50 protein-coding genes (2 of these 50 running past the window's edge) are annotated in these 56,420 nt (G+C 65.8%); 24 read left to right on the top strand and 26 right to left on the bottom strand.

Annotation, left to right across the window (positions count from 1 at the left end; all coding sequences use genetic code 11):
- The 3 genes in view from ACO2Q9_RS00265 to ACO2Q9_RS00275 are tightly spaced (at most 26 nt apart) and all read right to left on the bottom strand, a layout consistent with a single transcriptional unit that may run on beyond the window.
- Positions 1-678: the 5' portion of an amidohydrolase family protein gene (locus ACO2Q9_RS00265; protein ID WP_423307122.1), read on the bottom strand. 267 nt of this gene lie to the left of the window's left edge; 678 of the gene's 945 nt are visible here — the first part of the coding sequence; its start codon is at positions 676-678; its stop codon lies beyond the left edge, outside the window.
- Between the two features lie 11 nt (positions 679-689).
- A complete protein-coding gene (gene ligK / locus ACO2Q9_RS00270) occupies positions 690-1,373 on the bottom strand; it encodes a 4-carboxy-4-hydroxy-2-oxoadipate aldolase/oxaloacetate decarboxylase (RefSeq protein ID WP_423307124.1) in 684 nt (227 codons plus the stop codon).
- Positions 1,374-1,399: 26 nt separating this feature from the next.
- A complete protein-coding gene (locus ACO2Q9_RS00275; protein WP_423309855.1) occupies positions 1,400-2,428 on the bottom strand; it encodes an amidohydrolase family protein in 1,029 nt (342 codons plus the stop codon).
- Between the two features lie 167 nt (positions 2,429-2,595).
- On the opposite strand from ACO2Q9_RS00275, the gene ACO2Q9_RS00280 reads away from it, so the two are divergent.
- On the top strand, positions 2,596-3,498 hold the full coding sequence (locus tag ACO2Q9_RS00280; RefSeq protein WP_423307126.1) for a LysR family transcriptional regulator: 903 nt from the start codon (positions 2,596-2,598) through the stop codon (positions 3,496-3,498).
- Positions 3,499-3,508: 10 nt separating this feature from the next.
- Here ACO2Q9_RS00280 and ACO2Q9_RS00285 read toward each other — a convergent pair whose 3' ends face one another.
- From ACO2Q9_RS00285 to ACO2Q9_RS00330, 10 genes are all read right to left on the bottom strand, one after another.
- On the bottom strand, positions 3,509-3,916 hold the full coding sequence (locus ACO2Q9_RS00285) for a RidA family protein (RefSeq protein WP_423307128.1): 408 nt from the start codon (positions 3,914-3,916) through the stop codon (positions 3,509-3,511).
- Positions 3,917-4,023: 107 nt separating this feature from the next.
- Entirely contained in the window at positions 4,024-4,377 is a 354-nt protein-coding gene (locus ACO2Q9_RS00290) for a hypothetical protein (RefSeq protein ID WP_423307130.1), read from the bottom strand.
- An 80-nt stretch (positions 4,378-4,457) separates the two neighbouring features.
- A complete protein-coding gene (locus tag ACO2Q9_RS00295; protein ID WP_423307132.1) occupies positions 4,458-5,399 on the bottom strand; it encodes an AEC family transporter in 942 nt (313 codons plus the stop codon).
- A complete protein-coding gene (locus ACO2Q9_RS00300; RefSeq protein WP_423307134.1) occupies positions 5,396-6,397 on the bottom strand; it encodes a Bug family tripartite tricarboxylate transporter substrate binding protein in 1,002 nt (333 codons plus the stop codon). Before ACO2Q9_RS00300 ends, ACO2Q9_RS00295 begins: the two co-directional genes overlap by 4 nt.
- A 76-nt stretch (positions 6,398-6,473) precedes the next feature.
- Complete coding sequence (locus ACO2Q9_RS00305) at positions 6,474-7,910, bottom strand: aldehyde dehydrogenase family protein (RefSeq protein WP_423307136.1); 1,437 nt, start codon at positions 7,908-7,910, stop codon at positions 6,474-6,476.
- A gap of 27 nt (positions 7,911-7,937) precedes the next feature.
- On the bottom strand, positions 7,938-9,257 hold the full coding sequence (gene gudD / locus ACO2Q9_RS00310; RefSeq protein WP_423307138.1) for a glucarate dehydratase: 1,320 nt from the start codon (positions 9,255-9,257) through the stop codon (positions 7,938-7,940).
- A 54-nt stretch (positions 9,258-9,311) separates the two neighbouring features.
- Complete coding sequence (locus tag ACO2Q9_RS00315; protein WP_423309857.1) at positions 9,312-10,232, bottom strand: Bug family tripartite tricarboxylate transporter substrate binding protein; 921 nt, start codon at positions 10,230-10,232, stop codon at positions 9,312-9,314.
- Between the two features lie 123 nt (positions 10,233-10,355).
- A complete protein-coding gene (gene kdgD, locus ACO2Q9_RS00320) occupies positions 10,356-11,267 on the bottom strand; it encodes a 5-dehydro-4-deoxyglucarate dehydratase (protein WP_423307140.1) in 912 nt (303 codons plus the stop codon).
- 35 nt (positions 11,268-11,302) lie between these two features.
- Entirely contained in the window at positions 11,303-12,298 is a 996-nt protein-coding gene (locus tag ACO2Q9_RS00325) for a Bug family tripartite tricarboxylate transporter substrate binding protein (protein ID WP_423307142.1), read from the bottom strand.
- 149 nt (positions 12,299-12,447) lie between these two features.
- Complete coding sequence (locus ACO2Q9_RS00330) at positions 12,448-13,263, bottom strand: FadR/GntR family transcriptional regulator (protein WP_423307144.1); 816 nt, start codon at positions 13,261-13,263, stop codon at positions 12,448-12,450.
- Positions 13,264-13,315: 52 nt separating this feature from the next.
- On the opposite strand from ACO2Q9_RS00330, the gene garD reads away from it, so the two are divergent.
- From garD to asd, 3 genes are all read left to right on the top strand, one after another.
- A complete protein-coding gene (gene garD / locus ACO2Q9_RS00335) occupies positions 13,316-14,872 on the top strand; it encodes a galactarate dehydratase (RefSeq protein WP_423307146.1) in 1,557 nt (518 codons plus the stop codon).
- Between the two features lie 74 nt (positions 14,873-14,946).
- Positions 14,947-15,945, top strand: coding sequence for a Bug family tripartite tricarboxylate transporter substrate binding protein (locus ACO2Q9_RS00340; RefSeq protein WP_423307148.1), 999 nt, complete (start codon positions 14,947-14,949; stop codon positions 15,943-15,945).
- 136 nt (positions 15,946-16,081) lie between these two features.
- On the top strand, positions 16,082-16,966 hold the full coding sequence (gene asd / locus ACO2Q9_RS00345; RefSeq protein ID WP_423307150.1) for an archaetidylserine decarboxylase: 885 nt from the start codon (positions 16,082-16,084) through the stop codon (positions 16,964-16,966).
- Positions 16,967-16,972: 6 nt separating this feature from the next.
- Here asd and ACO2Q9_RS00350 read toward each other — a convergent pair whose 3' ends face one another.
- Positions 16,973-17,431 (bottom strand): MarR family winged helix-turn-helix transcriptional regulator, encoded by a 459-nt coding sequence (locus ACO2Q9_RS00350; RefSeq protein ID WP_423307152.1) that lies wholly within the window; start codon positions 17,429-17,431, stop codon positions 16,973-16,975.
- Positions 17,432-17,490: 59 nt separating this feature from the next.
- Between ACO2Q9_RS00350 and ACO2Q9_RS00355 the strand changes: the two genes are divergently transcribed.
- The gene (locus ACO2Q9_RS00355; RefSeq protein WP_423307154.1) at positions 17,491-18,909 is read left to right on the top strand and encodes an MATE family efflux transporter; all 1,419 of its coding nucleotides are present in this window, start codon (positions 17,491-17,493) and stop codon (positions 18,907-18,909) included.
- Entirely contained in the window at positions 18,906-19,604 is a 699-nt protein-coding gene (locus ACO2Q9_RS00360) for an SDR family oxidoreductase (RefSeq protein WP_423307156.1), read from the top strand. Before ACO2Q9_RS00355 ends, ACO2Q9_RS00360 begins: the two co-directional genes overlap by 4 nt.
- 21 nt (positions 19,605-19,625) lie before the next feature.
- Here ACO2Q9_RS00360 and ACO2Q9_RS00365 read toward each other — a convergent pair whose 3' ends face one another.
- Positions 19,626-20,516: an amidohydrolase family protein gene (locus ACO2Q9_RS00365; RefSeq protein WP_423307158.1), complete on the bottom strand. Its 891-nt coding sequence runs from the start codon at positions 20,514-20,516 to the stop codon at positions 19,626-19,628.
- Positions 20,517-20,615: 99 nt separating this feature from the next.
- Here ACO2Q9_RS00365 and ACO2Q9_RS00370 point away from each other — a divergent pair, with 99 nt between their 5' ends.
- From ACO2Q9_RS00370 to ACO2Q9_RS00430, 13 genes are all read left to right on the top strand, one after another.
- A complete protein-coding gene (locus tag ACO2Q9_RS00370) occupies positions 20,616-21,395 on the top strand; it encodes a crotonase/enoyl-CoA hydratase family protein (RefSeq protein WP_423307160.1) in 780 nt (259 codons plus the stop codon).
- A 28-nt stretch (positions 21,396-21,423) separates the two neighbouring features.
- Positions 21,424-23,322 (top strand): feruloyl-CoA synthase, encoded by a 1,899-nt coding sequence (locus ACO2Q9_RS00375; RefSeq protein ID WP_423307162.1) that lies wholly within the window; start codon positions 21,424-21,426, stop codon positions 23,320-23,322.
- The gene (locus tag ACO2Q9_RS00380; RefSeq protein WP_423307164.1) at positions 23,319-24,104 is read left to right on the top strand and encodes an SDR family NAD(P)-dependent oxidoreductase; all 786 of its coding nucleotides are present in this window, start codon (positions 23,319-23,321) and stop codon (positions 24,102-24,104) included. Before ACO2Q9_RS00375 ends, ACO2Q9_RS00380 begins: the two co-directional genes overlap by 4 nt.
- 31 nt (positions 24,105-24,135) lie before the next feature.
- A complete protein-coding gene (locus ACO2Q9_RS00385) occupies positions 24,136-25,272 on the top strand; it encodes an ABC transporter substrate-binding protein (RefSeq protein ID WP_423307166.1) in 1,137 nt (378 codons plus the stop codon).
- Positions 25,273-25,352: 80 nt separating this feature from the next.
- Positions 25,353-26,393, top strand: coding sequence for a branched-chain amino acid ABC transporter permease (locus ACO2Q9_RS00390; RefSeq protein WP_423307168.1), 1,041 nt, complete (start codon positions 25,353-25,355; stop codon positions 26,391-26,393).
- A gap of 521 nt (positions 26,394-26,914) precedes the next feature.
- Positions 26,915-28,747, top strand: coding sequence for an ABC transporter permease subunit (locus tag ACO2Q9_RS00395; RefSeq protein WP_423307170.1), 1,833 nt, complete (start codon positions 26,915-26,917; stop codon positions 28,745-28,747).
- Between the two features lie 10 nt (positions 28,748-28,757).
- A complete protein-coding gene (locus ACO2Q9_RS00400; protein ID WP_423307172.1) occupies positions 28,758-29,525 on the top strand; it encodes an ABC transporter ATP-binding protein in 768 nt (255 codons plus the stop codon).
- Positions 29,526-29,557: 32 nt separating this feature from the next.
- The gene (locus ACO2Q9_RS00405; protein WP_423307174.1) at positions 29,558-31,309 is read left to right on the top strand and encodes an acyl-CoA dehydrogenase family protein; all 1,752 of its coding nucleotides are present in this window, start codon (positions 29,558-29,560) and stop codon (positions 31,307-31,309) included.
- A 76-nt stretch (positions 31,310-31,385) separates the two neighbouring features.
- Complete coding sequence (locus ACO2Q9_RS00410; protein ID WP_423307176.1) at positions 31,386-33,131, top strand: tannase/feruloyl esterase family alpha/beta hydrolase; 1,746 nt, start codon at positions 31,386-31,388, stop codon at positions 33,129-33,131.
- Positions 33,132-33,142: 11 nt separating this feature from the next.
- Positions 33,143-33,607, top strand: a complete 465-nt coding sequence (locus ACO2Q9_RS00415) for a MarR family winged helix-turn-helix transcriptional regulator (protein ID WP_423309859.1) — start codon at positions 33,143-33,145, stop codon at positions 33,605-33,607.
- Positions 33,608-33,751: 144 nt separating this feature from the next.
- Positions 33,752-34,096, top strand: coding sequence for a winged helix-turn-helix transcriptional regulator (locus tag ACO2Q9_RS00420; RefSeq protein WP_423307178.1), 345 nt, complete (start codon positions 33,752-33,754; stop codon positions 34,094-34,096).
- A gap of 2 nt (positions 34,097-34,098) precedes the next feature.
- Complete coding sequence (locus ACO2Q9_RS00425; protein ID WP_423307180.1) at positions 34,099-35,274, top strand: fumarylacetoacetate hydrolase family protein; 1,176 nt, start codon at positions 34,099-34,101, stop codon at positions 35,272-35,274.
- Between the two features lie 40 nt (positions 35,275-35,314).
- Complete coding sequence (locus ACO2Q9_RS00430) at positions 35,315-35,665, top strand: FKBP-type peptidyl-prolyl cis-trans isomerase (protein WP_423307182.1); 351 nt, start codon at positions 35,315-35,317, stop codon at positions 35,663-35,665.
- On the opposite strand, the gene ACO2Q9_RS00435 is transcribed toward ACO2Q9_RS00430, so the two are convergent.
- The gene (locus tag ACO2Q9_RS00435) at positions 35,631-36,026 is read right to left on the bottom strand and encodes a RidA family protein (protein WP_423307184.1); all 396 of its coding nucleotides are present in this window, start codon (positions 36,024-36,026) and stop codon (positions 35,631-35,633) included. The genes ACO2Q9_RS00430 and ACO2Q9_RS00435 overlap by 35 nt on opposite strands.
- Before the next feature lie 170 nt (positions 36,027-36,196).
- Between ACO2Q9_RS00435 and grpE the strand changes: the two genes are divergently transcribed.
- The 3 genes from grpE (at position 36,197) to dnaJ (ending at position 40,088) form a co-directional block, all read left to right on the top strand.
- On the top strand, positions 36,197-36,766 hold the full coding sequence (grpE, locus tag ACO2Q9_RS00440; RefSeq protein WP_423307186.1) for a nucleotide exchange factor GrpE: 570 nt from the start codon (positions 36,197-36,199) through the stop codon (positions 36,764-36,766).
- 123 nt (positions 36,767-36,889) lie between these two features.
- Positions 36,890-38,833, top strand: coding sequence for a molecular chaperone DnaK (gene dnaK, locus ACO2Q9_RS00445; RefSeq protein WP_423307188.1), 1,944 nt, complete (start codon positions 36,890-36,892; stop codon positions 38,831-38,833).
- Positions 38,834-38,939: 106 nt separating this feature from the next.
- Positions 38,940-40,088 (top strand): molecular chaperone DnaJ, encoded by a 1,149-nt coding sequence (gene dnaJ, locus ACO2Q9_RS00450; protein ID WP_423309861.1) that lies wholly within the window; start codon positions 38,940-38,942, stop codon positions 40,086-40,088.
- Positions 40,089-40,114: 26 nt separating this feature from the next.
- Here dnaJ and ACO2Q9_RS00455 read toward each other — a convergent pair whose 3' ends face one another.
- Both ACO2Q9_RS00455 and ACO2Q9_RS00460 read right to left on the bottom strand, forming a co-directional pair.
- Positions 40,115-40,810 (bottom strand): ureidoglycolate lyase, encoded by a 696-nt coding sequence (locus ACO2Q9_RS00455; RefSeq protein ID WP_423307190.1) that lies wholly within the window; start codon positions 40,808-40,810, stop codon positions 40,115-40,117.
- A gap of 49 nt (positions 40,811-40,859) precedes the next feature.
- A complete protein-coding gene (locus tag ACO2Q9_RS00460) occupies positions 40,860-41,951 on the bottom strand; it encodes a PA0069 family radical SAM protein (RefSeq protein WP_423307192.1) in 1,092 nt (363 codons plus the stop codon).
- Between the two features lie 112 nt (positions 41,952-42,063).
- Between ACO2Q9_RS00460 and ACO2Q9_RS00465 the strand changes: the two genes are divergently transcribed.
- Positions 42,064-42,483: a hypothetical protein gene (locus ACO2Q9_RS00465; protein WP_423307194.1), complete on the top strand. Its 420-nt coding sequence runs from the start codon at positions 42,064-42,066 to the stop codon at positions 42,481-42,483.
- On the opposite strand, the gene ACO2Q9_RS00470 is transcribed toward ACO2Q9_RS00465, so the two are convergent.
- The 7 genes from ACO2Q9_RS00470 to ACO2Q9_RS00500 form a co-directional block, all read right to left on the bottom strand.
- Complete coding sequence (locus ACO2Q9_RS00470) at positions 42,480-43,943, bottom strand: efflux transporter outer membrane subunit (RefSeq protein ID WP_423307196.1); 1,464 nt, start codon at positions 43,941-43,943, stop codon at positions 42,480-42,482. The two genes, ACO2Q9_RS00465 and ACO2Q9_RS00470, sit on opposite strands and share 4 nt — an antisense overlap.
- Positions 43,940-47,095, bottom strand: coding sequence for an efflux RND transporter permease subunit (locus tag ACO2Q9_RS00475; protein WP_423307198.1), 3,156 nt, complete (start codon positions 47,093-47,095; stop codon positions 43,940-43,942). The genes ACO2Q9_RS00470 and ACO2Q9_RS00475 overlap by 4 nt, the downstream gene beginning before the upstream one ends.
- Positions 47,096-47,122: 27 nt before the next feature.
- The gene (locus ACO2Q9_RS00480) at positions 47,123-48,370 is read right to left on the bottom strand and encodes an efflux RND transporter periplasmic adaptor subunit (RefSeq protein ID WP_423307200.1); all 1,248 of its coding nucleotides are present in this window, start codon (positions 48,368-48,370) and stop codon (positions 47,123-47,125) included.
- 212 nt (positions 48,371-48,582) lie between these two features.
- Positions 48,583-49,539, bottom strand: a complete 957-nt coding sequence (locus ACO2Q9_RS00485; RefSeq protein WP_423307202.1) for an NAD(P)H-dependent flavin oxidoreductase — start codon at positions 49,537-49,539, stop codon at positions 48,583-48,585.
- A gap of 23 nt (positions 49,540-49,562) precedes the next feature.
- Positions 49,563-51,365, bottom strand: coding sequence for an acyl-CoA dehydrogenase (locus ACO2Q9_RS00490; protein WP_423307204.1), 1,803 nt, complete (start codon positions 51,363-51,365; stop codon positions 49,563-49,565).
- Positions 51,366-51,429: 64 nt separating this feature from the next.
- Positions 51,430-52,374, bottom strand: a complete 945-nt coding sequence (locus ACO2Q9_RS00495) for an electron transfer flavoprotein subunit alpha/FixB family protein (protein ID WP_423307206.1) — start codon at positions 52,372-52,374, stop codon at positions 51,430-51,432.
- Positions 52,375-52,391: 17 nt separating this feature from the next.
- Positions 52,392-53,141 (bottom strand): electron transfer flavoprotein subunit beta/FixA family protein, encoded by a 750-nt coding sequence (locus tag ACO2Q9_RS00500; RefSeq protein ID WP_423307208.1) that lies wholly within the window; start codon positions 53,139-53,141, stop codon positions 52,392-52,394.
- Between the two features lie 252 nt (positions 53,142-53,393).
- On the opposite strand from ACO2Q9_RS00500, the gene ACO2Q9_RS00505 reads away from it, so the two are divergent.
- Complete coding sequence (locus tag ACO2Q9_RS00505) at positions 53,394-55,190, top strand: FecR domain-containing protein (RefSeq protein WP_423307210.1); 1,797 nt, start codon at positions 53,394-53,396, stop codon at positions 55,188-55,190.
- Between the two features lie 21 nt (positions 55,191-55,211).
- Here ACO2Q9_RS00505 and ACO2Q9_RS00510 read toward each other — a convergent pair whose 3' ends face one another.
- On the bottom strand, positions 55,212-56,420 hold the 3' portion of the coding sequence (locus ACO2Q9_RS00510; protein WP_423307212.1) for a mechanosensitive ion channel family protein. 84 nt of this gene lie beyond the right edge of the window; only the last 1,209 of its 1,293 coding nucleotides appear in the window; the start codon falls outside the window, past its right edge — the gene reads right to left on this strand; its stop codon occupies positions 55,212-55,214.

The raw sequence follows: 56,420 nt of genomic DNA on the forward strand, positions 1-56,420 counted from the left end.
CGGGCAGCTCACCTTGCTCCACACATTGGTGTGCTCGCGCATGAACTTGAGGAACAGCTCGAACTCGGGGCCATCGATCGGTTTGCTCACGTCGGGGCGGCCCATGTGGTCCACCACCACCGTGGTCGGCAGCGCGGTGAAGAAGTCCCACAGCTCGGGCAGGTCCACCGCCTCGAAGTAGATCACCACGTGCCAGCCCAGCTTGTGGATGCGGCCGGCAATTTCCAGCAGTTCGTCCTTGGGCGTGAAGTCCACCAGGCGCTTGACGAAGTTGAAGCGCACGCCGCGCACGCCGGCGTCGTGCAGTTCCTGCAATTCAGCGTCGCTGATGCTGCGGCGCACGGTGGCAATGCCGCGAGCCTTGCCGCCCGACGACTTGCACGCATCGACCATCGCGCGGTTGTCTGCGCCATGGCAGGTGGCCTGCACGACCACGTTCCGCTCAAAACCCAGATGGTCGCGCAGCGCATACAGCTGCGCCTTGCTGGCGTCGCACGGCGTGTACTTGCGCTCGGGCGCATACGGAAATTCAGCGCCCGGGCCGAAGACATGGCAGTGCGCGTCCACCGCGCCGGCGGGCAGCTTGAAGGTCGGCTTGGTCGGGCCGGTGTACCAGTCGAGCCAGCCCTTGGTCTTCTCGAACGGGCCGGAGGTCGGCTTGTCGTTGGCTTGCGTCATGCGTGCTCCGTTCAATCGATGTAACGCAGGCCGGCTTTTTCCAGCGGCTCGCGCATCTTGTACATGTCCAGCCCCAGGATGCCGGATGCCAGCTTGTCGCGCTTCTCGCCTTCGTTGGCTTCGCGGGCCTTCGCGGCTTCGAGCGTCTTTGCAGCAATGGCGCGTGGCACGCAGACCACGCCATCGTCGTCGGCCACGATCACGTCGCCGGGGTTCACGCTCATGCCGGCGCACACCACGGGGATGTTCACAGAGCCGATGGTGGCCTTGATGGTTCCCTTGCTGCTGATCGCCTTGGACCACACCGGGAAGTTCATTTCCTTCAGCGTCTTCACGTCACGCACGCCAGCGTCGATGACGAGCGCACGCGCTCCGCGCGCCTGGAAACTGGTGGCCAGCAGGTCGCCGAAGTAGCCGTCGGTGCATTCGGCCGTCACAGCCGCGACGACGATGTCACCGGGCTGGATCTGCTCTGCCACGACGTGCATCATCCAGTTGTCACCGGGATGCAGCAGCACGGTGACCGCCGTGCCCGACACCTGTGCGCCCGCAAAGATGGGGCGCATGTAGGGCTTGAGCAGGCCGACGCGGCCCATCGCCTCATGCACCGTGGCCGAGCCCAGGCTCGCCAGTGCGTCAGCGGTCGCGCGATCAGTGCGCTGGATGTTGCGGTACACCACACCAAGTTCGTACATGTTGTCTTCCTTTGTCTGTTGCCGGATCAGCGGCCTTGCGATTTCAGCTTGGCATCCAGGCGTGAGAACACGCGGCGCGCATTGCCTTCGAACACCTGATAGCGCTGCTCGTCGCTCAGGTTGGGCGTGGCGGTGATGTAGCGCTTGGTGTCGTCGTAGTAGTTGCCGGTCTCGGGGTCGATGCCGCGCACCGCGCCGATCATCTCGCTGGCGAACAGGATGTTGCCCACGGGGATCACTTTGGTCAGCAGGTCGATGCCGGGCTGGTGGTACACGCAGGTGTCGAAGAACACGTTGTTCAACAGGTGGTCCTTGAGCAGCGGCTTCTTGAGTTCCTGCGCGAGGCCGCGGTAACGGCCCCAGTGGTACGGGGCCGCGCCGCCGCCATGGGGAATCAGGAACTTCAGCGTCGGGAAATCCTTGAACAGGTCGCCCTGGATCAGCTGCATGATCGCCGTGGTGTCGGCGTTGATGTAGTGCGCGCCGGTGGTGTGGAAGCACGCGTTGCAGCTCGTGCTGACGTGGATCATCGCGGGGATGTCGTGCTCCACCATCTTCTCGTAGATGGGGTACCAGTGACGGTCGGTCAGCGGAGGGCTGTTCCAGTGGCCACCCGACGGATCGGGGTTGAGATTGATGCCGACGTTGCCGTATTCCTTGACGCACTTCTCGAGTTCGGGAATGCAGGTGGCGGGATCGACGCCGGTCGACTGCGGCAGCATCGCCGCGGGAATGAAGTGTTCGGGAAACAGTTGCGAGACGCGATAGCACAGCTCGTTGCAGATCGCCGCCCAGGTGCTGGACACCTGGAAGTCACCGATGTGGTGGGCCATGAAGCTCGCGCGCGGGCTGAAGATGGTGAGGTCGGAGCCGCGTTCCTTCATCTTGGCGAGCTGGTTCTGCTCGATGGTTTCGCGCAGTTCGTCGTCGCTGATCTTCAGGTCGGCCACCTTCGGCATGACCGACGGATCCTTGATGCCCGCGATCTGCTGGTTTCGCCAGGCTTCCAGGGATTTCGGTGCCGTCGTGTAGTGACCATGCACGTCGATGATCAGGGGTTGGGCAGTGCTCATTTCGTCTTGTCCTCGGGTCGGGAATCACGGATTCCCGCACGTGGGAATCACCCGCCGATTGTTGCCCGAAGCAGGCCCCGGCGACACCCCGGCACCCCACTAGCAGCTATATCAAGACGGCATAATGGTGACAAAGCTATTCAAAACCGATGGACCTCAAGCAACTCGAATATTTCGTGCGCGTGGCAGAGCTCGGCAGTTTCACGCGCGCATCGATCGCGCTCGGTGTGGCCCAGCCCGCGCTGAGCCGGCAGGTGCGCCTGCTGGAAGTCGAGTTGCGGCAGAACCTGCTCACCCGCAACGGGCGCGGCGCCAGCCCCACCGAAGCAGGGAAGATATTGCTGGAGCACGGTCGCGGCATCCTGCATCAGGTTCAGTTGGCGCGCGAGGAACTGGGCGCCGCGCGCGGCTCGCTCGCCGGGCGCGTGTCCATCGGCCTGCCACCCAGCCTGTCGCGGCTGATCACCGTCCCCCTGACCCACGCTTTCCGTGAGCACCTGCCGCAGGCGCAGCTCACGCTGACCGAAGGCTTCTCGGTGCTCATGAACGAGGGCCTGCGCCTGGGCCACCTCGACATGGCCGTGCTCTACAACCCCGACCGCTCGGCCGAGCAGGAAATGCTCTCGCTGCACAAGGAGGAGCTCGTCCTCATTTCACCGCACCTCCCGCCGAAGAAAGCGAAGCCGGTGAGCCTGCGCGAGGTCGCCGCCCTGCCCCTCATCCTGCCCAGCCGGCCCAACGCGTTCCGACTGCAGATCGAGACAGACATGACGCGCATCGGCGAGCGGCCCAACGTGACGATGGAAGTCGACGGGCTCAACGGCATCCTCAACCTCGTGAAGGAAGGCCTTGGGCATGCCGTGCTGCCCCGCTACACGCTCAGCAACTTCGAGAATGCCGACCCCTTCACCGTGCGCGGCATCCATTCACCCAAGCTCATGAGCGAACTCGTACTCGTGTGGCCCACCAGGCGACCGATGACACAGACACACCGGCGCGCGCTGGAGCTGCTGCAGGACGTGGTATCGGACGCGATGAAGCCGTATCGCTGAGTCGCCGCCTTCAGGCCACGACGGCAACCGCCTCCACCTCGATCATGAGGTCCGGCGAGCCCAGCGCACTCACGCCGATCAGCGTCATGGTCCGGCGCGGATCGAAGCCCATTTCCATCGCCACCTTCATCGCGCCCTGGATCAGCGACTCCATCTTGTCGGGCGTCCAGTTCACGACGTACACCGTCACCTTCACCACGTCGGCAAAGCTCGCGCCGGCACCCTTGAGCGCTGCCGCCACATTGCGGTAGGCCTGCTCGGCCTGCAGGGCGAGATCGCCCTTGCCGACGATGGCACCCGTCGTGTCCTGGGCCACTTGGCCCGAGAGAAAAACGATACGGGAACCGGTGCCGATGGCCACCTGATGATAGGAATCGGGTTTGAAGAGGCCGTCCGGATTCAACAGCTCGACAGTCATGCAATCTCCTTGTTCGGGGATGGAAGATGGTTCACTGACTGTTGGAATGGTTTGCGCCCATTCTGCTGCATCCTGATATCCCGATGCCGTCGTCCGGTTCGCGCTTCTCATCCCGATTTTTTCGAGCGTTTGGTCCTGGCCAGCCGGACCTCCGTGCCGCGCGGATATTTGTCAACCCTGCGGCTGAATGCCACCGAGAAGACGCGGCCATTCACCGCGGTCAGCGTCGCGTGGACCGGCTCGGCATCTTCCGCCACCTGAAACGCCACCCGCGCGACCCGCGCCTCGGCCACGTCCATCGCCAGCTTCGGGATCGGCCCGAAGGCTGCCTGTGGATTGCGGCAATAGAAGTTGAGCGCCCGTCCATCAACCTCGCGCTGCACGAGGTCGTAGGCACTGAACTGCGCGCGGGCGATGGCGCGCTGCTCGTCGGGCAGAACGTCGAGCAGCGATCCGAGCATGCTGAACTCGACATCTGTCAGTGTGTCGCCCGCACCGAAGATCGACCGCACCCATCAGGAGCCGAAATGCCGCTTCATGCCTAAAGGGCCCTGTGCTGCAACGCCCAGATCAGCGCCGTCAAGGTGACGAACGAGATGACGGTAGTGAAAAGTTGCGCAACAGCCGCCATGCCATCGTGCCCGTGCTTCTGCGCGAGGATCGGGTAGATGCCGAGCATGGGCACGGCTGCGAAGATCAGGGCAGCCACGTGCAACTGCGCGGGCAACGGCGGCAGCAGCCAGAGCATGACGAACACCGCCAATGGATGCAGCAGCAGCTTGCCGATGGCAATGGCCGACACGTCGCGCTTGAGACCCGGCGTCGGGGTGCCCGTCAGCGAGCCGCCGATCACGAACAGCGCGAGCGCGCCGCACGAAGTGGCGAACAGGTTGACCGCACGCGCACCGGCCTCCGGCAGGCGCAGGCCGAACAGCGAGAACACCAGCCCCGCGATGATGGCCAGGATCATCGGGTTGCGCACCAGCCCGGCCAGTGAGGCGAGGAAGGTCTTGCGCCAGTTGCCCTTGCCCTGCGCGCCATCCATGTCGGCGATGGCCAGCAGCAGTGGCAGCATGAGCACGTTCTCCACGATCATGCAAAGCGCCAGTGCCACACCTGCGGTCGGCCCGAACAGTTGCAGCGCCAGCGGAAAACCGATGAAGCCGCTGTTGGAGCATGTCATGCCCATGGCCACGACGGCCGCACCCGACAGGCTCTTGCCGGCCCATCGCGCCCATGCGAAGCCGATGCCCGCCACCAGCAACGACCCCGCCGTGTACGCGACGAGATACACCGGGTTGATCACCTCGGCCAGCGTGCGCGACGACAGCGCATTGAACAGCAGTGCCGGCAGCGCGAGCTGGATGACGAACTTGCCGAACACGCGCATGTCGGCGCGGCTGAACCAGCCCGCGCGCGCGCAGGCGAAGCCGATCGCGATGACGATGTAGATCGGCAGCGTGATGGAAAGGACGTCGCTCACTGCCGGGCAATCTTTGCGCGGGTGATGACGTCGGACCAGCGCCTGATTTCGCCGTCCAGCTGTTCTCCAAGTTGCTCGGGCGTGCTGCCCTGGGCGACGAGGTTGAGGTCCAGCAGCTTCTTGCGCACGTCCGGCTGGTTCAGAACGGCCTGCAGTTCGCGGTTGAGCCGCGCGACCACCTCGCGCGGGGTCTTCGCCGGTGCCGACAGGCCGTTCCACGACGACACATTGAAACCGGCGAGGTTGCCGCCCGATTCACGGACCGAGGGCACATCGGGCAGTTGCTGCGCGCGCTTGTCTCCGAGGATCGCGAGCGGTCGCAACGCCTTGGCGTTGATCTGCGGCATCAGCGGCCCGAGGATGTCCACCATGATGTCGATCTCGCCGCCACGCACCGCCGTGATGACCGGCGGTGTGCCGTTGAACGGTACCACCTGGGCGTCGATGCCGGCCGTGGCCTTGAACAGCTCGGCCGCCAGGTTCTGCGTGGTGCCCACGTTGGGCGTGCCGATGTTGAGCTTGCCGGGGTTGGCGCGTGCATAGGTCAGCACATCGGCCAGCGACTTGAAACGCCCGCCTTCGTTGGCGGCAATGGCCAGATCGAAACTCGCCAGGCGCGAGACGGGCGTGAAGTCCTTCAGCGTGTCGAAGGGCAGCGACTTGAAGAGCGCGGCGCTCACCGCCGTGCCGCTGGAGACGAGCAGCAAGGTGTGCCCGTCCGGTTCCGCGCGCGACACCAGTTCGCCCGCCACGACACCGCCCGCGCTGGGCCGGTTGTCGATGACCACGGGTTGACCCATCGCATCGGACAGTTTCTGCCCCACCGTACGCGCCGTGATGTCGGCCGCGCCGCCTGCCGCATTGGGCACGACGATGCGGATGGGACGTTGCGAGAGCGGCTGCGCGAATGAAGGACCTGCCGCCAATGCGAAGCCTGCGATCAGCAGTTCGCGACGGACATGGGAAACGGGGGATGAAGCTGGGGTGGAACGCGTCATGAAGCGGAAGTCTACCCCTGCACTGCCAGCCCTGCGAGCAGCGCCTGCCGAGGCGACCTCTTTGCCGGGCGCGACCTCAGGCCAGCGTGTAAGCCGTCTTCACCACCGTGAAGAACTCCTGCGCGTAGCGCCCCTGCTCGCGCGGGCCGTAGCTCGAACCCTTGCGGCCGCCGAAGGGCACGTGGTAGTCCACACCCGCCGTCGGCAGGTTCACCATCACCATGCCCGCCTGGCTGTGGCGCTTGAAGTGCGTCGCGTATTTCAGGCTGGTTGTCGCGATGCCGGCAGAAAGACCGAACGGCGTGTCATTGGCCATGGCCAGCGCTTCCTCGTAATCCTTCACACGGATGACACTCGCCACCGGCCCGAAGATCTCTTCGCGGTTGATGCGCATCGACGCCGCGCTTTCGCTGAAGAGCGCAGGCGCCATGTAGAAGCCGTCCGTCGCCAGCTTCAGCCGCTCGCCGCCCACGGCCAGCGTTGCGCCTTCGCTCTTGCCGATCTCGATGTAGCCCAGGTCCTGCTCCAGCTGGCTCTGGCTCGACACCGGTCCGATGTCCGTTCCCTGCGCCAGCGCATCGCCCACCTTGATCTTCGCCATGCGTTCCCTCATGGCCGCGATGAATTTCGGATAGATGCCCTCGGTCACGATCAGCCGGCTGGATGCGGTGCAACGCTGCCCCGTCGAATAGAACGCCGACTGCACCGCCAGCTCCACCGCCTGGTTCAGATCGGCGTCGTCCAGCACCACCTGCGGGTTCTTGCCGCCCATTTCGAGTTGCACCTTCTTGAGGTTCTGCGCGCACTGCAACGCAATGCGTCCACCCACGCCCGTGGACCCGGTGAAGCTGATGGCCGCCACGCCCGGATGGTTGACCAGCACGTCGCCGATGACGCTGCCGCGCCCCATGACGAGGTTGAACACGCCCGCAGGAATGCCGCTGCGCGAGATGATGTCCGCCAGCGCCCATGCGCAGCCGGGCACGAGGTCGGCCGGCTTGATCACCACGCAGTTGCCGAAGGCGAGCGCGGGCGCGATCTTCCACGCGGGAATGGCGATCGGAAAGTTCCACGGCGTGATGAGGCCGACCACCCCGATGGGCTCGCGCGTGATCTCCACGCCGATGCCCGGTCGCACGGAAGGCAGCACTTCGCCGGACAGGCGCAGGCATTCGCCGGCGAAGAACTTGAAGATGGCCCCCGCGCGCGCCGCTTCGCCGATGCCCTCTGCCTTGGTCTTGCCTTCTTCACGCGCGAGCAGCGTGCCCAGCTCGTCCTTGCGCGCGATGATCTCGTTGCCGATCTTGTCCAGCGCGTCGCTGCGCGCCTGCACGCTGCCGGTCGCCCAGAAAGGGAAGGCTTTTTGCGCCGCGGCCACCGCGAGCGCCACCTGTGCGGCATCGGCCTGCGCGTATTCGCCGATCACGTCCGACAGGTCAGACGGGTTGATGTTGCGGCTGTAACTGCTGCCCGCCGTCCACTGGCCGGCGATCAGGTTGTCGAAGCGGGTCATGAATGTTCTCGCGGAAGATGAAGAAGGTCAACGCACCATGCACGGCCGCTTGGGGTCGAACTTCCAGTTGGGCACGAGGTACCGCATCGCGATGGCATCGTCGCGCGCACCCAGCCCGTGCTGTTTGTAGAGTGCGTGCGCGCGTTCCAGTGCCGCCATGTCGAGCTCGACGCCCAGGCCCGGCTTACCGGGTACATCGATGTAGCCGCCCTTGATCTGCAGCGGCTCGCGCGTGAGCGCCTGGCCGTCCTGCCAGATCCAGTGCGTGTCGATGGCCGTCACCTTGCCCGGCGCAGCCGCAGCCACGTGCGTGAACATCGCCAGCGACACATCGAAGTGGTTGTTGGAATGCGAGCCCCAGGTCAGGCCCCAGTCGCGGCAGGTCTGCGCCACGCGCACCGAGCCCGACAGCGTCCAGAAATGCGGGTCGGCCAGCGGGATGTCGACCGACTGCAGCGCGAGCGCATGGGCCATCTGCCGCCAGTCGGTCGCGACCATGTTGGTGGCCGTCGGCAGACCGGTGGCGCGGCGGAATTCGGCCATCACCTCGCGTCCGGAGAAGCCTTCTTCCGCGCCGCACGGGTCTTCGGCATACGCCATCACACCATGCAGGTCGCGCGTGATGCGGATCGCGTCCTTCAACAGCCAGCCGCCGTTCGGGTCCAGCGTCACACGGGCCTGCGGAAAGCGTTCGTGCAATGCACGGATGGCCTCGACCTCTTCCTCGCCGCGCAGAACGCCGCCTTTGAGTTTGAAGTCCGCGAAGCCGTAGCGCGCGTGCGCCGCTTCCGCCAGACGCACGATGGCCTCGGGCGTCATCGCCTTCTCATGACGCAGGCGTTGCCAGTCATCGGCCGCTTCCGGCTCCTCACGGTACGGCAGGTCCGTCAACTTGCGGTCGCCCACATAGAACAGGTAGCCGAGCGCGAGCACGCGGTCGCGCTGCTGCCCCTCGCCGAGCAGCGCAGCGACAGGAACGCCGAGGAACTGCCCCAGCAGATCGAGCAGCGCGCACTCCATCGCCGCCATGGCGTGGATGGTCACGCGCAGGTCGAAGGTCTGCAGCCCGCGGCCGCCCGAGTCGCGGTCGGCAAAGCGGGCTTCCATCGATTGCAGGATCGCCTGATGACGGCCGAGCGGCTGCCCGACCACGAGCTCCCGCGCGTCTTCCAGCGTCTGGCGGATCTTCTCGCCGCCTGGCACTTCGCCCACGCCGGTGCGACCGGCGCTGTCGGTGACGATGAGGATGTTGCGCGTGAAGAACGGCCCGTGTGCGCCGCTCAGGTTGAGCAGCATGCCGTCATGTCCGGCGACGGGTACCACGCGCATATCGTGCACGACGGGCATGCCTTGGAGGCTGGCAGGGGAAGTCGATGTCATCAGGAAAGCTCTGCAGAAAAATCAGTCAGCCGTGATCTTGCGTGTTTCGATCAGGTTCTTCCAGCGGGCGAACTCGCGAGCCTGGAAAGCGCTGAAGGCCTCGGGCGTGTTCGCCACGATCTCCAGACCCTGCTCTTCCATGCGCTTGCGGATCGCGGGGTCGTTCATCGATGCAACGGCTGCGTCGGCGATCTTCTTCTTCACGGCTGCGGGCAGGCCCTTGGGCGCTGCCAGGCCTTGCCACGAATACACCTCGGCACCTTGCACGCCGGCTTCGGCGAGCGTGGGCACATCGGGCAGCACGGGCGAGCGCTTGTCACCGGTGACGGCGATCGGGCGCAGCTTGCCGGTGCGGATGTGCTGAAGCACGGCATTCACGTTCTGGAACGAGAAATCGACTTGCCCGCCCAGCAGATCGTTGATCGCCGGTGCGCCGCCCTTGTAGGGCACGTGCACGCCAGACGTGCCGCTCTGCTGCCAGAACATCTCGGCCGACAGATGGTCCGAAGAGCCGTTTCCCGAACTCGCGAAGCTCACCTTGTTCGGCGTGCGCTTGAGCAATGCGACGACTTCCTGCAGCGTCTTCGCCGACTGCGCAGGACTGGCCACCAGCACGTTGGGCGCCTGCACCGGCACGGTGATGTAGTCGAAGTCGTTCACTGCGTCGTACGGCACGCCCTTCACCAGGTGCGGTGCAATCACATACGCACCCAGCGACGAAAACAGCAGCGTATAGCCGTCGGCCGGCGCGCGCTTGACCTGCGCCGCACCGATGGTGCCGGTTGCGCCCGGCTTGTTGTCGACCACAAAGGTCTGCTGCAGCTTTTCCTGCATGTGCTGCGCCATCACACGCGCGATGGTGTCGGTGGAACCACCCGGCGGGAACGGCACGATGATGGTGACGGTCTTCTCGGGCCAACTGGTCTGCGCATGTGCCACCATGGGTACAGCAGCGGCAAGGATGAGGGCGGCACCACCGACGGCGGCCGCCATCAACGCGCGAAGCGAACGGGAATTTTTCATGTCTTGTCTCCTTCTTTGATGATCAACGATGGCCCGGTCCGCCTATTGCGGACCGAGCGCCTTGATGAGCTGATCGAGCTCGGCCATCTCGTCAGGCTTGAGGTCGGTGAGCGGCGCGCGTACCGGGCCCGCGTCGTGACCGACAAGCTTCGCACCGGCCTTGACGATGCTCACCGCATACCCGTGGCCCCTGTTGCGGATCGCGAGATACGGCATGAAGAAATCGCGCAGCAGGCGGTGCTGCGTGGCCATGTCGTCGGTGCGCACGGCTTCGTAGAACTGCATGGCGGTCTTCGGGATGAAGTTGAACACCGCCGACGAATACACCGGCGTTCCCAGCGCCTTGTAGGCGGCGGCATAGACCTCGGCCGTCGGCAGGCCGCCGAGGTAGGCGAAGCGGTCGCCCATGCGCATGTAGATCGAGCTCATGAGCTCGATGTCGCCAATACCGTCCTTGAAGCCCACGAGGTTCGGGTTGCGTTCGGCCAGCTTCGCCAGCGTCTCGGGCATCAGCCGGCTTTGCGCGCGGTTGTAGACGATGACGCCGAACTTCACGCTGCGGCAAATGGCTTCGACGTGCGCGGCCAGGCCTTCCTGGCCGGCTTCGGTCAGGTAGTGAGGGAGCAGCAGCACGCCATGGGCGCCGGCCTTCTCGGCCGCCTGCGCACAAGCGATCGCGAAGCGCGTGGGCCCGCCTGCGCCCGCGATGATCGGCACCTTGCCGCGGCAGGTGTCCACCGCCGTCTTGATGATGGCGGGGTACTCGTCACCGGTGAGCGAGAAGAATTCACCTGTGCCGCCCGCGGCGAACAGCGCGGTCGCGCCATAGGGTGCGAGCCACTCCAGGCGCTCGACGTAGCCACGCGCGTTGAAGTTGCCGTCGGCGTCGAAGTCGGTCAGCGGAAAAGACAGCAGGCCGCTGCCCATGATGGATTTGAGTTGTTGTGGATCCATGGCTTGCGTGGAGTGATGGGTGATGGTGAAGGAAATCAGTCGAGCTTGATCTGTGCCTGCGTCACGACTTCGGCCCAGCGGGCGCGTTCGGCGACGAAGAACTTGTCCTGCTCGGCGGGGCTCATGGTCACGACCTCGGCACCCTGCCCGGTCAGGCGTGCGCGGATGTCGGGCGAGCGGATCACGCGGATCAGTTCGGTGTTCAGGCGGGTGATGACGGCTTCCGGCGTGCCGCGCGGCGCGAGCACGCCCTGCCAGGTGCCGGACTCGAAATTGGAAAGGCCCTGTTCGGCGAGCGTCGGCACGTCGCCGATCAGCGGCATGCGCGTGCGCTTGGAAACGCCCAGCACCTTGAGCTTGCCGGCCTGCACCTGGGGCAGCGTCGCCAGCATGCCGTTCATCAGCACCTGGGTCTGGCCGGCCACCGTGTCCTGGATGGCCTGCACGCCGCCCTTGTAGGGCACGTACTGCCAGCGTGCGCCGGAAGCGCGTTCGACTGCGACGCCCGCGAGGTGCGGCGCGCTGCCGGTGGCCGTGACGGCGAAATTGAGATTGGCAGTCTTCGACAGGGCGACGAGTTCCTTGAGGTTGCTCACCTGCACCGACGGATGCACCACCAGCAGATGCGGCGAATACGCGAGCATCGTCACGCCGCGCAGATCCTTGCCCGGGTCGAACGACAGCTTGGTGTAAACGGACGGGCTGATCGCCAGCGCGCCCACGTCGCACAACAACACGGTGTGGCCGTCCGGCGCGGCGCGTGCGACGAACTCTGCGCCCAGGTTGCCGTTGGCACCGGGTTTGTTCTCCACGATGACCGACTGGCCCAGCGCCTCCGACAGACCCTGGCTGATGGCACGGGCAATGATGTCGGACGACCCGCCCGGGGGGTATGGCACGACGATGCGGATCGGCTTGCTCGGAAAAGCCTGTGCCATTGCGGGCGCAGGCGCAGCAGCGAGCCCGCCGAATGCGGCGATGGCAGTGGCAGAAATGGCCGTCGCAAGTGCGTGGCGTCGGGATGCGGTCATGTCTTTTGTCTCCTGGCGTGTCTAACGGTGAATGCAATGCGGGTGAATGCGATGCGCGATGTCGATCGCTTTTCCATCGATCTTTCGTGTTTTGTTGTATGTCATCGTACAACTTAAAAAACTTTACCGCAAGTCGCCAGCAATCCAGATTAACCCCGAGAGTCTGCAGCGGGCGCGCGGCCCGCCTCTTCCTGTGCGCGACGCAGCCGTTCACGGCTGTTGGTCAGGTGCAGCCGCATCGCGGCGCGTGCCGCCTCCGGGTCACCGCGCTTGATCGCCTCGTAGATTTCCTCGTGCTCGCGGTTCACGCGGCGCAGGTAGGCGCCGGCATCTTCCATCGCCAGGCGCGGCGAGTTCACGCGCGTGCGCGGAATCAGCGTCTCGCCCAGGTGACTCATGATGTCGGCGTAGTAACGATTGCCCGTCGAGCGGGCGATCTGCAGGTGGAAACGGAAATCCTGTGACACGGTTTCCGATGCCTCGCCCACATTGGCCTCGAAGGCATCGAGCGCATCGCGCATCTCGGTGAGCTGCGCATCGGTGCGGCGCAAGGCAGCGAGCGCCGCCGATTCCGACTCCAGGCTGATGCGCAACTCCAGCACCTGCAGCACGTCCACCGCATTGGCCATGTCAGCCGGTTCGAGGCGGAAAATCGCGGCCCTGCCCGGCTCCAGCACGAAGGTGCCAATGCCGTGACGCGTTTCCACGAGACCGCCCGCCTGCAGGCGCGAGAGCGCCTCCCGCACGACGGTGCGGCTCACGCCATGGGCGCGCACGATTTCGGATTCGGTCGGAAGCTTGTCGCCCGGACGCAAGGCGCCGGACTGGATGCGTCGCGAAAAGCTGTCGACGAGCCCATGCGCCAGGCTGCGCGAGCGGGCACGCGGCGGCATGGACGTGGGCACGACATCGGCCGATGCCGCAGAAGCGTCGGCCGGGGTCTGCCCTGTTGACAGGCTTGACATGGGCTGATGATAATTCCTCTCTAGTTGTATGACAACTGATAACACAACTCACATGCCGCCGCTGTTCATCCAGATGCATGCGCGCGACAACGTGGCCATCGTCGCCAACGAGGGCGGTCTGCGCTCGGGCGATTCGTTTTCCAACGGACTCACCCTGGTCGAAAACGTGCCGCAAGGCCACAAGGTCGCGCTCGAGGACATTCCCGAAGGCGGCGAAGTGCGCCGCTATGACGTCACCATCGGCCACGCACTCGTCGCCATCCCGGCCGGGGGCTGGGTGAACGAGAAGCGCCTGCGCATGCCTGATGCGCGAGAACTCACCGGCCTGCCGCCCGCCGGGTCGCGCGGCACGGTACGCCCCCCCCTCACCGGCCATACTTTCGAGGGCTTCCGCAATGCCGACGGGAGTGTGGGCACACGCAACCTGCTGGGGATCACGCAGACCGTGCAGTGCGTGGCCGGCGTCACCGACTTCGCAGTGCAGCGCATCCGCGACGAATTGCTGCCGCGCTATCCGAACGTGGACGGCGTGGTCGCACTCGAGCATGGCTACGGCTGCGGCGTCGCCATCGACGCGCCGGACGCGGTGATCCCCATCCGCACCTTGCGCAACCTCGCGCTCAATCCCAACTTCGGCGGCGAAGTGATGGTGGTGAGCCTGGGCTGCGAGAAGCTGCAGCCCGAGCGGCTGCTGCCCGCAGGCAGCATTCCCATCCGCGACGCGCGCGGCGAGCAGGAAGCGGAAGGCCTGGACGTCGTCTGCCTGCAGGACGAAGCACACGTCGGCTTCATGTCGATGGTCGATTCGATCCTGCGGCAGGCGAAGGTTCATCTCGAACGCCTGAACGCACGACGTCGCGAGACCGTGCCTGCCAGCGAGCTTGTGGTCGGCGTGCAGTGCGGCGGCAGCGATGCGTTCTCGGGCGTCACGGCCAACCCGGCCGTGGGCTTTTGCACCGACCTGCTCGTGGCGGCCGGCGCGACGGTGATGTTTTCGGAAACGACAGAAGTTCGCGACGCCATCGACCAGCTCACCGCGCGCGCTGCAACGCCCGAAGTGGCCGCCGCCATGGTGCGCGAGATGGCCTGGTACGACGCCTACCTGCAGCGCGGCAGCGTGGACCGCAGCGCCAACACCACGCCGGGCAACAAGAAAGGCGGCCTCTCGAACATCGTCGAGAAAGCCATGGGCTCGGTGGTGAAGTCGGGCAGCGCGCCGATCACCGGCGTGCTCTCCCCCGGCGAGAAGGTCACGCAGCACGGCCTGTACTACGCTGCCACGCCGGCCAGCGATTTCATCTGCGGCACGCTGCAACTGGCGGCCGGCATGAACCTTCACGTCTTTACCACCGGACGTGGCACGCCCTATGGCCTGGCCGAATGCCCCGTGATCAAGGTCGCAACGCGCACCGAGCTCGCGCGCCGCTGGCATGACCTGATGGACCTGAACGCGGGCCGCATCGCCGACGGCGAAGCCACCATCGAGGAAATGGGCTGGGAGCTTTTCCAGCTGATGCTCGACGTGGCCAGCGGCCGCAAGAAAACCTGGACCGAACAGTGGAAGCTGCACAACGCACTGGTGCTGTTCAACCCGGCGCCCGTGACGTAGCGACGCACGGCGCATCGAAGAGACACACAACGAAAAGAAGACAGCATTTCAACAACTGCATACGGAGACAAACCATGCAACGCAGATCCCTCATCACCGCGGCAGCCGCCGCACTCGGCATCGCCGCATCGCTGGCCACCGTGCCGGCCACCGCGCAAGGCACCTGGCCCACGGGCAAGGCCATCACCTACATGGTGCCCTTCCCCGCTGGCGGCACGACCGACGTGCTGGGCCGCCTCATCTCGCAGCAACTCGGCACGGTGCTGGGCACGTCCGTGGTCATCGACAACAAGGGCGGCGCGGGTGGCAGCGTCGGTTCGGAAATCGCGTCGCGCGCCGCGCCGGACGGCTACACCATCCTCGGCGGCACGATCAGCTCGCACGCCATCAACGTGAGCCTGTATCCCAAGATCGGCTATGACCCGATCAAGTCGTTCTCGCCCGTCACGCTGATCGGCACCAACCCGGTCGTGCTGGTCGTGAAGGCCGACAGCCCCTACAAGACGCTCAAGGACGTGCTGGACGCGAGCCGCGCCAAGCCGGGCGGCCTGTCGTCCGCGTCGGCGGGCAGCGGCACCTCGCAGCACCTGTCGCTGGAACTGCTGGCCTACAAGTCGGGCGTGAAATTCACGCACGTGCCGTACAAGGGCTCGGGTCCGGCGATCCAGGACGTGATCAGCGGCCAGGTCGACATGATGTTCGACACCACTGTCGTCGCCGCGCCGCACATCCAGAGCGGCAAGCTGCGGGCCATCGCCGTCACGTCGGCCAAGCGCCTCGCGTCGATGCCCGACGTGCCGACCGTGGCCGAGTCCGGCGTTCAGGGCCTGACCGACTTCGAGGTCGTCTCCTGGCAGGCGATCTTCGTGCCGGCCGGCACGCCGGCGCCGGTCATCGACCGCCTGCACACCGAGATCGCGAAGATTCTCGCCACCCCCGACATGCAGGGCCGCCTGAAGGGCTTCGGCATGGAGCCCGCCAACATGACGACCGCGCAGATCGCCGCCTTCCAGAAGGCCGAGGTCGACAAGTGGGCCCAGGTGATCAAGGCCGCGAACATCAAGGTGGAATGAACGGCGCAAGGACGTAACAGTCTGCACGGAGTGCGCACGCGGATGTAACGCACGCGCCGCAGACGCAAGGGGTGGCCGATAGAATCGACCACCCTTTTTTCTTCGCTGCCCCTTTTCATTTCGAATGGAAGCTCCCGTGTCCGACCGCCTTGCCGTGCTGCCGCAATACCTGCTTCCCAAGCAGGCCCTCACCACCTTCGCGGGCCGCGTGGCCAACGCGCGGCGGGGCGAACAGACGCAAAAGCTCATCAAGGGGTTCATCCGCAAGTACAAGGTGAACATGGACGAGGCGCTGGAGCCCGATCCGGCCGCCTACGCCAGCTTCAACGATTTCTTCACACGAGCACTGAAACCCGGTGCCCGCACGTTGGCCGATGCCGAACTGATCTGCCCGGTGGACGGCGCAATCAGCCAGTTCGGCGACATCGACGCCGGCCAGATCTTCCAGGCCAAGGGTCATCGCTACAGCGCGACGGCGCTGGTGGGCGGCGATGAGACCCTCGCCCGCAGATTCCACGACGGCCACTTCGCCACCATCTACCTCAGCCCGCGCGACTACCACCGCATCCACATGCCCTGCGACGGCCGGCTGCTTCGCATGATCCATGTGCCGGGCAAGCTGTTCTCGGTGAACCCGACGACGGCCCGCGGCGTGCCGGGGCTGTTCGCGGTCAACGAGCGCGTGGTCTGCGTGTTCGAAAGTGGAAGCGAAAGCGAAGACGGGCCGGACGCGCCGAAACAGCAATGGGTGCTTGTGCTTGTGGGCGCCACCATTGTGGGCAGCATGGCCACCGTCTGGCACGGGGTGGTGAACCCGCCACGCCACGGCCAGTTGCGCGAATGGCGCTATGACACGCAGGACGTGCGGCTGAAGCAAGGCGACGAGATGGGCCGCTTCCTGCTCGGCTCCACGGTGGTGATGCTGTTCCCGCGCGATGCCCGGAAGCCGCTGGCCTTCAATCCGGCCTGGCAGCCCGCAGGGCCGGTGCGCCTGGGCGAGCCGATGGCGGATCGGGCCTGAGCGCCTTCAGGCCGGCGATCTGAAGCTGGCCGGTCCGCCGGGCGCAAAGGCACGCAGCATGTCGCGCAGGTTCGCGGCTTCAGCGACGCCATAGGTCGTCTCGAACGCCGCCTGCGCGGCCTCCCAGTGCGGGATGGCTTCTGACAGCTTGGCCTCGCCGGCGGGCGTCAACTGCAGCAGGCGGCTGCGGCGGTCGGTGGCCGACACGGCGGTCTCGATGAAGCCGTCGCGCTGCAGCGGCTTGAGCACGCGCGTGAGCGTGGTGCGATCCATGCCGGCGGCCGTCGAAAGCGCGCTCACACCCATGGGCCCGTGCCGCCACAGGCGCAGCAGCAGCGAATACTGCCCGCCGCGCAGCCCTGCCTGCGCAAGGTGCCGGTCGTACAACTGCCCGATGGCCCTGCCCGCCTGCCGGAGCGCAAGCGCATTGCATTCGGTGAACTGGGGAAGCTTTGCGTCAGCCATGAAAGCATTCTGGCACGAAAGTGCATATGCACATAGAATGTCGCTTCAAATACGTGCATATGCACCAAAAAACGATGTCCAACCCGGCTCCCGCCCATTCCGCTCCAGACGGCACGCTCGATGCCCGCACGCGGCGACTGCTCGAAGGCCCGATCGCCCCCACGCTGCTGCGCATGGCCGCCCCCAACATGCTGGTGATGGTGGCGCAGGCCAGCGCAGGCCTGATCGAGACTTACTTCATCGGCAAGCTCGGTACCGATGCGCTGGCCGGCATGGCGCTGGTGTTCCCGCTGGTCATGCTGATGCAGATGCTGTCCGCAGGAGCCATTGGCGGCGGCATCTCGTCGTCGATCGCGCGGGCGCTGGGCGCACGCCGCCGTGCGGACGCCGACGACCTCGTCTTCCACGCGCTGGCCGCCAGCCTCTTCCTGGGTCTGGTCTACATGGTCTTCATGCTTGCGGGCGGGCGCTGGCTGTACGGCCGTATGGGCGGCTCGGGCGCGGCGCTGGAGGCGGCGCTGGTCTATTCGCACTGGGTGTTCGCCGGCGCGCTGCTGGTGTGGGCATTCAACGCGCTCGCTTCGGTCATCCGGGGCACAGGCAACATGGCGGTGCCGGCCTGGGTCACATTCATCGGCACGCTCGCGCTGGTGCCGCTGTCGCCACTGCTGATCTTCGGCTGGGGCCCGGTTCCCGGCATGGGCATCGCAGGCGGCGCGCTCGCACTGCTGATCTTCTACGCCGGCGGCACGCTCGTGCTGGCGCTCTACCTCCGCTCGCCGCGCAGCCTGCTGAAGCCATCGCTGGCTGCGGTGAAGTGGCGGCTGGCCCTGTTCGGTGACATCCTGCGCGTGGGCGTGGTGGCGTCGATATCCTCCATCTCGACCAACCTCGCCATTGCCATCGCAACGGCCCTGGCCGCCACCTTCGGCGTCGCCGCAGTGGCGGGGTACGGCACGGCATCGCGGCTCGAGTACCTGCTGGTGCCGCTGGTGTTCGGCCTGGGTGGTCCGCTGCTCGCCATGGTGGGCACCTGCATCGGCGCCGGCAAGCACGACCGCGCGCTTCAGGCTGCATGGATCGGCGCCGCCATCGCCTTCGCGGTCTGTGAAGTCATCGGTCTTTCAGCCGCCCTCTTCCCCATCCAATGGCTGTCGCTATTCGATACCGACCCGGCGATGCTGGAGACCGGCTCGCTGTACTTGCGCATCGTCGGCCCGGTCTATGGCTTTTTCGGGCTCGGCCTGGTCCTCTACTTCGCGTCGCAGGGCGCAGGCCGTCTGCTCTGGCCCGTGATCGGCAATGGCGTCCGCCTCGCGATCGCGGCCGTCGGCGGCCTGCTCGCACTGCACGCAGGGCTGGGCCTGGGCTGGGTCTTTGCCGCACAGGGCGCGGCGATCGTGGCCTACGGGCTCGTCAACGCCAGCGCCGTCGCACTCGGGGCCTGGTTCACCATCAACGAAAGGAAAACATCATGAAGATCAAGGACAGCGTCGTATTCATCACCGGTGCGAACCGCGGGCTCGGACTCGCATTCGCCAAGGAAGCGCTCGCGCGTGGCGCGAAGCGCGTGTATGCCGCGGCACGGGACCCGTCCACCATCAAGCTCGAAGGCGTGGTCCCCGTGAAGCTGGACGTGACCGATGCAGCGCAGGTGGCTGCGGCGGCGCAGGCGTGCGGCGACGTCACTTTCGTCATCAACAACGCAGGCATCGCGGACTTCGGCGGCTTCCTGACCGACCCATCGCTCGACTCCGCGCGCCGGCAGCTCGAAACCAACTTCTTCGGCCTGGTCCGCGTGAGCCAGGCTTTCGCGCCCGTGCTTGCTGCGCACGGCGGTGGCGCGCTGCTCAACATCCTGTCGATCGCCAGCTGGATCAACCGGCCCGCGCTCGGCACCTACGGCGCGACGAAGTCGGCCGCATGGGCCGCAACGAACGGTCTGCGCCACGAACTGCGCGAACAGGGCACGCTGGTGTCGGGCCTGCATGTGGGCTTCATCGACACCGACCTCACGACGGGCATCGATGCACCGAAGCTCACACCGGCCGAAGTGGTGAACACCGCGCTCGACGGCATCGAGGCGGGCATCGAGGAGATTCTTGCGGACGACAACACCCGCAAGGTGAAAGCGAGCCTGTCGAGTCCGCAGGCCGCGTATCTCGCAGCCTGATTCCGTCGCGGAAGGCGGCGCTCAGGCTGCCTTCTCTGCAGCGCCGCCGGCATCGAGACCGAGCAGGCGCACCGCGTTGTCCTTCAGGATGCCGGGCATCACTTCGGGCTTGAAGCCGGCGTCCTGGAAGTCCTTCATCCACCGGTCGGGCGTGATGAGCGGGTAGTCGCTGCCGAACAGCACACGGTCCTTCAGCAGCGTGTTCGCATACTGGACCAGCTGCTTCGGGAAGTACTTCGGGCTCCACCCCGACAGGTCGATCCACACATTGGGTTTGTGCGTGGCCACGGACAGCGCCTCGTCCTGCCATGGGAAGCTGGGGTGCGCCATGACGATCTGCATGTCGGGGAAATCGATGGCGACGTCGTCCAGATGCATGGGGTTGCTGTATTCCAGGCGCAAGCCGCCGCCGCAACGCATGCCCGAGCCGATGCCGCTGTGGCCGGTGTGGAAGATCGCGGGCAGCTTGTGCTCGGCGATCACTTCGTAGATGGGCCAGGCCATGCGGTCGTAAGGGTGGTAGCCCTGCACGGTCGGGTGGAACTTGAAGCCACGCACGCCGTGCTCTTCGATCAGGCGGCGCGCCTCGCGTGCGCCCATCTTGCCCTTGTGCGGGTCGATGCTGCCGAAGGCAATCATCATGTCGCTGTTCTTCGAGGCCGCTTCGGCAATCTCCTCATTCGGGATGCGCATGCGGCCGAGGTTGGACTCCGCGTCCACCATGAACATCACGAGGCCGATGTTGCGCTCGCGGTAGTAGTCGATGCTTTCCTGGATGGTGGGGCGGCGGTTGGAGCGGAAGTACTTGTCCGCCGCGCGGTCGTACTCCTCACCATAACTGTCGAACGGATTCCAGCAGCTGATTTCTGCATGGGTGTGGATGTCGATGGCGATGAGTTTGCTGGCGTCCATGTCTGCTCTCCAAGGGTAAACACCAATGAACCACTGGTTTATTCGGGTTGAATTGATTATATTTCATAACAATAATCCAACCACCGATCCAAAGCAATCATGACCCAGAACAAAGACCTCCACTTCGAAATGCAGGGCGACATCGCCGTCGTCCGCCTGACACGTCCGGCCAAGCGCAATGCCATCTCCGATGCGCTCGTGCTGGCCATCCGGGACGTGTTCGAGAAGCTGCCGTCCACCGCGCGCGCCGCCGTGCTCGACGGCGAGGGCGAGCATTTCTGCGCGGGCCTGGACCTCTCCGAAATCAACGAACGCGATGCCGGCCAAGGCGTGCACCACTCGCGCATGTGGCATCACGCGCTCGAACGCGTGCAATATGGCCCGGTGCCCGTCATCGCGTCCCTGCACGGCGCAGTCGTCGGCGGTGGCCTGGAGCTCGCGAGCTCCTGCCACATCCGCGTGGCCGACGACACCACGTTCTACGCGCTGCCCGAAGGCTCGCGCGGCATCTTCGTCGGTGGCGGCGGTTCGGTGCGCATCCCGCGCCTGATCGGTGTGCCGCGCATGACCGACATGATGCTGACCGGCCGCGTCTACAACGCCGTCGATGGCGAGCGCGCCGGCTTCGCGCAGTATCTCGTGCCGAACGGCCAATCTTTCGACAAGGCCATGGAACTCGCGCGCAAGGTCGCATCCAACGCACCATTGACCAACTACGCGCTCACGCACGGCCTGCCCCGCATCGCCGACCAGCCTGCGGACCTGGGCTACTTCACCGAGGCGCTGATGGCCGGCATCGCGCAAAGCGCCCCCGAAGCCAAGCAGCGGGTGCGGGACTTCCTCGAGAAGCGTGCTGCCAAGGTCAGCAAGGACGCATGACAAGAACGTCGAGGGCAGAGAGAGACACATGAACACAGCGACAGCAACCGCACCCGGCACCGGGGCCGAACCCCGGTACCGCCCGCTCGAATTCGGAGTGAAGCGCGTGGAACTGCGCGATGTCGGTGACATCCGCTACGTGCGCGCCGACAAGTCGCTCGAGGCCTACGCGCCGCGCATGACGGACCGGCTCGTGCACTGGGCCCAGGCCGCGCCGGACCGCACCTTCCTCGCCCGGCGCGTGCGCAATGCCGACGGCAGCACCGGTGACTGGCGTCATGTGAGCTATGCCGAGGCGCTGACGACGGCACGCAGCATCGCGCAGGCCCTGCTCGATCGCGGCCTGGGCGTCGAACGCCCCGTGGTGATCCTGAGCGAAAACGACCTCGAACATGCGCTGCTTGCCCTGGGTTGCATGGTGGCCGGCATCCCGTTCTGCTCGGCATCGCCGGCCTACTCGCTCATCAGCCAGGACTTCGAGAAGCTGCGCCACATCCTGAAGACGCTGACGCCGGGCCTGGTGTTCGCGTCCGACGAAGCCCGCTATGGCCGCGCGGCAGCAGCAACGCTGGGCGACGACGTGGAAGTGGTTTACGCCAACCCGCTGCCGGGAAGCACGGCGAAGTCCACCCCATTCGCCGATCTGCTGGCGACGAAGCCCACGCCCGCTGTCGATGCCGCCATGGCGGCGACCGGCGCGGACACCATCGTCAAGTTCCTTTTCACCTCTGGCTCCACCAAACTGCCGAAGGCCGTGATCAACACGCACGGCATGTGGTGCGCCAACCAGCAGCAGATGCGCCAGTCGATGCCGGTGCTGCAGCAGGAGCCGCCGGTGCTGGTGGACTGGCTGCCGTGGAACCACACTTTCGGCGGGAACCACAACATCGGCATGGTGCTCTACAACGGCGGCACGATGTACATCGACGATGGCAAGCCCACGCCTGCGCTCGTCGGCGAGACGCTGCGCAACCTGCGCGAAGTCGCCCCCACGCTGTACTTCAACGTGCCCACCGGCTTCGAGGCCATCGCCGCCGCGATGAAGACCGACGCACAGCTGCGCAGGACGCTGCTGTCGCGCGTGAAGATGTTCTTCTACGCCGGCGCCGGCCTCGCGCAGAACGTGTGGGACACGCTGCACGAGATGCAGGAAGCCGAGATCGGCGAGCGCATCGTCATGGCCACCAGCATGGGCATGACCGAGTCCTCGCCCTTCGCGCTGTTCATCACCAGCCACAAGGTCAAGGCCGGCTACATCGGCGTGCCGACGCCGGGCCTCGAACTCAAGCTCGTCCCGATGAACGGCAAGACCGAGCTGCGCTACAAGGGCCCCAACATCACGCCCGGCTACTGGAAATCGCCTGACGCGACGGCCGAGGCTTTCGACGAAGAAGGCTTCTTCTGCACGGGTGATGCCGTGCTGTGGATCGACGATGCCGACCCGCACCAGGGCCTGAAGTTCGACGGCCGCATCGCCGAAGATTTCAAGCTCGCCACCGGCACTTTCGTCTCCGTCGGTCCGCTGCGCGCGAAGATCACCGCCGCCGGCGCGCCTTACATCCAGGACGTCGTGCTCACGGGCATCAACATGAAGGAAGTCGGTGCGCTCGTCGTGCCGACGGCGAACGTGCGCAAGCTCGCAGGCCTGGCGGCCGATGCGCCGATGAAGGCGGTGCTCGAAAGCGCACCTGTGCAGGCCCATTTCCAGCAGGTGCTCGACGGACTTGCCGCCTCGGCCACGGGCAGCGCCAACCGTGTCGCGCGCATGCACCTGATGCACGAGCCGCCGTCCATCGACAAGGGCGAGGTCACCGACAAGGGCTCCATCAACCAGCGTGCCGTGCTCAAGCACCGCGACGCCATGGTGCAGGCACTGCACGACGGCAGCCTGCCTTTCACACTGATTCCGAAGGAACAGAGCACATGAATATCCAGGGACAGGCCGCACTGGTCACCGGCGCAGCCTCCGGCCTCGGCGAAGCGACGGCGCGCGAACTCGCGCGGCTGGGCGCGAAGGTCGCCCTGCTCGACGTCAACCTCGCGCTGGCCGAGCAGGTAGCGGGCAGCATCAACGCCGCGCACGGCGCCGGCACGGCAGTCGCCTGTCAGTGCGACATCACCAGCACCGAAAGCGCCACGGCCGCCATCGACAAGGCAGCGGCTGCGCACGGCCCCGCGCGCATCCTGATGAACGTTGCCGGCATCGGCACCGCCAAACGCGTGGTCGGCAAGGACGGCTCGCCCGCGCCGCTGGAAGACTTCACGCGTGTCATCACCGTGAACCTCGTCGGTGCCTACAACATGAGTCGCCTGTTCGCTGCGGCTTGCAGCAAGCTGACGGCCATGGAAGACGGCGAGCGCGGCGTGATCATGTACACCGCCTCGGTCGCGGCCTTCGATGGGCAGGTCGGACAGCAGGCCTACAGTGCGTCCAAGGGCGGACTCGTGGGCATGACGCTGCCGATGGCACGCGACCTGGCGCAGCACGGCATCCGTGTGTGCACCGTCGCCCCCGGGTTATTCGCTACGCCGCTGATGAAACAACTGCCCGAAGCGGTGCAACAATCGCTCGCCGCGTCGATCCCATTCCCCCAGAGACTGGGTAAACCGGAGGAGTTCGCCGAACTGGCCGCCCACATCGTGACCAACGGGCACCTCAACGGCGAAGTGATCCGGCTCGACGGAGCGTTGCGCATGGCGCCGCGCTGAAACTTCAACCACCCCCGCAAGGAGACATCGCATGAAATTCACGAAAACAATCATCACCGCTGCCGTGGCGCTGGCTGTCGCCGGCAGCGCCCTGGCCGACATCACCATCGGTGTGGTGCAGCCGCTGACGGGCCCGGCATCCGGCCTGGGCATCCCGGTCGGCAACGCCGTCAAGATCTGGCCGACCACGATCGCCGGTGAGAAGCTCAAGGTCATCGTGCTGGACGACGCCACCGACCCGACCGCCGGCACCAAGGCCACGCAGCGCCTGGTGACGGAAGACAAGGTCGACGTGATCGTCGGCTCCACCGCCACGCCGGTCGCCATCCCGATGGCCGACATCGCCACCAGCTCGGGCACGCCCCAGATTTCCACCGCCCCCGCCGGCCTGCCCCCGGGCAAGGACAAGTGGATGTTCCGCCTGCCGCAATCGAACGCCGTCATGGCCCACGCCATGGTCGAGCACATGAAGAAGCAGAACATCAAGACCGTGGGCTTCCTCGGTTACACCGACGCCTACGGCGAACTGTGGCTCAAGGACTTCACCGCCACGGCCGAGAAAAGCGGCATCAAGGTCACCGCGGCCGAGCGCTTCGCGCGCGCAGACACCAGCGTGACCGCGCAGGCACTGAAGCTCGTATCGGGCAACCCCGACGCGATCCTGATCGTGGCTTCCGGTTCGGGTGCCGGCATGCCGCAGAAGGCCATCATGGAGCGCGGCTACAAGGGCAAGGTCTACCAGACGCACGCCGCCGCCACGCGTGACCTGATGCGCACCGCCGGCAAGGACGCCGACGGCACGTTCGTGGTCTCCGGCCCGGCCGTGATCGCCGAGCAGTTGCCCGACAGCCATCCCTCCAAGAAGCAGGCCATCGCCTTCGTGCAGGCATTCGAGAAAGCCTACGGTCCGGGTTCGCGCAACCAGTTCGCGGGCCACGGCTGGGACGCAGTCATCGTGCTGGAAAAGGCCGTGCCGGTCGCCCTGAAGAAGGCCAAGCCGGGCACGCCGGAGTTCCGCGCCGCGCTGCGCGACGCGTTCGAGGGCATGGGCCGCACGGTGCTGGCGCACGGCGTGCTGAACTGGACCGCTGACGACCACTGGGGCTACACCAACGAAACCGGTGTGATGCTGAAGGTCGTGAACGGCGAGTTCAAGGTCGAGCAGTAAGCACCTCCGCGGACGCGGCGGCACGCGCAAGCGGACCGCCGCGTCTTTTTTAGCGAATCCCAACCACAACAACAAAAGCCATGGACTTCTCAATTGCCAGCATCCTGCTGCTGGACGGACTCACCAACGGCGCGATCTACGCCCTGCTCGGCATGGCGCTTGTGCTGGTCTTCGCGGTGACCCGTGTCATCTTCATCCCGCAAGGGGAGTTCGTGGCGTACGGTGCGCTCACGCTCGCCATTTTCCAGACCGGCAAGACACCGGGCACGGTGTGGCTGCTGCTCATCGTGGCCGTCATTGCAGCACTGATGGACATCGTGTCGTCGTGGCGCGAGAACCGCAATGCGGCGCTGGCATTCAAGACCGGCTTCAGGACTTTCGTCATCCCTGCCGTGATCTGCGCGGTTTCCGCATGGGCGGCGACGCGTGGCTTCCCGCTGCTGGTGCAGGCATTGCTCACCATCTGCATCGTGACCGCTTTCGGCCCGCTCGTGTATCGCGTGGCCTATGAATCCCTGGCCGGCGCGAGCACGCTGGTGCTGCTGATCGTCTCGGTCGGCGTGCACTTCGCCATGACCGGCCTCGGCCTGCTCTTCTTCGGCGCGGAGGGTTTCCGCAATCCCTCGTTCTGGGACGCGCGCTTTGCCGCCGGCCCGCTGAACGTGAGCGGCCAGGCGCTGATCATCTTCCTGGCCTCGGCCGCACTCATCGTGATGCTGTGGCTGTTCTTCGAGCGCACGCTGTACGGCAAGGCGCTGCGCGCCACCGCCGTCAACCGCCTGGGTGCGCGCCTGATGGGCATCTCCACGCGCAGCGCGGGCAAGCTCACGTTCGCGATGGCCGGTCTGATCGGCGCGCTGTCGGGCCTGCTGATCGGGCCGACGACGACGGTGTTCTACGACTCGGGCTTCCTCATCGGCCTCAAGGGCTTCGTTGCGGCGGTGATCGCCGGGCTTTCCAGCTACCCGGGCGCTCTGATCGGTGCGCTGGCCGTGGGCGTGGTCGAAGCATTCGGCTCTTTCTGGGCTTCGGCGTTCAAGGAAGTCATCGTGTTCACGCTGATCCTGCCTGTGTTGCTTTGGCGTTCGTTGGCCAGTGGGCATTCGGATGAAGAGCACTGACATGTTCGTGGGTGGAATGCAAAGCTCCGGGGGTGACTGCGCCCGCTTGCCGGTGCTTGCCCCTGCTGCGCAGGGGTGCCCTGCGATGCTCGACGGGACGGCCACGCGGCGCAACTCACTACGCGCTCTTCGAGCGCTTCGTTCAGACAAGCGCCGCAAGCATGAGGTTGAAGCACGCTGCGCGCGCTGGCCGTCCCATCTGCGCTTCTCGGCTGCGCACAGGCAAGCGGGCGCAGTCACCCCCGGAGCTTTGCGGCAGTGTGGGCATGCAACTATTTCCGGTGCCGTTTCCGTAAGGATCGATGCCTGTTCCCCAGTCTCTCAGTGCGCCACCATTGCGCCAGTGCTGCAGGCGGTGTGCCTGTGGGCCTCACTCAGGAGCGCCGAGCAGCGCAGGGAAGTCGGCGCAACGCGCCGACCGCTCGTGCGTGAGGCCCACAGGCACACCGCCTGCCGCACCACACCCGCAAATCAAGAAAACAAGCCCGTCGACAACAAGCAGTTCTGAGAACACCAACAACATGTCATCGACCGACCAACGAACCCAAGCCGCCCTGCCGCTCGCAGGAAGCGCCCAGTCGCTCGGCCTCACGCTGCGCACGTGGGGCCCTGCCCTGCTCGTCGCCGTGCTCGCCGCCATCCCGCTGCTGCCGCTGCCCGACTTCTGGATCATCCAGCTCAACTACATCGGCATCTACACCCTGCCCGTGCTCGGCCTCGTGCTGCTCACCGGCGTCGCCGGCCTCACGTCCTTCGGGCAAGCGGCCTTCGTCGGCATCGGCGCATACACCTCCGCATGGCTGACGGTGAACATGGGTGCATCGCCGTGGATCACCGTGTTCGTGGGCCTGGCCTTCACCGCCGTGAGCGCGCTCGTCATCGGCGCCCTCACCCTGCGCATGTCGGGCCACTACCTGCCGCTGGCCACCATCGCCTGGGCGCTGTCGCTGTACTACCTCATGGGCAACCTGGATACGCTGGGCAAGTACGACGGCCTGCTCGGCGTGCCCGGCATGTCGCTCTTCGGCCTGGAGTTCGGCCAGCAGCGCATCTTCTACGTGCTGGTCTGGACACTCGCCCTCCTTGCCGCCTTCGCTGTCATTCGCCTGCTGGACTCGCGCAGCGGCCGCGCCATCCGCGCGCTCGCCGGTGGCTCGCAGATGGCCGAGGCCATGGGCGTGAACACGCTGCGCCACAAGATCGGCATCTTCGTGCTGGCTGCCATGTTCGCCTCCGTCTCGGGCTGGCTGTTCGCGCACTTCCAGCGCACGGTGAACCCTTCGCCGTTCGGCCTGAAGATGGGCATCGAGTACCTGTTCATGGCCGTGCTCGGCGGTGCGGGTTACGTGTGGGGTGCCATCACCGGCGCGGGCATCGTGAAGATCCTGGAAGACCAGCTGCAGGTGCTGTTGCCCAAGCTCATCGGCACCAGCGGCAGCTACGAGATCATCGTCTTCGGCATCCTGCTGGTGCTGGTGCTCAAGTACCTGCCCAGTGGCCTGTGGGAGTTCGTGGACCGCCGCCTGCCGCGCCGCGTGCGCCGCATCGACTGGGCCGATGCGCCGCCGCTGCCGTCACGCACGCAACCTGCCGCCAACGAGCTCGTGCTCGAAGTGAAGGCCGTGCGCAAGACTTTCGGTGGCCTGGTCGCGGTCAACGACATCAGCTTCAACACGCATGCCGGCGAGATCGTCGGCCTGATCGGCCCCAACGGTGCGGGCAAGTCCACCACGTTCAACCTCATCACCGGACTGCTCTCGCTCTCGGGTGGTGACGTGAAGTTCCGGGGCGAGACCATCAGCGGCCTGCCCTCGCGCGAGATCGCGCGGCGCGGCGTGGCACGCACTTTCCAGCACGTGAAGCTGATCGCCGACATGACGGTGCTGGAGAACGTGGCTCTCGGCGGTCACCTGCGCGGCAGCAAGGGCGCTGTCTCGGCGATGCTGCGCATCGACCGCGCCGAAGAGCGGCAGTTGCTGCGTGAAGCGCAGCGCCAGCTCGAACGCGTGGGCATGGGCGACTACCTGCATGAGCAGGCGGGCAACCTGGCCATGGGCCAGCAGCGCCTGCTGGAAATCGCCCGCGCGCTCTGCGCCGACCCCGCCCTGCTGCTGCTGGACGAGCCCGCTGCCGGCCTGCGCCACAAGGAGAAGCAGGCTCTTGCCGACGTGCTGCGCCAGCTGCGCAGCGAAGGCATGAGCATCCTGCTGGTGGAGCACGACATGGGCCTCGTGATGGATGTGTGCGACCGCCTGAAGGTCATGGAATTCGGCACGCACCTGATGGAAGGCACGCCCGCCGAAGTGCAGCAGAGCCCTGCGGTGCGCGCTGCGTACCTGGGCACGGAACATTGAAGGAACGGGCATGACGAACAACAACAATGCCAACACCACCCCCATGCTCAAGGTGCAAGGCCTGCGCGCCGGCTACGGCCGCGCCGAAGTGCTGCACGGCATCGACCTGGAAGCCGCCCGCGGCAGCGTCATCACCGTGATCGGCCCCAACGGCGCGGGGAAATCCACGCTGCTGAACGCACTGATGGGCGTGCTGCCCGCGCAGGGCACGCTGCAGTACGACGGCCACGACATCCGCACCGCCGAACTCGAAACCCGCGTCATGCAGGGCATGGCGCTCGTACCCGAGAAGCGCGAGCTCTTCGGCACCATGACCGTTGAAGACAACCTCGAACTCGGCGCGTTCCGCCAGGTTCGTCTGCGCAACCGGCAGTGGCGCGAACGGCTCGAAGAAGTGTTTGCGCTCTTCCCGCGCCTGAAGGAGCGCCGCACGCAACTCGCGGGCACGCTTTCGGGCGGCGAGCGCCAGATGCTGGCCGTGGGCCGCGCGCTGATGTCGCGCCCTTCGCTGCTCATGCTGGACGAGCCCAGCCTCGGCCTCGCGCCGCTGGTGGTGAAGGAAATCTTCCGCACCATCGACGAATTGCGCAAGACCGGCGTGACCATCCTGCTGGTGGAGCAGAACGCACGCGCCGCGCTCGAAGTGGCCGACTACGGCTACGTGCTGGAGATGGGCGAGATCAGCGTACAGGGGCCGGCGGCTGAACTCGCGAATGACCCGCGTGTGATCGATACCTATCTCGGCGCGGCAAAGAAGCCGTCCGGACAAGCCGCCTGAACTGCCAACCGATTTCCGAAGCCCAGCGCCCGATGGATTACCAGCCTTCGCTCTCCGATATCCGCTTCCTGCTGAACGACGTGCTGGACGCCGGCACGCAATGGCGCGAACTCGCACCTTTCGCCGAAACCGACGATGACCTCGCCTCGCAGGTGCTCGAAGAAGCGGGCAAGTTCGTCGCGGAGCGCGTCGCGCCGCTCACGCGCGATGGCGACGAGATCGGCGCACGCTTCGAAGGCGCCGATGCATCGGGCTTCAGCCGCGTCGTCATGGCTCCGGGCTTCCGCGACGCGTACCAGTCGTTCTGGCAAGCCGGTTGGCCCGCGCTGTCCTGCGCTCCCGAAGACGGCGGCCAAGGCCTGCCCTGGGTGCTGGAAGGCGTGCTCTATGAATGGCTGAGCGCGGCCAACCACGGCTGGACCATGGCCCCGGGCCTGCTGCATGGTGCGTACGAATGCATCAGGCACCACGCCAGCGATGCACTGAAGGCCGTTTATCTCGGCAAGGTCGCCAGTGGTGAATGGCTTGCCACGATGTGCCTGACCGAACCGCATGCGGGCAGCGACCTGGGGCTTGCGCGCACCCGGGCAACCCCGCAGTCCGACGGCAGCTACCGCCTCTCGGGCACCAAGATCTTCATCTCAGGTGGTGAGCATGACCTGACGGACAACATCGTCCATCTCGTGCTCGCGCGCCTGCCGGATGCGCCGCCCGGGCCGAAAGGCCTGTCCCTCTTCCTTGCGCCGAAGTTCATGCCGGAGGGCTCGCGCAACGCCGTGCACTGCGAGCGCATCGAGGAAAAGATGGGCCTGCACGGCAGCCCCACCTGCGTGATGCGCTTCGACGAGGCCACCGGCTGGATCGTCGGCGAGCCGGGACGCGGCCTCAACGCGATGTTCGTGATGATGAACGCCGCGCGCGTGCACGTCGCGCTGCAGGGCATCGGCCTGCTGGATGCCGCGTGGCAGAAGGCCGACGCGTACGCGAAAGAGCGTCGCCAGATGCGTGCGCCGCGCGCAGCCGCCGCAGCGCCGGCAACAGCAGCCACCGGCCCCGACCTCATCATCGAGCACCCCGCAGTGCGTCGCATGCTCGACGTGCAGCGCGCCTGGATCGACGGCGGCCGCCTGCTCGCCTACCGCACCGGCCTGGAACTGGACATCGCGAAACACCATCCCGACCCGAAGCGCCGTGACGCCGCGCAGACCTGGTGCAGCCTCGTCACGCCGGTGCTCAAGGCCGCATGGACGAACCAGGCTTTCATCGGGGCGAGCGAATGCCTGCAGGTCTTCGGCGGCCACGGCTACGTGCGTGAATGGGGCATCGAGCAGATCGTGCGCGATTCACGTGTGGCGATGATCTACGAAGGCACGAACGAGATCCAGGCCATCGACCTGCTGGTGCGCAAAGTGTTGCCGGACGGCGGGGCTGCCCTTGGCAAGGCCCTGCTCTCGCTGCGCGCCGACATGGATGCCGGGCGCGAGACCGATGCGGCCGTGATGCGCCGCTTCGCCGAACTGCGTTACCTCACCGCGACGCTGGTGGAAGCGGCCAAGCAGGACGCCATGCTGCCCTACGAAGTGGCAGACGACTACCTGCGTGCCGTGGCGCTGGCGCTGCTGTCCTGGTCGTGGGCGCGCATCTCGGCCACCGAAGGCGGCGATGCACCCCGCTGGCAGCAGGCCGACGCCGCGATGCATTCGCGCATACTCCCGGAGTTCGCCATGCGCGTCTCCATGATCCAGACACGCTGCAAGACGATACTTGGCGCGGTGGCAGCCTGAGGGTGAAAGAGAAGCAGGCCGCCACGACACGCACCCACGCATGACCAGAGAAACCCGATCAGGAAAGGTTCACGCCATGTCACTCGCGAAATTCGCCGCTCTCGCTTCTGCCGTATTGCTCACCGCCTGCGGAACCCTGCCACCACCGCCTGCACCGCCGACACCTCGCCCCCTTGCATCGGGCGCACCGCCGGTGATGACCTGCGACGCATTGGCAGCGCGCTTTGCCTACGCCGGCGTGCGCGTCACGGCCACCGAGCGCGTGGCGGACGGCCAACTGGCGTTGCCCGGCATCGCCCGGTACATGCCCGAGCACTGCGTGGTCAAGGGCGTGATGAACGAACGCACCAGCCCGGTGGACAACAAGCGCTACGCCATCGGCTTCGAGATGCGCCTGCCGACCTACTGGAACGGCCGCTTCTTCTACCAGGCCAACGGCGGGCTCGACGGCTTCGTCACGCCGGCCTATGGCGACATCCTCGGCGGCGGCCCGGCCAGCAACGGCCTCCTCAAGGGCTTTGCCGTGCTGAGCTCCGACGCCGGTCACGCCTTCGACCGCACCACACCCATCGGCGGTGCCAGCTTCGGCATCGACCCACAGGCGCGGCGCGACTACGGCTACAACGCCGTCGCGCAACTCACGCCGATGGCCAAGTCGCTGATCCAGACGTTCTACGGCAAGCGGCCGGTCACTTCCTACCTCGTCGGCACCAGCAACGGCGGGCGGCACGGCCTGGTGGCGGCATCGCGCACTCCCGAGGAATACGACGGCATCCTCGTCAGCACGCCGGGCTACAACCTTCCGCTCGCCGCTGTTGCGCAGGTCTGGGGTGCGCAGCAGTTCGCGAAAGTCTCGCGGCCGAACCCGGCCACGCAGCGGCCCGACCTGACGACCTCGTTCCCGCCCGCAGACCTGAACCTCGTCGCGCGCGCCGTGCTCGCGCGCTGCGACGCGCTCGACGGCCTGGCCGATGGCGTCGTGGCCGATGTGCAGGGTTGTCAGAAAGCTTTCCGCGCCGACCGCGACATCCCCGTCTGCGCAGGTGCCGCACAACCCGGCCAGTGCCTCACACCCGCGCAGAAGGCCGTGCTCGCCAAGGTGTTCGAAGGCCCGGTGGACTCCGCCGGCACGCGCATCTATTCCGGCCTGCCATGGGACGCCGGCATCGCCGGCCGCGACTGGGCGCAATGGAAGTTCTCGCACAGCGTCGGCCCGCGCGACGCCGTCGCACTCGCCTTCGTATTCACCACGCCGCCCGCATCGCCCGCTGTCGTCAACGGCCAGGGCAACACGCTCATCGACTACGCGCTGGGCTTCAGCCTCGACCGCGATGCCGGCAAGGTGTGGGCGAGCGATGCCCTGTTCACCGACTCCGCCATGAAGATGATGACACCGACAGACACCGGCCTGCGTGCATTCACGAAGCGCGGCGGCAAGCTGCTGCTGGCGCACGGCACGGCCGACCCGGTGTTCTCGGCGCTCGACACCATCGCCTGGTGGGATGGCTATGTCTACGCGCACGGATCGAAGGCCAGCGACTCCGCACGCCTGTTCCTCGTGCCCGGCATGAACCACAGCCGCGGTGGCCCCGCCACGGACCAGATGGACCTCGTCGACGCGCTCGTGAACTGGGTGGAACGCGGCCAGGCCCCGCAGTCCATCGTCGCGCAGGCGCGCGGCCCAGGCAGCGCTGTCCCCAACCCTGAAGTCCCGGCTTCATGGAGCGCGAACCGCACGCGCCTGCTGTGCCCCTACCCGCAGGTGGCCCGCTACGTCGCAGGCGACGTGGAAAGCGCCGCCAGCTTCCGCTGCGCCGAGTGACCACGCCGCTGATGAACACCCGCGTGCGCCACGCCCCGGCCCCCGCCGTCGACACGGTGGACGCGAGCTATCTGCAGAGCCTGATCGGTTACAACGCGAGCCGCGTGTCGCTCGCGGTGGTGACGGTGTTCCTCGAACGCATGGCCGTGTATGACCTCAAGCCCGTCAATTTCTCGGTGCTCTCGCTGATCGCACACAACCCGGGCATCACCTCGCGCCAGCTGTGCTCGGTACTCAGCATCCAGCCACCCAACCTCGTGGGCATGGTGAACGCACTGGAGAAGCGCGAACTGATCGAGCGCAAGCCGCATCCGAGCGATGGGCGCGCGGTGGGCCTGCACCTGACCACCGCCGGGCAGAAGCTCTGCCGCGATGCGGAACGCTCGGCGTCGGAGCTCGAGTCGGATGTGAGTGCGCGACTGACGGCGGCGGAGCGAAAGTCGCTCATGCGGCTGCTCCAGAAAATCTATCTCTGAATCGCTTTGCGCAGGACATCGGTCGTTGTCCTAGCTATCAAACTTGTAGCACGCCTGCATCTGCGGTATAGTCGCCGTCCGCCCGGACAGTTGAACGAGTTGCCCGCGCGAAAACACGAACGAAGCGCGAGGAGAAGAAACGGGATGAGTTCCAGGGACGTTGCCGCCGTCGGCCAGTTGCTTGGCCTGCTGGAGTCCCGTTATGCCATGCGCGTGCTCTGGGCCCTGCGCGATGGGCACCCGCAGACCTTCCGCCTGCTGCAGGACAGCGTGGGCGGCATCACTCCCAACACGCTGAACACCCGGATCAAGGAATTGCGCGAGGCCGGTCTCATGTCGCACGGCGACGAAGGCTACCTCGTGACGCCTTCCGGCGCCGATCTGCTCAAGCGCCTGTCGGACCTGCAGGCCTTCGCCGTCAAGTGGTCGGCGGCCCAGGCACGCAAGCCGAAAGCGGCATCCCCCTCCACCCCCGATCGATCAAGCTGACCATGAACACCCATCTCGCGCTGAACGAAACACTGCCCCACGACCACGAAGACGCAATCCTTGTCGGCCGCGCATGGGTTGAGGGACAGGGAGCCGTCGCCATCCGCTTCACGGCGCAGGACGTGTTCGACCTGTCGGGCCTTGCACCGACGATCAGCGCGCTGCTCGAACTGCCCGACCCGGCCGCTGCCGTCCGTGCGCATGACGCACCGCGCATCGGCGACGCGGCAGCCGTGCTCGCCAACTCCGCCCAGACTGCGCGCAGCAAGGCCCTGCCCTGGCTCATGGCACCGTGCGACCTGCAGGCCATCAAGGCGGCTGGCGTGACCTTTGTCGCGTCCATGCTGGAGCGTGTGATCGAGGAACAGGCGCGCGGCGATGCGTCCCGCGCGGAAGACGTGCGCCGCGCCGTGCAAGCCGTCATCGGCGACGACCTGGCGCGGGTGCGCCCCGGCTCGCCCGACGCGCTGAAACTGAAGGACGTGCTGATCGGCAAAGGCGTCTGGTCGCAGTACCTGGAGGTCGGCATCGGCGTCGACGCGGAGATCTTCACCAAGTCGCAACCCATGAGCGCGGTGGGTACGGGGGCTGACGTCGGCATCCACCCGCGCAGCGAATGGAACAACCCCGAGCCCGAGATCGTGCTGGCCGTCTCGCCCGATGGCAAGGTCAAGGGTGCGGCGCTGGGCAACGACGTCAACCTGCGCGACTTCGAAGGCCGCAGCGCGCTGCTGCTGGGCAAGGCCAAGGACAACAACGGCAGTTGCGCCATCGGCCCGTTCATACGCCTGTTCGATGCGAAGTTCGGCATCGACGATGTGCGCCAGTGCGACCTGGCCATGCAGGTGCAGGGCGCCGACGGCTTCACCATGAAGGGGTCGAGCTCGCTGTCGCGCATCAGCCGCGATCCGCTGGACCTCGTGGGCCAGGCCATCGGCCCCAATCACCAGTACCCGGACGGCCTGATGCTGTTCCTGGGCACCATGTTCGCCCCCACGCAGGACCGCAACGGCCCCGGCCAGGGCTTCACCCATGCCGTCGGTGATGTTGTCACGGTCTCGACCGCCAGCCTCGGTAAACTCGCCAATCGTGTCGACACCAGCGATCGCGTTGCGCCCTGGACCTACGGCACCGGCGCACTCATGCGCGACCTGGCTCGCCGGGGCCTGCTCGGCTGACCCCCGCCACGAACTTTTCAATTTCTCGAAGGAAGCATCCATGACCACCACGCCCTCCGGCCTGCAGTACGAAGACACCACCATCGGCGAAGGGGCCGAGGCCAAAGCCGGCCAGCACGTGACCGTGCACTACACCGGCTGGCTGTACGAGAACGGCACGCAGGGCGCGAAGTTCGACTCCAGCCGCGACCGCAACGACCCCTTCCAGTTCTCGCTGGGCGCGGGCATGGTCATCCGTGGCTGGGACGAAGGCGTGGCCGGCATGAAGATCGGCGGCAAGCGCACGCTGATCATTCCCCCGGCGCTGGGTTATGGCGCGCGCGGCGCGGGCGGCGTGATCCCGCCCAACGCCACGCTCAAGTTCGATGTGGAACTGCTCGGCGCGCAGTAACCTCGATCTCGATCTTCATGCGCGGGTCCACCAGGCCCGCCGAGATCATCATCGCCGCCGGGCGCACGTCACCGAAGTACTTGCGCATGGTCGGCCAGCAGGCCGGAAAGTCCTTGGCATCGGGCAGCACATAGGTCACGCGGACGACGTCCGCGAAGCTCGCTCCGGCCTGTCCGAGTGCCGAGCCGATGTTGGCCAGGCACTGCTCTGCCTGCTCGGCCACATCGGGCGAAATGGTCATCTTCGAATAGTCGAAACCGGTGGTGCCCGAGACGAAGACCCATTCGCCGTCGACCACGGCGCGCGAATAGGCCATCTGTTCCTCGAAGGTGGAACCCGAGCTGATGCGTTGTCTTGTCATTCCTGAACTCCTTGCCGTCCTGTAGATGTAAGTGGCGGCCGAACTTTACTGGCCCGGATACGACCGGTACACGGCCAGATACCGCCGCGAAATGCCCTGACGCGATAATTGCTGCCTTTTTGCGATTCCCCTTGCCTTGAAAAGGGCTAATGCAGCCCTAATTGAAAACAATGTCCGAACCCAACCAACCCGAAAATCCGAACGCCTTGTCCGGCGCGCCGACGCCCGAGGAGCTGGAAGCCGCCCAGGCCGCAAACGAAGCCGAGGCCCAGGACGCGCTGTCTGCCGCGCAGGCCGAACTCGCCCTGCTCCAGGCCAGGAACACCGAACTGGCCGACCAGTACCTGCGCGCCAAGGCCGAGGTGGAAAACGCCCGCCGCCGCGCCGATGAGGAAGTGGCAAAGGCCCGCAAGTTTGCCGTGGAAAGCTTTGCCGAAAGCCTGCTGCCCGTGGCGGACAGCCTCGAAGCCGGTCTGGCCATCAAGGACGCCGGTCCCGAACAGATCCGCGAAGGTGCCGAAGCCACGCTGCGCCAGTTGAAAAGCGCGCTCGAGCGCAACAAGGTGCTGGAGATCGCCCCCGCCGCCGGCACCCGCTTCGACCCGCACCAGCACCAGGCCATTTCCATGGTGCCGGCCGACCAGGAACCCAACACCGTCGTCAGCGTGCTCCAGAAGGGCTACGTGATCGCCGAGCGTGTGCTGCGCCCTGCACTGGTGACCGTGGCGGCCCCGAAATAAGCACGCAAAAAATCGGCTGCGTGCTCTTGAAGCCCGGCCAGTTATACACAAGTAATCAACATCTGATTCACAGGAAAACCGGAGGGCCCGCGGATAGCGACAGCCCCCTTCAGGAGAGAAAACATGGGAAAAATCATCGGTATTGACCTGGGCACCACCAACTCGTGCGTGGCCATCATGGAAGGCAACTCGACCAAGGTGATCGAGAACGCCGAAGGCGCGCGCACCACGCCGTCCATCATTGCTTATCAGGACGATGGCGAAGTGCTCGTCGGCGCTTCCGCCAAGCGCCAGGCCGTCACCAACCCGAAGAACACGCTGTACGCCGTCAAGCGCCTGATCGGCCGCAAGTTCGAAGAGAAGGAAGTGCAGAAGGACATCGACCTGATGCCCTACACGATTGCCAAGGCCGACAACGGCGACGCGTGGGTGGAAGTGCGCGGCAAGAAGTTCGCGCCCCCGCAGGTCAGCGCCGAAGTGCTGCGCAAGATGAAGAAGACCGCGGAAGACTACCTGGGTGAAGCCGTCACCGAGGCCGTCATCACCGTGCCTGCATACTTCAACGACGCACAGCGCCAGGCCACCAAGGATGCCGGCCGCATCGCCGGTCTGGACGTCAAGCGCATCATCAACGAGCCCACTGCAGCCGCCCTCGCCTTCGGCCTGGACAAGGCAGAGAAGGGTGACCGCAAGATCGCCGTGTATGACCTGGGCGGCGGCACGTTCGACGTGTCGATCATCGAGATCGCCGATGTCGACGGCGAAAAGCAGTTCGAAGTGCTGTCCACCAACGGCGACACGTTCCTCGGCGGTGAAGACTTCGACCAGCGCGTCATCGACTACATCGTCGGCGAGTTCAAGAAGGACAGCGGCATCGACCTGTCCAAGGATGTCGTCGCGCTGCAGCGCCTGAAGGACTCGGCCGAGAAGGCCAAGATCGAGCTGTCCAACAGCGCGCAGACGGAAGTCAACATCCCCTACATCGCGCACGACCCGGCCACCGGTCCGAAGCACCTGCTGGTCAAACTCACGCGCGCCAAGCTGGAAAGCCTGGTCGACGACCTGATCGAGCGCACCATCGCGCCCTGCCGCACCGCCATCAAGGACGCCGGTGTCAGCGTGTCCGACATCCACGACGTGATCCTCGTGGGCGGCCAGACGCGCATGCCCAAGGTGCAGGAGAAGGTGAAGGAATTCTTCGGCAAGGAACCGCGCAAGGATGTGAACCCCGACGAAGCCGTGGCCGTGGGTGCCGCCATCCAGGGCCAGGTGCTCTCGGGTGACCGCAAGGACGTGCTGCTGCTGGACGTGACGCCGCTGTCTCTGGGCATCGAGACGCTGGGTGGCGTGATGACCAAGATGATCAGCAAGAACACGACCATCCCGACCAAGTTCGCGCAGACCTTCTCCACCGCCGACGACAACCAGCCGGCCGTGACCATCAAGGTCTTCCAGGGCGAACGCGAGATGGCGTCGGGCAACAAGCTGCTGGGCGAGTTCAACCTCGAAGGCATCCCGCCGGCCGCGCGCGGCACGCCGCAGATCGAGGTGAGCTTCGACATCGACGCCAACGGCATCCTGCACGTGGGCGCGAAGGACAAGGCCACGGGCAAGGAAAACAAGATCACCATCAAGGCCAACTCGGGCATCTCGGAGGAAGAGATCCAGAAGATGGTGAAGGACGCCGAACTCAACGCCGCCGAAGACAAGAAGAAGCTGGAGCTGATCCAGGCCCGCAACCAGGCCGACGCCATGGTGCACAGCGTGCGCAAGTCGCTGGGCGAACACGGCGACAAGCTGGACGCCGGCGAGAAGGAAAAGATCGAGGCTGCGATCAAGGACGTGGAAGAAGCCCTGAAGGGTGACGACAAGGACGCGATCGAGGCGAAGAACAACACCTTGCTCGAAGCCAGCCAGAAACTGGGCGAGAAGATGTACGCCGACGCACAGGCAGCCCAGGCGGCGGCCGGCGCATCGGCGGCGGATGGCGCGGAAGCTGCTTCCCAGAAGCCCGCGGCGGACGACAACGTGGTCGACGCCGAGGTCAAGGAAGTGAAGAAGGGCTGATTGCCCAGGAGCCTGCGCCCATGTGGCGAAGGACCCCCGCCGCGCCTGATGGTCTCCCAAGGACCTTCAGCGCGGCGTTTTGCGTGAATGTGGATTGAACGAACCGATGGCCAAGCGCGACTACTACGAAGTCCTGGGTGTTCCGAAGAATGCCGCGGACGAAGAAATCAAGAAGGCTTATCGCAAGCTCGCGATGAAGTACCACCCTGACCGCAACCAGGGTGATGCAGCCAAGGAAGCCGAAGAGAAATTCAAGGAGGCCAAGGAAGCCTACGAGATGCTCTCGGACGCCGAGAAGCGCGGTGCGTACGACCAGTTCGGCCACGCTGGCGTGGACCCGAACATGCGCGGCGGCCCCGGTGGCGGCGCGGACGGCTACGGCGGCTTCGCCGAAGCGTTCGGCGACATCTTCGGCGACATCTTCGGCCAGCAACGCGGCGGCGCAGCCGGTGCACGTGGTGGGCGTCAGGTCTACCGCGGCAGCGACCTGAGCTATGCGATGGAAATCACGCTGGAAGACGCCGCACTCGGCAAGGAAGCGCAGATCCGCATCCCGAGCTGGGACACCTGCGAAACCTGCCACGGCAACGGCGCCAAGCCTGGCACCAAGCCCATCACCTGCACCACCTGCAACGGGCAGGGCTCCGTGCAGATGCGCCAGGGTTTTTTCAGCGTGCAGCAGACCTGTCCGCAATGCCGCGGCACGGGCAAGATCATTCCCGAGCCCTGCCCGACCTGCCATGGACAGGGCAAGATCAAGCAGACCAAGACGCTGGAAGTGAAGATTCCCGCCGGCATCGACGACGGCATGCGGATCCGCAGCGCCGGCAACGGCGAGCCCGGCACGAACGGTGGACCGCCCGGTGACCTGTACATCGAGATCCGCCTGAAGAAGCACGACGTGTTCGAACGCGATGGCGACGACCTGCATTGCGTCGTGCCGATCAGCATGACCACCGCCGCGCTCGGCGGCGAGATCGAAGTGCCCACGCTCGGCGGCGGCGCAGCCATCGACATTCCCGAAGGCACGCAGGCCGGCAAGCAGTTCCGCCTGCGCGGCAAGGGCATCAAGGGCGTGCGCTCGAGCTACCCGGGCGACCTGTACTGCCACATCGCCGTGGAGACGCCCGTCAAGCTCACCGAGCACCAGCGCAAGCTGCTCAAGGAGCTGGACGAGTCGCTCAAGAAGGGCGGCGCCAAGCACCACCCGGCCGACCAGAGCTGGTTCGACAAGGCGCGTAACCTGTTCAGCTGAGCGCCCTTCCGGCCGCTGGCAAACCCTCAGGGTGCCAGCGGCATCTCCAGCAGGCAACCGAACTCCTTCGGAAAGTTCACCGACACGCGGGCGTGGACGGCACCCTGCTGGTCAAAGAAGCGGCGCTTGCCGCGCGTGGCGAACACGCCTTCGTGCCACACGTTGGGGTGCATGCGCAGCCCCTGCCCTCCACTGAACCAGAAGCATTTGAAGTCCTCGGGGCGCACGTCGTCGCCGGGCAATGCCATGGGCACGAGGAAGGGGCCGGGCTCCAGCGGGAAGAACATCTGCCCGCCGTCCGGGTGGTAGTTGCAGTGCCACAGCAGCAGGCGCTCGGGGTCCCGCGCGTGCGTGTCGTCGGCGTTTTCCGGCGCGGTGCCGTAGCCGATGATGTAGTGCCCGTTGACCGCCTCGTTGACGCCATAGAGGATGTCGCCGCGCCATTCAGACACGAAGGTGCCGGTGGTCACGCCGCCTTCGTTGCCGCTGTCGATGTCCACCGCGCGCCAGCCTTGCGCGGGCCAACGCACGATCTCGATCTTCTCGTTCTTGGGGTCGTCCACGAGCACGCCATACCCCTTGAGCGATTCGGCCGTGGCTTCCACCAGTGGAATCCGGACCGATCGTGTGCCGGGTGGCACGCCGGGGTTGAGGTAGTCCGGGGCAGACGCCGGCTCGGTGGGTCGCACCAGGGGCCGGCCGATGAGTGTGGCTGTGTTCATGCCGTCATTTGAATTCGAAAGCCGCCGCATGTCATCCCCTGAATACGTTTCAGAACAGATGCCCCTGGCCCGACAGCGATGCATGCCGGAACTGCGTGAGATCCAGACCGGTGACGCTGCGTTGCTGGTTGAAGCCCATGCGCGCGCAGGCTTTCTCGAACCGCTGGCGGATGAGCTCGGCCCACATGCCGAAGCCCTTCATGCGCGTGGCGAAGTCGGCGTCGTAGTCCTTGCCTCCGCGCATGTCGCGGATGCGCGCCATGATGCGGCCCGCACGCTGCGGGTAATGCAGCTCCAGCCACTCCTTGAACAACGGGTTGATTTCCCACGGCAACCGGATCACCGTGTAGAACGCGCTGCGCGCTCCGGCTTCCCACGCGGCTTCCATCACCTGCTCCATGTCTTCGTTCACGAACGGGATCTGCGGCGAGACGCTCACGCCGACGGGAATGCCTGCGTCCGCCAATGCACGGATGGTGCGGATGCGCCGCCACGGCGCCGCCGCCCGCGGCTCGAGCTTGCGCGCGAGATCGCCATCGAGCGTGGTCACGGTCACGTACACCGCCGCAAGACGTGCAGCCGCCATCGGTGCCAGCAAATCGATGTCACGCTCCACACCACTCGACTTGGTGACGAGCCCGATAGGATGCCGCGTCTCGCTGAAGAGCTCGATGGCAGCGCGCGTCAATCGCAACTCGCGCTCCACGGGCTGATAGCAGTCGGTCACCGTGCCCATGGCGGTGTGCTTGGGCACATAGCGTGGGCTTGCGAGTTCGCGCCGCAGCACGTCGGCCAGGTTCTGCTTCGCGATGATCTTCGTTTCGAAATCGAGGCCCGGCGAAAGATTCAGATAGCTGTGCGTGGGCCGCGCATAACAGTAGATGCAGCCGTGTTCGCACCCCCGGTACGGATTCAGGCCCTGGGTGAACGGGATGTCCGGCGAGTCGTTGTGCGTGAGGATGCTGCGCGCCTGCTCGAAGGTCACCTGCGTCTGCGGAATGATGCGCTCGTCCTGCGCGAGCGCGAGCGTGTCCCAGCCGTCGTCGTAGGCGTTGCGGTCCTCCGCCATGAAGCGGTGCGCGATGCGGCTCGCAGCACCGCGCCCCTTGATGACGCTCAGCGGGATGGTGACGTCGGCCATGCCCGTACCCTGATCAACTCGATGAAATGACTGTACATAAATACAGTATTTCTCGAAAACGAATGTAAATCAAGCGTAGCCGCTGCAGGCCCTATCACCCATAATCCGACGCATGCCGCCGCCCGACTTGCCGTCATCCACTGTTACAAAAGCAGCGACCGTGAAAGATGCGGGCAATGCATTGAAGTCGGGCTTTGACGCGGACTCCACACTGATGTTCCAGGCGAAGATGAAGAAGGCACCTGTCTGGTTCTGCTCGTTTCTCGCGGGGAACTCGCGCGAGAAGCGCCGCCTGGCCGACGAGTTCGCCCAGATCAAGGGCGCGATGCCATTGCTGATGAAGCAGCGCAACGGTGGTGGCAAATGGACACCCGAAGACAAGCAGCAACTGAAGAAGATGCTGCGCTCCGCGTCGTCTGTCAGCCCTTATCTGTTCATCTGGGCCATTCCAGGCTCGATGCTGCTGCTGCCTTTCATGGCCTGGTATCTGGACAAGCGCCGCAAATGGCGCGAACGCCAGAACGCCGGCTAGCCGCCGCCCAGCACCTTGTACAGCGTGATGCGGTTGACCTGCTCGGCCAGCTCGTAGCTGATCAGGCCCTGCCCCGCCGTGTAGAACGAACGCTGCGACACCTGCACGTCGAGGAAGCTGTCCGAACCGGCGCGGAACCTCGCCTGCGAGAGCTCCAGCGCCTTGCCGGATGCATCGACCAGTGCGCGTTGCGCTTCGAGCTGCTCGTTCACCGTGGCGCGCGCCGCGAGCGCATCGGCCACTTCGCGGAAAGCGGTCTGCAGCGTCTTCTCGTACTGCGCAATGTTGATGTCACGCGTGATGCGCGCCACGTCCAGACTCGCCTGAAGTGCGCCCGCGTTGAAGATCGGCAACACGATCTGCGGCGCGAAGCTCCATGTGCCCGTGCCGTTGCCGAACAGCCCGTCGAGTTCGCGACTGGCTGAGCCGGCCGACGCGGTGAGCGAGATGCGCGGAAAGAACGCAGCACGCGCTGCGCCGATGTTCGCGTAGGCACCGCGCAGCGTGTATTCAGCGGCCAGCACGTCGGGCCGACGCTGCAGCACTTCGGACGACAGGCCTTCAGGAACGGCGACGAGAAGCGATGCCGTACTTGCTGCGGCCGCGACCGGGTTGGTCGCTCCACTGGCGTACGACGGCGCGGCGGGCAGCAGATCGGCCGGCACGGCAGAACCCGTCAGCAGCTCGAGTGCATTGCGATCCTGCGCGACCTGTCGCGTGTACGTGGCGACGTCGGCGCGCGCGGCCTCGACCGTCGTGCGCGCCTGCGCCAGCGTCAGGCCGGATTCCGCACCCAGTGCGCGCGCACGCTCGATCAGGTCGTACGTCGCCTGCTGGCTGCGCAGCGTCTGTGTTGCCAGCGCAAGCCTGCGCTGGTCTGCAGCCAGCGTGAGCCAGGCGGTGGCCGTGTCGGCCACGAGGCTGATCTGCGTGGCGCGACGTGTTTCTGTCGTGGAGAGCAATGTCTCCTGCGCCGCCTGCGTGAGATTGCGCAAACGGCCGAAGAAGTCGATCTCCCAGGCAGACAGGCCGATCGAGGCGCTGAATGTGTTGCCGGTGCCCGGGTTGCCCGAGGCGCTGGTATCCGCCGACGTGCGCGCACGACTTGCACCGCCCGTGGCATTCACCGTCGGCAACTCCGCCGATCGCGTGAGCCCCCATTGGGCCCGCGCACGGTCGATATTCAGCGCAGCGACACGCAGATCGCGGTTGTTCGCGAGCGCAAGGTTCACCACGCCGAGGAGTCGCGCGTCGGTGAAGAAGTCCTGCACCGGCAAGTCTGAAGCGGGCGTCGCCACTGCGCCTGCAGGCGATGGCGACTGCCACGCCTGCGCAGGCAAGGGCGCGACAGGGCGTTCGTATTCCGGAGCGAGGTTGGCGCAGCCGCCCAGCATCGCCATCACCAGGGTCGTGAGCGCTGCGGGCACTGCGCGCGAAGATGAGGACCGACGCTGCATCATGCCGCGCCCTCCGTCGGTGCCGTGGTTGCTGCGTCTTTCCTGCGATTGAAGCGCGCGCGGATGAGCGTGAAGAACACCGGCACGAAGAAGATGCCGAGCACGGTCGCACTCACCATGCCGCCGAACACGGCGGTACCGATGGCCTGGCGGCCGCCAGCGCCGGCACCCGTACCGATCACGAGCGGCAGAACACCGAAACCGAAGGCCAGCGAGGTCATCAGGATCGGGCGCAGGCGCAGGCGCACCGCTTCGAGCGTGGCGTCGAACAGGTCACGCCCCTGCTCCTGCAACTGCTTGGCGAATTCGACGATCAGGATCGCGTTCTTGCATGACAAGCCCACCGTCGTCAGCAACCCGACCTGGAAGTACACATCGTTCGACAACCCTCGCGTCCCGGTGAACAGCACCGCCCCGATGATGCCCAGCGGCACGACGAGGATGACGGAGAACGGCACCGACCAGCTTTCGTACAGCGCCGCAAGGCAGAGGAACACGAACAGGATGGAGATGGCGTAGAGCAGCGGTGCCTGTGCGCCCGAGCGACGCTCTTCGAACGACGCACCGGTCCATGCATGCGCCGTGCCCGACGGCAGCTCCGCCATCATCGCGTCGACCTTCGCCATGCCCTCGCCCGAGCTCACGCCCTGCACCACGTTGCCCTGTATCTCGAAGGCAGACTGTCCGTTGAAGCGCTGCAGCTGCGGCGGCCCGAACGTCCAGCGCTGTTCGGTGAACGCAGAAAACGGGATCATCTCGTTCGCGTTGTTGCGCACCGTCCAGGTGTTCACATCGGCCGGCAGCATGCGGTAGGGCGCGTCGCCCTGCATGTAGACGCGCTTGACGCGGCCACGCTCGATGAAATCGTTCACATACGTGCCGCCCAGGGCGGTGGACAGCGTGCTGTTCACGTCCGACGTCGAGAGGCCCAGCGCCCCTGCGCGGCGGTCGTCGATGTCGATGGCGAATTGCGCCGTGTCTTCGAGCGTGTTGGTGCGCACGCCGGTCAGCTCGGCGTCCTTGCGCGCCAGGTCGAGAAACTGGGTGCGCGCCGCCGTCAACGCCTGCCGTCCGATGTTCGCCGCGTCCTGCATGAAGAAGTTGAAGCCAGCCGCCGAACCCAGCCCCCGCACCGCGGGCGGCAGGTTGACGAACACCTGCGCGTCGCGGATTCTGGAGAACTCGGCATTCGCGCGCCGTGCAATCGCAGCTGCGGAATGCTCCGCACCCGAACGCTCCGCCCAAGGCTTGAGCTTGATGAACGCGCGGCCCGAACCCTGATTGCCGGCCATGCCGGTGGTGACGTTGTAGGTCACCACCTCGGGCTGCTGCTTCACGTATTCCTCGAACTGCGCAATGACGCCCTGGATGCGCGCGTCCGTCGCGCCCGGCGGCATGCGGATTTCGGCGGTGAGGATGCCCTGGTCTTCCACCGGAATGAACGAGGTCGGCAGCCGCATGAACAGCACGGCCATGCCGGCCGTGATGGCCAGGTAGATCACCATGGTGCGCCAGCCACGATGGATCAGTTTGTCGACCACCCGCTCGGTGCCGCGGGTCGTCCTGTCGAAGCCACGGTTGAACGCGCCGAAGAAACGGTCGGACCAGCCCAGCAGCCCCTTGCGGATGACGCGATGCCCTTGGGCATCGGCCTCATGCTGCTTGAGGATGGTCGCGCAAAGTGCGGGTGTGAGTGTCAGCGCAACAAGCACCGACAGCGCCATGGCCGACACGATGGTGACAGAGAACTGGCGATAGATCACGCCGGTGGACCCTCCGAAGAACGCCATCGGAATGAACACGGCCGACAACACCATCGCGATGCCGATCAAAGCCGGCGTGATTTCGGCCATCGATTTGCGCGTGGCCTCTTTCGCCGGCAGGTGCTCCGTCGCCATCACGCGCTCGACGTTCTCCACCACCACGATGGCGTCGTCCACCAGCAGGCCGATGGCCAGCACCATGCCGAACATGGTGAGCGTGTTGATCGTGTAGCCCAACGTGGACAGCACGCCGAAGGTGCCGAGCAGCACCACCGGCACCGCCATCGCAGGGATGATGGTCGCGCGCCAGTTCTGCAGGAAGATGAACATGATCAGCACCACGAGGAGCATGGCCTCGATCAGGGCCTTGACCACTTCCTCGATCGAGGCTTCGATGAAGGGCGTGGTGTCGTAGTTGACGATCGACTTCATCTGGTTGGGAAAGGTGGGCTCCAGTTCCTTGAGCTTGGCCGCGACGGCACGCGACACGTCCACCGGATTGGCACCGTTGGCCAGCACGATGCCCATGCCGGCCGAAGCGCGCCCCGCCAGGCGCGACTGGATGTTCAGGCTCTCGGCGCCGAGTTCGACGCGCGCCACGTCCTTGAGCAGGACCTGTGAACCGTCGCTCGCCACGCGCAGCAGCACGTTCTGGAACTGCTCGACGGTCTGCAGCTTGCTGCGCGCGGTGACCGTGGCGTTCAATTGCTGTTGCGGCGTCGCGGGCAGCCCGCCGAGTTGTCCGGCCGACACCTGCGCGTTCTGCGCCGCGAGCGCAGCACCGACGTCGGAGGGCATCAGGCCGAATTTCTGCAGCTTGCGCGGGTCCAGCCAGATGCGCATCGCATAACCGGAGCCGAGCACCTGCACTTCGGCCACACCGTCCAGACGCGAGATCACATCCACCAGATTGCTGGAGATGAAGTCACCCACGTCCGTCCGCGACAGCTGCGGGTTCTCGGAATACAGCGACGCGATCATCAGGAAATCGTTGCCGGCCTTGGTGACCGTCACACCCTGGCTCTGCACCGCCTGCGGCAGGCGCGCCATGGCCGACTGAAGCTTGTTCTGCACCTGGATCTGCGCCACATCCGGGTTGGTGCCCGCATTGAAGGTCAGCGTGATGCGTGACTGCCCCGCGCTCGTGCTGGACGAGCTCATGTAGAGCAGGTTGTCCAGGCCCGTGAGCTGCTGCTCGATCACCTGCGTGACGGAGTCCTCGACGGTTTGCGCCGAGGCACCGGAGTAATTGGCCGCGATGGACACGGCCGGCGGCGCGATGTCCGGGTACTGCTCGATGGGCAGCGTGCGGATGGCCAGCGTCCCCGCCAGCATGATGAGAATGGCGATAACCCACGCGAAGATGGGCCGGTCGATGAAAAAGCGAGCCATGAAGAAGCGGTCCTGCGCGCTGCGCGGTCAGTTGGTCTTCGCGGGGACAGGGGCCGAAGGCGCCCCCGGCACAGCCGGTGCACCGACACCACGCGGGGCTTCCGGTGCCTGGACGGCAACGGTCCTCACCAATTCGCCCACACGCGCGCGCTGCACGCCTTCGATGATCACGCGTTCGCCGGCTGCAAGCCCCTGACGCACCACCCAGCGGTTGCCCACTGCGCGATCGACCGTGACGTTGCGGCGCACGACCTTGTCGTCCGCGCCGACCACCAGCGCGGTCGCGCGGCCCGTGGCGTCGCGCGTGATGCCCTGTTGGGGCACGAGCAGCGCCTGTTCGTCCACGCCCTCTTCGATCACGGCGCGCACATACATGCCGGGCAGCAGCAGGCCATCCGGATTGGCCACCGTGCCGCGCAGCGTGATGGCGCCGGTGGTCGGGTTCACGGCGATGCCCGCAAATTGCAGGCGGCCTTCACGGCCGTATAAAGAGCCGTCTTCCAGCACGATGCGCATGCGCGCTGCATCCGCACCGCCACTGCGCGTCAGGCGTCCGGCAGCCAGCTCGCGCTTGAGCCGGAGCACTTCCGCGCTCGTCTGCGTGACGTCCACATAGATCGGATCGATCTGCTGCACGGTGGTGAGCGCGGCCGTCTGGTTCGCGGTGACCAGCGCGCCGGGCGTCACCGAGGAGATGGCCACCCGGCCTGGGATAGGGGATGTGATGCGTGTGTAACCCAGGTTGATGCGTGCCGTCTGCACGGTGGCTTCCGCCACAGCCACATCGGCACGGGCCTGGTTCATCGCGGCCTGACTCTGCTCGTTGACCTGCTGGCTCACCGCATCGATCTTCACGAGTTCGGCATTGCGACGCGCCGTGGCCTGCGCGGATTCGGCTGTCGCGCGCGCGCGTGCGAGCGCGGCTTCCGCGCTACCCAATGTCGCCTCGAATGGCGCCGGGTCGATCTGGTAGAGCACATCGCCTGCGCGCACGTTGGCACCTTCGGTGAAACTGCGCTTCTGGATGATGCCGCCGACCTGGGGCCTGATGTCTGCGGAAAGGAAAGCCACCGTGCGCCCCGTCAGTTCCGTGGTGTAGGTCTGACGCGTGGTCTGCAGCGTGATGACGCCCACTTCGGGTGGGCCGCTCGCTGCCTTGGGCGCTTCCGCGCCTCGTGAACACGCGCCGAGGAGCGCAGCAGTCAGGAGGAGTAACGCAGTATTGGTGGCATGGCGCAACGAGTGCGTCACGCGGATTGACTGGACAGGGTGCATGTACGGGCGATCAACAAACCGGAAAGGCTTTATAGCCGCGGATGTTCATCTGCATGTGTAAACACTCTGTGAAGAAAGCGGATTCCCCCTGATATTCCGAAGAATTTTTCAGCCGGCGGAATGTCACGCCGACGCACTTTGACAAACATTGCCGCGCGCGGGAACTTTTGCGCTCCCGCGCGCCACAAAGGCTTCCCTGCAGAAGCCAGGCGTCAGGCCGCGAGCCGCGTGCGGGCGGCGTCGTACTCGCGCTTGAGCCGGGCCACCAGTTCGCCGGCGGCGGTGATCTCCGTCACCGCGCCGATGCCCTGGCCGCAGCCCCAGATGTCCTTCCATGCCTTCTTCGCGCCTTCACCGCCGAAGTCCATCTTCGTCGGGTCGCTTTCGGGCAGATGATCCGGGTCGAGCCCCGCTGCGATGATCGACGGCTTCAGGTAGTTGCCGTGCACACCGGTGAACAGGTTCGAGTAGACGATATCGTCCGAGTTGCCGTCCACGATGGCCTGTTTGTAGGCATCGCTCGCGCGCGCTTCGTGCGTGGCGATGAAGGCCGAGCCAATGTAGGCGAAGTCCGCGCCCATCGCTTGCGCGGCGAGCACCGCGCCACCGGTGGCGATGGAGCCACTCAGGGCGACCGGGCCATCGAACCACTGGCGGATTTCCTGGATCAGCGCGAACGGGCTCTTCACGCCCGCGTGGCCGCCTGCACCCGCCGCCACCGCGATCAGGCCGTCCGCGCCCTTCTCGATCGCCTTGCGCGCGAACATGTTGTTGATGATGTCATGCAGCACCACACCGCCGTAACTGTGGATCGCATCGTTCACGTCGGTGCGTGCACCGAGCGACGTGATGACCACCGGCACCTTGTACTTGACCACCATCTGCATGTCGTGCTCGAGCCGGTCGTTGCTCTTGTGCACGATCTGGTTGATGGCGAACGGCGCAGACGGGCGGTCCGGGTTCACCTTGTCCCATGCCGCAAGCGTCTCGGTGATTTCAGCCAACCACTCGTCCAGTTGCGAAGACGGGCGCGCATTGAGCGCGGGCATGGAGCCGACGATGCCGGCCTTGCACTGCTCGATGACGAGCTTGGGGTTGCTGATGATGAACAGCGGCGAGCCGATGACGGGCAGCGCGAGTTTCTGCAGCGCCTTGGGAATGCGGGACATGCGTTCGGTCTCCTTGTCGTTGTTCAGAATGCGTCGGCCGCGAGCGCGGTCACGCTGTCGGCCCCTTCGACGATGGCGTCGCGGATGCCTGGTGCCTTGGTGAGGATGTGGTCGGCATAGAAGCGCGCCGTCACGATCTTCGTCTTCATGAATGCGGCGTCGGTGCCGGCAGCCAGTTCGCCTTCGGCCGCCAGCAGTGCACGGCCGAGCTGCCAGCCGGCAACGAGATTGCCGGCGAGCATGAGGTAAGGCACGCTGCCCGCGAACGCGGCGTTGGGGCTGCCCTTGGTGTTGCCGGCGATGAACTCCACCACGTCGATGAAGGCCTCGCGCGCAGTCTTCAGGCGCTTCGCCACGGCCTTCGCATCGGCGCTGCCCTTGGCGAGTTCCGCTTCGGTCGCTTCGATCTGCTTCGCAATCGCCTTCGCTGTCTGGCCACCGTCACGCGCCGTCTTGCGGCCCACAAGGTCGTTGGCCTGGATGGCCGTCGTGCCTTCGTAGATGGTGAGGATCTTCGCGTCACGGTAGTACTGCGCCGCGCCGGTCTCCTCGATGAAGCCCATGCCACCGTGCACCTGCACACCCAGCGAGGTGACTTCGAGGCTCATCTCGGTGCTGTAGCCCTTGACCAGCGGCACCAGGAATTCGTAGAACGCCTGGTTCTGCTTGCGCGTGTCGGCATCGGGGTGGTGATGCGCGGCGTCATACGCGGCAGCGGCCACTACCGCCATCGATCGGCAACCTTCGGTGTAGGCCCGCATCGTCATCAGCATGCGCTTGATGTCCGGGTGATGGATGATCGGCGCGCTGGCGGCAATGCTGCCGTCCACCGGGCGGCTCTGCACGCGGTCCTTCGCGTAGGCCACGGCGCGCTGGTAAGCACGCTCGGCAATCGCGATGCCCTGCACACCCACGGCGTAGCGCGCGGCGTTCATCATGATGAACATGTACTCGAGGCCGCGGTTCTCCTGGCCCACGATGTAGCCGATGGCCCCCTTGCCCACGTCACCGATGCCGTCGCCGTACTGGAGCACGCAGGTCGGCGAGGCCTTGATGCCCATCTTGTGCTCGATGCTCACGCACTGCACGTCGTTGCGCTTGCCGGGGACGCCGTCCTTTCCGACCATGAACTTGGGGACGACGAACAGGCTGATGCCCTTCACGCCCTCGGGTGCGCCCTGCACGCGCGCCAGCACCAGGTGGACGATGTTGTCCGCCATGTCGTGCTCGCCGTAGGTGATGAAGATCTTCGTGCCGAAGACACGGTAAGTGCCGTCGGCCTGCGGCTCGGCGCGCGTGCGCACAAGTGCCAGGTCACTGCCCGCCTGCGGCTCGGTCAGGTTCATCGTACCCGTCCACTCGCCGGACACCAGCTTCTCGAGATAAGTGGACTTGAGTTCGTCGCTGCCAGCGGTGAGAAGCGCTTCGATCGCGCCGTCCGTCAGCAACGGACACAGCGCGAAGCTCATGTTGGCGGAGTTGAGCATTTCGCCGCATGCCGCGCCGATGGTCTTCGGCAGGCCCTGCCCGCCGAAGTCCTGCGGATGTTGCAGGCCCTGCCAGCCGCCTTCGGCGTATTGCTTGTACGCGTCCCTGAAACCGGGGGTGGTAGTGACCTTCGCATCCTTCAAACTCGAAGGATTGATGTCACCCGTGACGTTGAGCGGCGCGACCACGCCTTCGTTGAAGCGCGCACACTCCTCCAGCACGGCCTGGGCGGTGTCGTACCCCGCCTCTTCGAAGCCCGGAATCTGCGCGATGCGTTCGATGCCGGCCAGATGGCGGATGCCGAACAGCATGTCCTTGACGGGGGCGATGTAGCTCATGGTTGTTGTCTCCGTTGCAAAGAAAAAAGGCATCGCCGGGGCGATGCCTTCGGGCCGCTGTGTCTTACAGCGCCTTCACCAGTTCGGGCACTGCAGTGAACAGGTCGGCCTCCAGCCCGTAGTCGGCCACGCTGAAGATCGGGGCTTCCGGGTCCTTGTTGATCGCCACGATCACCTTGGAGTCCTTCATGCCGGCCAGATGCTGGATGGCCCCCGAGATGCCCGCTGCGATGTACAGCTGCGGCGCCACGATCTTGCCCGTCTGGCCCACCTGCAGGTCGTTGGGCGCGTAGCCCGCGTCCACCGCAGCGCGGCTGGCGCCGATGGCAGCGCCCAGCTTGTCGGCCAGCGGCGTCATCACTTCATTGAACTTCTCCGAGCTGCCCAGCGCCCGGCCACCGGAGACGATGATCTTGGCGGCGGTGAGTTCGGGGCGTTCGCTCTTGGCGATTTCCGAGCCCACGAAGCTGCTCTTGCCGTTGCCGGAAGCGGCTGCGGGCGTTTCAATGGCCGCGCTGCCGCCGGTGGCTGCTGCCGGGTCGAAGGCCGTGGTGCGCACCGTGATCACCTTGGTGGCATCAGCGCTCTGCACCGTGGCGATGGCGTTACCGGCGTAGATCGGGCGCTCGAAAGTATCGGCAGCATCGACCTTGGTGATGTCGCTGATCTGCGCGACGTCCAGCCGGGCGGCGACGCGAGGTGCCACGTTCTTGCCGCTGGCCGTGGCCGGGAACAGGATGTGGCTGTAGTTGCCGGCAATCGCGAGGACTTGCGCCGCGACGTTCTCGGCCAGGCCGTGGGCGAAGCCTTCGCCATCGGCGTGGATGACCTTGGTGACGCCAGCGATCTGGCTGGCGGCCTTGGCGGCTTCCGCCGCATTGTGACCAGCGACCAGCACATGGACATCACCACCGCAAGCGGCAGCGGCCGTCACGGTGTTGAGCGTGGCGGGCTTGATGGAAGCGTTGTCGTGTTCTGCCACAACGAGAGCATTTGCGAGAGTGGACATGTATTTCTCCTGCTTCCTCAGATAACCTTGGCTTCGTTCTTGAGCTTGTCCACCAGCGTGGCCACGTCCGGCACCTTGATGCCGGCCTTGCGGCCCGCAGGCTCCGTCACCTTCAGCGTCTTCAGGCGCGGCTTCACGTCCACGCCCAGGTCTTCGGGCTTGACGGTATCCAGCTGCTTCTTCTTGGCCTTCATGATGTTGGGCAGCGTGACGTAGCGCGGCTCATTGAGGCGCAGGTCGGTCGTGATGACCGCCGGCAGCGTGAGCGCCAGCGTCTCCAGACCGCCGTCCACTTCACGGGTGACCTTGACCTTGTCGCCGTCGACTTCGACCTTGCTGGCAAACGTCGCTTGCGGCAGGTCGGCCAGGGCAGCGAGCATCTGGCCCGTCTGGTTGGCGTCGTCGTCGATCGCCTGCTTGCCCAGGATCACGAGCGAGGGCTGCTCCTTGTCCACAAGGGCCTTGAGCAGCTTGGCCACGGCCAGCGGCTGCAGCTCTTCGGCCGTCTCCACCAGGATCGCGCGGTCAGCGCCGATGGCCATCGCCGTGCGCAGCGTCTCCTGGCATTGCGTCACGCCGCAGGAGACAGCAATGACTTCCGTCACAACACCCTTCTCTTTCAGGCGCACCGCCTCTTCGACCGCAATCTCGTCAAAGGGGTTCATGCTCATCTTCACATTGGCAATGTCCACCCCGCTGCCATCGGACTTCACTCGGACTTTCACGTTGTAGTCCACCACGCGTTTCACGGGTACCAGCACTTTCATGCCATGCGCTCCTGGAGAGTTGATTGAAACTGTTGACGTCTGAGAGTTGACGTTTACGTAAACGTCAGATTCTATGTCGCGATGGCTGCGGCTCTCGCAACAAAAAGAACGATCGTGCTTTTATTGGGATTATAGAGGCGTAGCGCAAGTGTAGGCCTTCGTCCACGCCCGATGCAGGGATGCGACGGAATTCATGCACGTGCGGGGATGAATCTTTAAACATTGTCAAACGCGCTGCGGTCCGGAGAACCAATGGCTACATTGACTCCCCGCCATCCGCATCCACCCGCCGTCAACGTGCACATCACCCTGGACACCGCCGCATTCCTGCGCGCACCATCCGCCTCACCTGCGCAACGTGCGCAACGTGCGCAATACGCGGCTGCGATCGTGCTTTTGTCGTTCGCAGGACTCGCAAGCGCCGGCGGCACGGTCCACATCGTCCAGCGCGGTGACAATCTCTACAGCCTCGCGCGCGACTACCTCGAAAATCCGTCGCAATGGCGTGAACTCCAGACGCTCAACCAGGTGCGGGACCCGCTGCGCCTGACGCCAGGCACGCGCCTCGTCATCCCGGGTGCGCTGATGCGTCCCCAACCGGCGACCGCGCAGGTCCTCCACGTGGCCGGTGCCTCCACGATCGACCACTCGCCAGCGCAAGTGGGTCAGCAGGTTCCGGAGGGCGCGCGAATCGAAGTCGCCGAAGGGGGCTTCGTCACGTTGCGGCTCGCCGACGGCACGGTCGTGCGCCTGCCCTCGGGCACGGCGGTGCAGCTGCGCGAATTGCGCTACGCCGCACCGGCAGGCCAAATCAGGTCCACCATCGAGCTGCAGCGCGGGCGTGTCGACGCGAAAGTCACACCCCTGTCTTCGCCCCGCAGCCGCTTCGAGGTCCGAACGCCCCTTGCGGTGGGTGGCGTCCGCGGCACGACCTTCGGCGTTGCGCTGGACGAGAGCGGCGCCTTCGTGAACGACGTGCAGGAAGGCGCGGTCCAGGTGCACCGATTGCCGGTCCATGGCGGACGCGGCAGCGCGCCCGGCGCGCTGTCTTCCACGTACACCCTCGTACGCGCGGGACAGGGAACGCGCGTCACAGCGCGCCGGCAGGACGCCATCGAGACAACACCGTTGCTGGAAGCGCCGGATCTCTCCGCCCTCCCCGCCGTCGTGGAAGACATCTCGCTCATCGAGTTCGCGCTTCCGGTGCTGCCAGGCGCCGGCGCATGGCAGGTGCGCATCGCCAGCGATGCCGCACTCGAACATGTGGAACGCAACGCGGTCTTCAGGCAGCCGCGCGCCCGCTTTGCCGGGCTCGAAGATGGCGTCTATCGGCTGGCCGTGCGCGCGATGGACGAGCGCGGCATTCCGGGCGGCGAATCGGTTCGCGCTTTCACCGTCAATACGCGACCGCAGGCACCATTGCTGCGCGAGCCGCGCGAAGGCTCCCGCGTCTACGGGCCCGCGGTGGAACTGCTTTGTACCGAGGCCGGCGGGCTCGTCGGCTACCGCTTCCAGATCGCACGTGACGCGCGCTTCACGGACGTGGTGGCGCAATCGGCCGAAGATGCCACGCAGTGCGCCGGCACCTTCAACCTCACCCCCGGCGACTACCACTGGCGCGTGGCAGCCGTGGCGCGCGACGCGCAAGGCGGGCAGGACGTGGGACCCTACAGCCAGTCCATCGGGTTCAGTGTCGCGGCGGTTCCACCGGCACCTGCACGTTCCATCATCGACATGAAAGACCCGGACAAGCTGACGGTGCAATGGAACCCGGGTGCCGGCGGCCCATGGCGTTACCGGTTGCAGATTGCGCGCGACGCGATGTTCACCGATCTCCTGGAGGACCTCCAGCTCCCGGCCCCCGTCCATCAGCGACCGACGCCCTCTGCTGGCACGTATCACCTCCGCGTGCGCCAACTCGACGATTTCGGCATGGAGGGCCCGTGGTCGCCTGTGCAGACACTCGAAGTGCCTGGACGGATCGTGACTTCGGATCAGCGGCCGCTCATGAACTCCGAAGGCCAGCACGTGCACCCCGGCGCACGCTGACAATCACCACGCCGCCAAGCGTCAGCCGGAGGAGGTTTCCTGTGCATGCGCACCCGCTGCGGGCGCTGCCGGTGGCGGCTGTACATGCATCACACGCTGCGGAAATGGGATGTCGATTTTCGCCGTACGCAGGCCATTGAGGATCGCGATGTTGATGTCGGACCGCACATTGGCCTGGCCCTTGCCAGGGTCGGCCACCCAGAAATTCAGTGTGAACTCCAGTCCGTCGGGCGCGAAGTTGGAAAGGAAGGCGACGGGTGCCGGATCCTGCAGCACGCGCGGCTGGGCGGCGGCAGATTCACACAGGATCTGCTGGACCTGCGCCACGGCGCTGTCGTAACCGACAACGATGATGGTCGTGATGTTGAACTTCAGATCGGCACCTGTGAGGTTCTCCACGCGCTGCGTGATCAGGAGTTCGTTGGGCACGATGGATTCGCGCCCGTTGCCTGCGCGGATGAGCGTATAGCGCGTCTTGATGTCAGTGATCCGGCCTTCGAAGTTGTCCACGCGCACGTTGTCGCCGATGCGCAGCGAGCGCTCCAGCAGAATGACAAAGCCGCTCACATAGTTGGCGGCGAGCTTCTGCATGCCGAAGCCCAAGCCCACGCCCGCCGCACCGCCGAAGACGGAAAGCGCCGTCAGGTCCACGCCGACGGCCGACAGAGCGAAGAGCAGGCCCACCAGCAGCAGCACAGCGCGCGTGGCATTCACCGCCACTTTGCGCATCGACAGGTCTTCCACCGCCTCGCGCAGCACGCGCTTCTCGAACGTGGAAGAAATCCACAGGGCCACGACCAGCACCAGCGCCGACGACAGGGTGCCTTCGATGATCGTCCGCAGGCTCACGCTCGACTTGCCGAACGAAAGCTTGATCGAATCGAGCTCGCGCATCACATCGGGCAGCAACCCCACAACCCAGAGGATGGCAGCAATCCATGCCAGCCACGACACCAGCCGCTCGATGAGCCGCACCAGGCCGGAAGTCGGGAAGACCGCCGTCAGCACACGCGCGGAAAAGCGGATGACCACCAGCGAGATCAGGATGGGCACTGCCACCTTGAGCACCACCAGCGGCTGGAAGCGAACCACGACATGTGTTGCCGCATAGGTGAAAGCCAGCGCCAGCACCGGGAACAGCAGTCCGTCGAACACGTTGCGACCGAACCAGACCGAATCCTTCGGCTGGTCGCGACCGATCACGCGGCAGACGCTCCAGGCGAGGGCGAC

Source organism: Variovorax sp. VNK109, assembly GCF_049445855.1.
GTDB lineage: Bacteria > Pseudomonadota > Gammaproteobacteria > Burkholderiales > Burkholderiaceae_C > JAGOCV01.

Excerpts from the sequence above, each read along its gene's own strand:
- ligK (WP_423307124.1), bottom strand. The coding sequence starts at position 1,373 with ATGTACGAACTTGGTGTGGTGTACCGCAACATCCAGCGCACTGATCGC.
- ACO2Q9_RS00280 (WP_423307126.1), top strand. The coding sequence starts at position 2,596 with ATGGACCTCAAGCAACTCGAATATTTCGTGCGCGTGGCAGAGCTCGGC.
- ACO2Q9_RS00285 (WP_423307128.1), bottom strand. The coding sequence starts at position 3,916 with ATGACTGTCGAGCTGTTGAATCCGGACGGCCTCTTCAAACCCGATTCC.
- ACO2Q9_RS00290 (WP_423307130.1), bottom strand. The coding sequence starts at position 4,377 with ATGCTCGGATCGCTGCTCGACGTTCTGCCCGACGAGCAGCGCGCCATC.
- ACO2Q9_RS00300 (WP_423307134.1), bottom strand. The coding sequence starts at position 6,397 with ATGACGCGTTCCACCCCAGCTTCATCCCCCGTTTCCCATGTCCGTCGC.
- ACO2Q9_RS00305 (WP_423307136.1), bottom strand. The coding sequence starts at position 7,910 with ATGACCCGCTTCGACAACCTGATCGCCGGCCAGTGGACGGCGGGCAGC.
- gudD (WP_423307138.1), bottom strand. The coding sequence starts at position 9,257 with ATGCCCGTCGTGCACGATATGCGCGTGGTACCCGTCGCCGGACATGAC.
- ACO2Q9_RS00315 (WP_423309857.1), bottom strand. The coding sequence starts at position 10,232 with ATGGTGGCACATGCGCAGACCAGTTGGCCCGAGAAGACCGTCACCATC.
- kdgD (WP_423307140.1), bottom strand. The coding sequence starts at position 11,267 with ATGGATCCACAACAACTCAAATCCATCATGGGCAGCGGCCTGCTGTCT.
- ACO2Q9_RS00325 (WP_423307142.1), bottom strand. The coding sequence starts at position 12,298 with ATGACCGCATCCCGACGCCACGCACTTGCGACGGCCATTTCTGCCACT.
- ACO2Q9_RS00330 (WP_423307144.1), bottom strand. The coding sequence starts at position 13,263 with ATGTCAAGCCTGTCAACAGGGCAGACCCCGGCCGACGCTTCTGCGGCA.
- garD (WP_423307146.1), top strand. The coding sequence starts at position 13,316 with ATGCCGCCGCTGTTCATCCAGATGCATGCGCGCGACAACGTGGCCATC.
- ACO2Q9_RS00340 (WP_423307148.1), top strand. The coding sequence starts at position 14,947 with ATGCAACGCAGATCCCTCATCACCGCGGCAGCCGCCGCACTCGGCATC.
- ACO2Q9_RS00350 (WP_423307152.1), bottom strand. The coding sequence starts at position 17,431 with ATGGCTGACGCAAAGCTTCCCCAGTTCACCGAATGCAATGCGCTTGCG.
- ACO2Q9_RS00355 (WP_423307154.1), top strand. The coding sequence starts at position 17,491 with ATGCACCAAAAAACGATGTCCAACCCGGCTCCCGCCCATTCCGCTCCA.
- ACO2Q9_RS00360 (WP_423307156.1), top strand. The coding sequence starts at position 18,906 with ATGAAGATCAAGGACAGCGTCGTATTCATCACCGGTGCGAACCGCGGG.
- ACO2Q9_RS00365 (WP_423307158.1), bottom strand. The coding sequence starts at position 20,516 with ATGGACGCCAGCAAACTCATCGCCATCGACATCCACACCCATGCAGAA.
- ACO2Q9_RS00370 (WP_423307160.1), top strand. The coding sequence starts at position 20,616 with ATGACCCAGAACAAAGACCTCCACTTCGAAATGCAGGGCGACATCGCC.
- ACO2Q9_RS00375 (WP_423307162.1), top strand. The coding sequence starts at position 21,424 with ATGAACACAGCGACAGCAACCGCACCCGGCACCGGGGCCGAACCCCGG.
- ACO2Q9_RS00380 (WP_423307164.1), top strand. The coding sequence starts at position 23,319 with ATGAATATCCAGGGACAGGCCGCACTGGTCACCGGCGCAGCCTCCGGC.
- ACO2Q9_RS00385 (WP_423307166.1), top strand. The coding sequence starts at position 24,136 with ATGAAATTCACGAAAACAATCATCACCGCTGCCGTGGCGCTGGCTGTC.
- ACO2Q9_RS00390 (WP_423307168.1), top strand. The coding sequence starts at position 25,353 with ATGGACTTCTCAATTGCCAGCATCCTGCTGCTGGACGGACTCACCAAC.
- ACO2Q9_RS00395 (WP_423307170.1), top strand. The coding sequence starts at position 26,915 with ATGTCATCGACCGACCAACGAACCCAAGCCGCCCTGCCGCTCGCAGGA.
- ACO2Q9_RS00400 (WP_423307172.1), top strand. The coding sequence starts at position 28,758 with ATGACGAACAACAACAATGCCAACACCACCCCCATGCTCAAGGTGCAA.
- ACO2Q9_RS00405 (WP_423307174.1), top strand. The coding sequence starts at position 29,558 with ATGGATTACCAGCCTTCGCTCTCCGATATCCGCTTCCTGCTGAACGAC.
- ACO2Q9_RS00410 (WP_423307176.1), top strand. The coding sequence starts at position 31,386 with ATGTCACTCGCGAAATTCGCCGCTCTCGCTTCTGCCGTATTGCTCACC.
- ACO2Q9_RS00415 (WP_423309859.1), top strand. The coding sequence starts at position 33,143 with ATGAACACCCGCGTGCGCCACGCCCCGGCCCCCGCCGTCGACACGGTG.
- ACO2Q9_RS00420 (WP_423307178.1), top strand. The coding sequence starts at position 33,752 with ATGAGTTCCAGGGACGTTGCCGCCGTCGGCCAGTTGCTTGGCCTGCTG.
- ACO2Q9_RS00425 (WP_423307180.1), top strand. The coding sequence starts at position 34,099 with ATGAACACCCATCTCGCGCTGAACGAAACACTGCCCCACGACCACGAA.
- ACO2Q9_RS00430 (WP_423307182.1), top strand. The coding sequence starts at position 35,315 with ATGACCACCACGCCCTCCGGCCTGCAGTACGAAGACACCACCATCGGC.
- ACO2Q9_RS00435 (WP_423307184.1), bottom strand. The coding sequence starts at position 36,026 with ATGACAAGACAACGCATCAGCTCGGGTTCCACCTTCGAGGAACAGATG.
- grpE (WP_423307186.1), top strand. The coding sequence starts at position 36,197 with ATGTCCGAACCCAACCAACCCGAAAATCCGAACGCCTTGTCCGGCGCG.
- dnaK (WP_423307188.1), top strand. The coding sequence starts at position 36,890 with ATGGGAAAAATCATCGGTATTGACCTGGGCACCACCAACTCGTGCGTG.
- dnaJ (WP_423309861.1), top strand. The coding sequence starts at position 38,940 with ATGGCCAAGCGCGACTACTACGAAGTCCTGGGTGTTCCGAAGAATGCC.
- ACO2Q9_RS00455 (WP_423307190.1), bottom strand. The coding sequence starts at position 40,810 with ATGAACACAGCCACACTCATCGGCCGGCCCCTGGTGCGACCCACCGAG.
- ACO2Q9_RS00460 (WP_423307192.1), bottom strand. The coding sequence starts at position 41,951 with ATGGCCGACGTCACCATCCCGCTGAGCGTCATCAAGGGGCGCGGTGCT.
- ACO2Q9_RS00465 (WP_423307194.1), top strand. The coding sequence starts at position 42,064 with ATGCCGCCGCCCGACTTGCCGTCATCCACTGTTACAAAAGCAGCGACC.
- ACO2Q9_RS00470 (WP_423307196.1), bottom strand. The coding sequence starts at position 43,943 with ATGATGCAGCGTCGGTCCTCATCTTCGCGCGCAGTGCCCGCAGCGCTC.
- ACO2Q9_RS00475 (WP_423307198.1), bottom strand. The coding sequence starts at position 47,095 with ATGGCTCGCTTTTTCATCGACCGGCCCATCTTCGCGTGGGTTATCGCC.
- ACO2Q9_RS00480 (WP_423307200.1), bottom strand. The coding sequence starts at position 48,370 with ATGCACCCTGTCCAGTCAATCCGCGTGACGCACTCGTTGCGCCATGCC.
- ACO2Q9_RS00485 (WP_423307202.1), bottom strand. The coding sequence starts at position 49,539 with ATGTCCCGCATTCCCAAGGCGCTGCAGAAACTCGCGCTGCCCGTCATC.
- ACO2Q9_RS00490 (WP_423307204.1), bottom strand. The coding sequence starts at position 51,365 with ATGAGCTACATCGCCCCCGTCAAGGACATGCTGTTCGGCATCCGCCAT.
- ACO2Q9_RS00495 (WP_423307206.1), bottom strand. The coding sequence starts at position 52,374 with ATGTCCACTCTCGCAAATGCTCTCGTTGTGGCAGAACACGACAACGCT.
- ACO2Q9_RS00500 (WP_423307208.1), bottom strand. The coding sequence starts at position 53,141 with ATGAAAGTGCTGGTACCCGTGAAACGCGTGGTGGACTACAACGTGAAA.
- ACO2Q9_RS00505 (WP_423307210.1), top strand. The coding sequence starts at position 53,394 with ATGGCTACATTGACTCCCCGCCATCCGCATCCACCCGCCGTCAACGTG.